Here is a 53101-nt window from a genome sequence, read left to right on the forward strand (position 1 = left end):
CGGCGAAGATCCGGCGTACGCGCGGCGCCGGGCGGCGCAGGCCCAATGTGCTGGCGGGCCTGAGCGGTTTCGTCTGGCTGGCGGTCATCATCGTGCCGGTCTACTACGTGGTGATCTCCAGCCTCCGGGCCCAGCAGGGGTTCTTCGCCTCCAACCCGCTCGCCCTGCCCACCCACATCACCTTCGCCAACTACTCGCTGGTGCTGCACAGCGGCTTCGGCCGGTACTTCCTCAACAGCGTCGTCATCACGCTGGCCTCGGTGGCCGTGACCGTCGCGCTCTCGCTGATGGCGGCGTACGCGGTGGTGCGCGGCAACGGCAGGTTCGTCAGGTCGGCGTTCGCGGTGTTCCTGCTGGGGCTCGCCATCCCCGTACACGCGACGATCATTCCGCTCTACTACATGATCACCAAGGTCCACCTGTACGACAGCCTGCTCGCCCTGATCCTGCCGTCCATCGGGTTCGCCATCCCCATCACCGTGCTGATCCTGGCGAACTTCATCCGGGACATCCCGAAGGAACTCTTCGAGTCCATGCGGATGGACGGCGCGAGCGACCTGCGCATGCTGTGGAACCTCGTCCTGCCGCTGGCCCGCCCGGCGATCGTGACGGTCGGCATCTACGACGGCCTGCACGTGTGGAACGGCTTCCTCTTCCCGCTGATCCTCACGCAGAGCCCGAACCAGCGGGTGCTGCCCATGGCGCTGTGGACCTTCCAGGGCGAGTTCACCGTCAACGTACCCGCGGTGCTCGCGGCCGTGGTGCTCTCCACGCTGCCGATGCTCGCCGCGTACCTGGTGGGACGGCGCCAGCTCGTACGGGGCCTCACGGCCGGCTTCAGCAAGTGAGCGGCTTCAGCAAGTGACCGGCTACAGCCAAGCAACCCCCTTTCTCTACAGGAGATACGGCACCACCATGAACGATGCGTCCGTGATGATCCACGTCGAAGGCGGCCATCTCGCCACCGCGGCCGGCGACCCGATACGTCTGCGCGGAGTGGGGCTCGGCGGCTGGATGAACATGGAGAACTTCATCACCGGCTACCCCTCGACCGAGGAACTCCAGCGCAAGGCGCTGCTCAAGGTCCTCGGACAGGAGGCGTACGACGCCTTCTTCGAGCGGTTCCTCGACGTCTTCTTCACCGACGAGGACGCCGCGCTGCTCGCCGCGACCGGGGTGAACTGCGTCCGACTTCCCTTCAACTACCGGCACTTCGAGGACGACGACCGTCCCATGGAGCTGAAGGAGGCAGGCTTCGCGCTGCTGGACCGGGCCGTCGACATCTGTGCCAGGCACGGCATCTACACCGTCCTCGACCTGCACGCCGCTCCCGGCTTCCACAACCAGCGCTGGCACAGCGACAATCCGACCCACCGGTCGTTCTTCTGGACCCACCGGCACTTCCAGGACCGGGTGGTGCACCTGTGGGAGGCGCTGGCCGACCGCTACCGCGACAACCCCTGGGTGGCGGGCTACAACCCGCTGAACGAACCGGCGGATTCGGACGGTGAGGTGATCGGCCCGTTCTACCAGCGGCTGCATTCGGCCATCCGCGCCGTGGACCCGCACCATGTGATCTTCCTCGACGGCAACCGCCACGCCACCGAGTTCGACCTGTTCCGCGAGCCGTGGCCCAACACCGTGTACACCGTGCACGATTACGCGCTCGCCGGGTTCGCCGACAGCGGCGACTACCCCGGGGTCTCCCGGGGCCAGTACGTCGACCGCGGCTTTCTGGAGAGCAGATTCCTCAAGCGGTCCGAGTACATGCGCTCCACCAACACCCCCATCTGGGTCGGCGAGTTCGGCCCCGTCTACAGCGGAGACCCGGTCCGGGACGCCGCCCGCTACCGGGTGCTCGCCGACCAGTTGAGCATCTACGACGAGCACGAAGCGGGCTGGAGCCTGTGGACGTACAAGGACATCGGGCTCCAGGGCCTCGCCCATCTGCCGGCCGACTCGCCGTACGTACGGCGGATCGCACCGGTGCTGGAGAAGAAGGCCCGGCTCGGCGTGGACGTGTGGGGAGGCGTCGACACCGGCGTACGCCACATCCTCGACCCGCTGGAGGCCACCGTCGCCGAGGAGTTCCCGGAGTTCGACCCGCTGCCGTTCGGGCCGCAGCAGTGGATCCACGTACTGGTGCGCCACATCCTGCTGGCGGAGCCGATGGTCGACGACTTCGCCCGCTGCTTCGCCGGCTTCGACGCCGCGCGGATGCGTGCGATGGCGGACTGCTTCGCCGTCGCGAACTGCGCGGTCAGGTCACCGCTCGTCGACGTCCTGAAGGAGCACCTGTGAGGATCACGAGCATCGAGACCCTGCTGCGGGGACCCCTCGCGCTCGTGCGCGTCCGCACGGACGACGGCGTCGAGGGCATCGGCCAGACGGCGCCGTACGAGGCGGCGAACACCGTACGTGTCCTGCACTCGATGGTCGCGCCGCTGTTCCTCGGCCGCGACCCGTGGGACGTGGAGGCGCTGGTCGACGCGTGCCTGCGTACGCACTACAAGTTCCCCAGCAGCTTCCTGCACCGCGCGCTCGGCGGAGTGGACACAGCGCTGTGGGACGTACTCGGCCGGGCGACCGGACAGCCGGTGAGCAAGCTGATCGGCGGCCACGCGCGGGAATCGGTGCCGGTGTACGCGTCCAGCATGCTGCGCTCCATCACTCCGGAGGCGGAGGCGACGCGGCTCCAACAGGCCGTCGAGGAGCAGGGGTTCGGGGCGGTGAAGATCCGGGTGGGAGAGGCGATGGGCCGCGACACGGACGCGGCCCCCGGCCGTACGGAGCGGATCGTCGCGCACATCCGGGAGGTGCTCGGCGACGGGGTCGACCTGTCGGCCGACGCCAACGGCGGCTTCTCGGTGGGCCGGGCGATCCGCGTCGGCCGGATGCTGGAGGAGTACGGCTACTTCCACTTCGAGGAGCCGTGCCCGTACCCGGAGATCGAGCGGACGGCGCAGGTGGCGGCGGCGCTGGACATCCCGGTGTCCGGTGGTGAACAGGACATCTCCCTGCCGCAGTTCCAGCGGATGATCAACGGCAGGTCGGTCGACATCGTGCAGCCGGACGTGGGCTACATCGGCGGCATCTCGCGGGCGCGGAAGGTCGCCGTCCTGGCGGAGGCCGCTGGCATCCCCTGCACGCCGCACTGTGCCAACGACTCGCTGCTCCAGGTGTTCTCGCTGCACCTGGCGGTCGCGATGCCGGCGTGCTTCCAGTACCAGGAGTGGAGCGTCGAGTCGACGCCCTGGACCCAGGGCGTCTACGCGCCGATGCTGAAGGTGCGGGACGGCCGGCTGGACGCGCCGACGGCGCCGGGCTGGGGGATCGAGCTGGAGGAGTCCTTCGTACGGGAGGCGGAGAGCGAGACGTCGAGCCTCTGACGCGGCCCCGCCCGGCCGAGAGCGCTCATGCCGGGGGGCTCACGCCGGTGCGCTCACGCCGCGAAGAACTCCTCCAGCATCGGCGCCAGCACCTGGGGCGTCACCTCGTGCGTCTGGCCCGTGAGGGTCCGGTGGCGCCCGCGCGGTAACGCGGCCGCCACCGCGCGCGCCGCGTTCCGCAGGAACAGCGGGCTCGCCCCTCCGTCGATCACCAGCACACGCGCCGCGACCGCGGCGAGCCGCTCGACGGGTACGGGGCCGAGCCCCATGACCGCGTTGTCGTACACCAGCGTGTGCGCCATCGCGGTCAGGTCCGGCCAGGCCGCCGACGCCCGCATCTGTGCGACGACGTCCGCCGGCAGTCCGGCCTCGGACAGGAACAGCTCCACGGCCTCGCCCCGCCGCTCCAGCGCCAGCAGCTCGGCCAGCCGCTCCGGATAGCCCCCGCGGTCGGAGCTGTCGGAGCTGTCGGAGCTGTCGGAGCGAGCGGCCGGGGCCGTGCTGTACGGCGGTTCGTACAGCGCGAGTTGAGTGATCGGCAGCCCGGCCGCCGCCGCCTCCAGCACCAGCGCGGCGCCCGAGGACATCCCGTACACGGAGGCGCTGCCGCCCACCTCGGCGAGCAGCGCCCCCAGGTCCTCGATCTCCCGCTCCACCGCGTACGGCGCGGTGTCCCCGCTGCCGCCGCGCCCCCGCCGGTCGTACGTGAGGACACCGAAGCGCGGCGAGAGGAGCCGCGCGAGTAGCGCCTCGGTCTCGGCGGTGCTGAAAGCGCCGCCCACCAGCACGACCGGGGGTCCGTCACCCGAACGCCGGTAGGCGATCGCCGTACCGTCGCCGGACGTCACATTTCCCGAACTCACCTTGCACGCGTTGTCCATGACGGTAGAGACCGGCGGCCCGCGCACAACTCATCGCTCGGCGGAGAGATTTGTTCAGCCTCCGGTGACGACCTCCGCGTCGTAGAAGCAGAAGTGTCCCTTGATTCCCGCGACTTCGGCCTTCGGCTCGGTGTAGGCCCACACCAGGTCCGGCGCGTCGGGCAGCGACCAGTAGGAGGCGTCGCCCTTGAACGGACAGTGGGTGCTGGTGTCGGACGGGGCCAGCAGCTCGGTCCGTACGTCGTCCGGCGGGAGGTAGTAGCGGACCGGGCAGCCCGTCTCGCGCAGCACCAGCGGACGGTGGCTCTCCGCGAGGACCTGTCCGTCCCGTACGACACGTACGTGCTCGGTTCCCTGATCGACGGTGATGGTGTGACCGGTGGCCATGATGATCTGTCCCTTGTGGTCGGTTGCGGCGACGGTTGTCCCTACCCCACCTTCAGCACCGGCCGACGGCGGAGTCTTCCCACTCTCCTCGGCCATTACGGTGGTCCGCATGAACATCTGCGTCTTTCTCTCCGCCGCCGACCTCGACGACCGCTACACCGGGCCGGCCCGCGAATTCGGCGAGCTGATCGGCAGGGGCGGCCACACCCTGGTCTACGGCGGCTCGGACGTCGGCCTGATGAAGGTCGTGGCCGATGGCGCCCAGGAGGCCGGCGGGCGCCTGATCGGCGTGTCGGTGGGCTTCCTGGAGACGGTGGCCAGGCCCGGCGCCGACGAGATGGTGGTGGCGGCGGATCTCGCCGAGCGCAAGGCGCTGCTGCTCGCCAGGTCCGACGCCGTCGTGATCATGGTCGGCGGTACGGGGACGCTCGACGAGGCCACCGAGATACTCGAACTGAAGAAGCACGGCCTGCACACCAAGCCCGTGGTGCTGCTCAACACCGCCGGTTTCTACGACGGGCTCAAGGAGCAGTTCCGCAGGATGGACGAGGAGGGCTTCCTGCCCGTCCCCCTCACCGACCTGGTCTTCTTCGCCGAGGACGGCGTGGGTGCCCTCGCCTACCTGGAGGAATCCACAGGGGTGCGGTGATGCGACGATGACCGCATGGCCACACACCTGATCACCGGCGCCGGCTCGGGCATCGGCGCCGCGCTCGCGCGCCGGCTGCACGAGCGCGGCGACGAACTGCTGCTGTTCGCCCGCGACGCCGGCCGCGCCAAGGGGCTGACCGCGGGCCTCCCCGGCTCCCGCGCGCTGGTCGGCGACCTCGCCGTTCCCGACCGGCTGTCCTGGGCGCTGTCCCACCAGGCGCTGCCCGACAGGCTCGACTCGCTCGTGCATGTCGCCGGAACAGTCGACCTGGGGCCGGTCGGCGAGCTGACACCCAAGGCGTGGCACAGCCAGCTCAATGTGAACCTGGTCGCTCCCGCCGAGCTGACCAGGCTCTTCCTGCCCCAACTGCGGGCGTCGCAGGGCCAGGTGATCTTCATCAACTCCGGCTCGGGGCTGACGGCCAACGCGGAGTGGAGCGCGTACGCCGCCTCCAAGCACGGCCTGAAGGCGCTGGCCGACGCGCTGCGCCAGGAGGAGCGGCCGAACGGTGTACGGGTCAGCTCGCTCTACCCGGGCCGTACGGCCGGCCCGATGCAGGTCAAGGTCCACCAGCAGGAGGGCAAGGAGTACGACGCGTCCACGCTGATGGACCCGGAGTCCGTGGTGACGATGATCGTCGCCGCGCTCGATCTGCCGCGCGACGCGTCGATCGACGACATGAGAGTGAGGCCGAGCCGATGAGCGGGACGACCGACAGGACGACCGGAAGCACGATGAGCGGGACGGCGGACGGGACGCCGGACGGGGCGGCGAGCCGCACGGCGTACGGACCCGCCACCGGCGTCGGTTCGATGCCCGGCGGCGACGCGCGGGAGACCGCCAGGGCGGTGACCGGCACCTTCGACGCCTTCCCCCATCTGGCGGAGCTGCCGGCCCGAGGCCCCGGCTCCGACATGATCGGGCGCACCACCGGCATGCTCTCCGAGGTCTACGCGCGCGTGGAGCCCAGCGGCTGGCGCGTCAGCGACCGGCCGGGCCGCGACACCAAGCGGGCGTGGTCCTGGCTGGGCGAGGACCTCGACGCCCTGGAGGAGTTCACCCAGGGGTACGAGGGCACGCTCAAGATCCAGGCGGCGGGGCCCTGGACGCTGGCCGCCGCGCTGGAGCTGCGCAACGGCGAATCCGCGCTGAGCGACCCCGGTGCCTGCCGGGACCTGATCGGCTCGCTGGTGGAGGGGCTGACCGGGCACCTCGCCGAGGTACGGCGCCGGGTGCCGGGCGCCGTACCGGTGCTCCAGCTCGACGAGCCGTCCCTCACGGACGTGCTGCGCGGGCACATCAGGTCGGCCAGCGGCTACCGCACGTACCGCGCCGTGGACCGACAGGTCGTCGAGGACGCGCTGCGGGACGTGCTGGCGGTCAGCGGGGAGAACGCCGTGGTGCACTCCTGCGCGACCGACGTGCCGTTCGCGCTGCTGCGGAGGGCGGGCGCGGCCGGCGTCTCCTTCGACTTCAGCCTGCTCACCGAGCGTGACGACGACACGATCGGCGAGGCGGTGGAGGCGGGCACCAAACTCTTCGCCGGGATCGCGCCCGCCACCGACAGCCCGTTGTCAGACCCTGCCGGTAGCGTCATGGGTGTCAGGACGTTGTGGCGCAGGCTGGGGCTGACACCGGGGACTCTCGCCGAGTCCGTGGTGCTCACCCCGTCGTGCGGACTCGCGGGCGCTTCACCGGCGTACGCGCGGGCCGCCCTCGCCCACTGCGTCCGGGCGGCGAGATCCCTCGCGGACAACCCAGAGTGACGGAAGGACAAGACGGTGGCCGGCGACCAGCACGCACAGCCCGCATCGCCCTCATCAGCGCCCGCGGAGGCCAGGGAGAAGCACGCGCAGCTCGCTGAGCAGATCGAGGAGCACCGCTTCCGGTACTACGTGAAGGACCAGCCGGTCGTCAGCGACGCGGAGTTCGACACCCTCCTGCGGACGCTGACGGCGCTGGAGGAGGAGTATCCGGAGCTGCGCACCCCGGACTCCCCGACACAGAAGGTCTCCGGCGCCTACGCGACGGAGTTCACCGCGGTCCAGCACCGCGAGCGGATGCTGTCCCTGGACAACGCCTTCGACGACGAGGAACTGTCCGCCTGGGCCGATCGCGTCGCGAAGGACGTCGGCACGCCGGACCATCACTTCCTGTGCGAGCTGAAGGTCGACGGCCTCGCGGTCAACCTGACGTACGAGCACGGCAGGCTGACCCGCGCCGCCACCCGGGGCGACGGCCGTACGGGCGAGGACATCACGCCCAACGTCCGCACGATCGCCGAGATCCCGCACCGCCTGACGGGGGAGCGGGTGCCCGATCTCGTCGAGGTGCGCGGCGAGGTCTTCTTCCCGATGGAGGACTTCCAGGAGCTGAACGCCCGTCTGGTGGAGGCGGGCGACAAGCCGTTCGCCAACCCGCGCAACGCGGCGGCGGGTTCGCTGCGGCAGAAGGACCCCAAGATCACCGCGACGCGTCCGCTGCACATGGTGGTGCACGGCATCGGCGCGCGCGAGGGCTTCGACATCGACCGCCTCTCGGCCGCCTACGACCTGCTGAGGGAGTGGGGCCTGCCCACCGCCAAGCACAACAAGGTCGTCGGCTCCATGGACGGAGTGCGGGAGTTCATCGCCTACTTCGGCAAGCACCGGCACTCCGTGGAGCACGAGATCGACGGCGTCGTCGTCAAGCTCGACGAGATCCCGCTCCAGGGGCGGCTGGGCTCCACCTCGCGCGCGCCGCGCTGGGCGATCGCCTGGAAGTACGCGCCGGAGGAGGTCAACACCAAGCTGCTGAACATCCGCGTCGGCGTCGGCCGCACCGGCCGTGTCACCCCGTACGCCCAGGTCGAGCCGGTCACGGTGGCCGGCTCCGAGGTCGAGTTCGCCACGCTGCACAACCAGGACGTGGTCAAGGCCAAGGGGGTGTGGATCGGCGACACCGTCGTGCTCCGCAAGGCGGGCGACGTCATCCCGGAGATCCTCGGTCCCGTCGTCGACCTGCGGGACGGCAGCGAGCGGGAGTTCGTCATGCCCGCCGAGTGCCCCGAGTGCGGCACGGCGCTGCGCCCGATGAAGGAGGGCGACATCGACCTCCGCTGCCCGAACGCCCGCTCCTGCCCGGCCCAGTTGCGCGAGCGGCTGTTCTATCTGGCAGGACGCAAGTGCCTGGACATCGAGAACTTCGGCTATGTGGCCGCGGCGGCGCTGACCCGGCCGCTGGAGCCTGCCACCCCTCCGCTGGTGGACGAGGGCGACCTCTTCGACCTCGACATCGAGCAGTTGCTGCCCATCAGGGCGTACGTGCTCGACCAGGACAGCGGGCTGCCCAAGCGCGACCCGGAGACCGGCGAGGAGAAGATCGCCACGGTCTTCGCCAACCAGGAGAACAAGCCGCGGAAGAACGCGCTGGCGATGCTGGAGCACATCAGCGAGGCCAAGCAGCGCCCGCTGGCCAGGATCATCGCCGGCCTCTCCATCCGGCATGTGGGACCCGTCGCGTCCGAGGCGCTGGCCCGGGAGTTCCGCTCGATCGACCGGATCGACCAGGCCACCGAGGAGGAGTTGGCGGCGGTCGAAGGCGTTGGACCCACCATCGCCGCCTCGGTGAAGCAGTGGTTCGAGGTCGACTGGCACCGCGAGATCCTGCGCAAGTGGCGTGCGGCGGGGGTGCGTACGGAGGACGAGGGCGGCGGCGAGGACGAGGGACCCCGGCCGCTCCAGGGGCTCACGGTCGTCGTCACCGGCACGCTGGAGAGCCACACCAGGGACGGCGCGAAAGAGGCGCTCCAGAGCCTCGGCGCGAAGGTTGCGGGGGCCGTCTCGAAGAAGACCGCCTTTGTCGTCGTCGGCGAGAACCCCGGCTCGAAGCGTGACAAGGCGATGCAGTTGAAGGTTCCGGTGCTGGACGAGGCGGGCTTCGCCGTCCTGCTCGAACAGGGCCCGGAGGCGGCCAAGGAGGTCGCGCTCCTCCCCGACGAGCCGGAAGTCGAGCCCGAGACATCCCCGGAGACGCCCGCGGAGACCCCGGAGGAATAGAGGGCCGCCCGGCGGGGAACTCACCGTCAAACGATCCGTCAACTCGCACGTACGGCGCATATCAGATGGATAGGGACAGCCATGTCGCATTCATGCAACAGATGGGGACGGCTGCACGTCCAGCCGTTCTGCGGCCTACTGTTGAGACGTGCGCCTGTCGTGCGCGGTTGCGTGAATGGGATACCGGCCTCGACGGCATGAGAGACGGGCCACCGTGTGGCATCGGCACCGCCGGCTGTGAGAGGGACGGGAATGAAACCGACCGAGAGCGCCGCCCCGGCCTCACGCCCGCGCGGGTTCGCGGGAATTGTGCGCATCGTGGCCCTGGTGGCCCGGATGCCCGCACTTGTCGTGGGACTCGCTGCGGCCGTACTGGCGACCGGAGTTGCCCTCGCCCTCCGGGACGGCCGCGGGCTCTTTCCCGGCGGCACCACCGGCTGGGCGCTCGCCGTCCTCACCGGCCTCATCGTCGCCCATCTGGTGGCGCTCGGGCGTGACCGCTGGTGGGGCGGCACAGGGTCGGGCGCCGCTCTCACCCTGGCCGTCCTGCTGCTGTACGGCTGGGTGGCGGCCGGCCTGGTCAGTCTCGCCGTTGTCGTCCTGGTCGGAATGGCCCGCAGGCACCGCTGGCGCCAGGGCGTGCTGCACGGCGCCGCCGACATCCTCGGGACGGTCGCCGCCGCCCTCGTCCTCGACCTGTTCGGGGACATCCCCACGGTCGAACAGCCCTGGCAGCCGCTGGACTGGGGGATCGGCAGCATCCCCGGAGTCGTGCTGGCCGCCGCCGCCCAGCTCTGTGTCGCCAGGCTGCTGCTCTGCTACACGCTCAGCACCCAGGGCAGCGGCCTGCCGACCGTCGCCCGCACGGCCCTGCGCAGACAGAGCCTGGTCGCTGTCGCGCTGCTCGGCATCGCCCCGCTGATCTGCGTCGTCGCGGTCGCCCGGCCCGTACTGCTGCCGCTCTTCGCCATCCCGCTCATCGCCCTGGACTCCACACTCTGGATCGCCAGGGCGCGCGCCGAGGAACAACTGCGCGACCCGCTCACCGGACTGCCCAACAGACAGTGGCTGCTGGAGCGCACCTGGACCGGGCTGGAGGAGGCCGGGCGGATCGGCGCCAGATCCGCCCTGGTCCTCATCGACCTCGACAGGTTCCGCTCCGTCAACGACACCCTCGGCCATCTCGCGGGGGACCGGCTGCTGCTCCAGATAGCCGACCGGCTCCGCCTCGCCCTGCCGCGCGGGGCCGAGGCCGCCAGACTCGGCGGCGACGAGTTCGCCGTACTCCTCCCGACCTGCGACTCCACGACCAGCGCCCAGCGCGTCGCCCGCCATCTGGTCGCGGAGCTCTCCTCACCGCTCGACCTCGACGGACTCACGCTCGTGCTGGAAGCCAGCGCGGGCGTCGCTGTTTATCCGGAGCACGCCCTCGACGCCGAGGGGCTGCTGCGCCGCGCCGACGTCGCGATGTACCAGGCCAAGCGCGACCGCACCGGCGTCGAGGTCTACGAGTCGAAGCGCGACTCCAACACCCCCGACCGCCTCGGCCTCCTGGGCGACCTGCGGCGCGCCCTCGACGCCGGCGAGGTCGAGCTGCACTACCAGCCCAAGGTCCGCTTCGACGGCCAGGTCGTGGGCCTGGAGGCGCTGGTGCGCTGGGTGCACCCGGAGCGCGGCCGGGTACCTCCCGACGAGTTCATCGCCATCGCCGAGTCCTCCGGACTGATGCCGCACCTCACCGAGTACGTCCTGGAGACGGCGCTCGCACAGGTCGCCCGCTGGCGCGCCCAGGGACTGATGGCCCCGGTCGCCGTGAACGTATCGCCGCGTGACGTCCACACCCCCGGTTTCGCGGGTGCGGTCGCCGCGCGGCTGGCCCGGCACGGCGTACCGCCAGGCTCCCTCCAGTTGGAGATAACCGAACACGTCCTGCTCGAAGACCCCCAGCGGGCGGCCGACACCCTCGCCGGGCTCACCGCGCACGGCGTGAAGATGTCACTCGACGACTTCGGCACCGGCTACTCCTCGCTCGTCCACCTGCGGCGGCTGCCGGTCAGCGAGTTGAAGATCGACCGCTCCTTCGTGGCGCGGCTGGCGATCGACAACGAGGACGCGGAGATCGTCCGCTGCACCGTCGACCTCGCCCACTCCCTGGGCCTGGTCGTCGTCGCCGAGGGCGTCGAGGACGACGAGACCTGGGAGCGGCTGCGGGACCTGGGCTGCGACGCCGTACAGGGCTGGCTGGTGGCAGCGGCGATGCCGCCGCACGAGGCGACGGCCTGGCTGCGCGCCCGGGGCGAGCGCGGCTGGCAGCGCCCGGCGGAGCTGGAGGCGGCGAAGCGCGAGCAGCAGGGGCACGTCGTCTGAGGCATCTGCCGGGACCGGTCCCGGGCCTGCCCCGAAGGGTGAAAAAAGACCGACATCACCCAGTACGGACAGGGCCGGAGGCCCCGCGCGGGGAACGGGTTTCGCGGGCACCTGGGCCAGCCCCATAGGATTGGCGGGTCTCGTCAAGTTCCGTAAACCCGCACACTCAACCCCTGAGGATCGTTGCATGCCTGGCATCACGCGCGAGGAGGTCGCCCACCTCGCCCGGCTGGCGCGTCTGGAGCTGCAGGACGAAGAGCTAGAACACTTCGCCGGACAGCTCGACGACATCATCGGCGCGGTCGCCCGCGTATCCGAGGTAGCCGACCAAGACGTACCGCCGACCTCCCATCCGCTGCCGCTGACCAACGTCATGCGCGCGGACGAGGTCCGCCCCTCGCTCACCCCGGCACAGGCGCTCTCCGGCGCGCCGGCGCAGGAGCAGCAGCGATTCAAGGTGCCGCAGATCCTGGGGGAGGACTAAAAGCCATGACGGACACCAAGACCGACATCATCAGGCTCACGGCGGCCGAGATCGCCGGGCGGATCGCCGCCGGCGAGCTGACCGCCGTCGAGGTCACCGAGGCGCACCTCGCGCGCATCGAGGCCGTCGACGAGAAGGTCCACGCCTTCCTGCACGTCGACAGGGAAGGCGCGCTGGCCCAGGCCCGCGCCGTGGACGCCAAGCGCGCCGCCGGGGAGAAGCTCGGCCCGCTGGCCGGAGTACCGATCGCGCTCAAGGACATCTTCACCACCGAGGGCATCCCGACCACGGTCGGCTCGAAGATCCTCGAAGGCTGGATCCCGCCGTACGACGCGACGGTCACCAAGCGGCTCAAGGCCGCCGACATGGTCATCCTCGGCAAGACCAACATGGACGAGTTCGCCATGGGGTCGTCGACGGAGAACAGCGCCTACGGTCCCACCGGCAACCCCTGGGACCTCACCAGGATCCCCGGCGGCTCCGGCGGCGGCTCGTCCGCCTCGCTCGCCGCGTACGAAACGCCCCTGGCGATGGGCACGGACACCGGCGGCTCGATCCGCCAGCCCGCCTCCGTCACCGGCACCGTCGGCGTCAAGCCCACGTACGGCGGCGTCTCGCGCTACGGCATGGTCGCCTTCTCGTCCTCGCTCGACCAGGGCGGCCCCTGCGCCCGTACGGTCCTCGACGCGGCGCTGCTGCACGAGGCGATCGCCGGACACGACCCGCTCGACTCGACCTCCATCGACGCCCCGGTCCCCCCGGTCGTCGAGGCGGCGCGCAACGGCTCGGTGGCCGGGATGCGCGTCGGCGTCGTCAAGCAGTTCGCCGGCGAGGGCTACCAGGCCGGTGTCGTCCAGCGCTTCAACGAGGCGGTGGAGCTGCTCAAGAAGCTCGGCGCCACGGTCGTCGAGCTGGACTGCCCCTCCTTCGACCTCAGCCTCTCGGCGTATTACCTGATCGCGCCCTCCGAGTGCTCGTCGAACCTCGCCCGCTTCGACGCCATGCGCTACGGCCTGCGCGTGGGCGACGACGGCACCCGCTCGGCCGAGGACGTCACGGCGCTGACCCGGGAGGCCGGGTTCGGCGCCGAGGTCAAGCGCCGCATCATCCTGGGTACGTACGCGCTCAGCTCCGGGTACTACGACGCGTACTACGGCTCGGCGCAGAAGGTACGCACCCTGATCACGCGGGACTTCGAGAAGTCCTTCGAGCAGGTCGACGTGATCGTCTCCCCGACGACCCCGACCACCGCCTTCCCGATCGGCGAGCGCGCCGACGACCCGATGGCGATGTACCTCGCCGACCTGTGCACCATCCCGGCCAACATGGCCGGCAACGCCGCCATGTCCCTGCCCTGCGGGCTCGCTCCGGAGGACGGTCTCCCGGTCGGCCTCCAGATCATCGCGCCCGCCATGAAGGACGACCGGCTGTACAAGGTCGGAGCCGCCGTCGAGGCCGCCTTCGTGGAAAGGTGGGGACACCCACTGCTTGAGGAGGCACCGTCGCTGTGAGTAGTAGCGCACTGTCCAAGGCCAAGGGCTTCAAGAAGTCCAAGTCCGGTACGTATCTGTCGATGGCCACGACGGCCTTCGGCGCCCTCAGCGTCGTGAAGCAGGCGAAGAGGGCACGCCAGGAGAACGACACGCTCCGGCTGGTCGACGCGGCGGTCTCGGCCGCGGCGATCCTCACCGGGCTGGCGATCCTGTACCGCGAGCTGAAGCGCCTCGGCGACGACGACGTCCTGCTCGGCTGAGCCGGTCAGGGCCCGGGACCCGCCCGCCCGCCGGGCGGGTCCCGGGCCCTGACCGGCTCAGCTCGACACCCTGGAAGGAGGTGACACGGTGATCACCCGTATCGAGATCGAAGGATTCCGGTCCATCCGCGACTGCGTGGTCGACCTGTCCCCGTTCACGGTGCTCGTCGGACAGAACGGCTCCGGCAAGACGAACCTGCTGGAGGCGGTCGACCTCATCGGGCAACTGCTCGGCGAATCCCGGATGAGCCTGCACGCCGGAGGCGGGCGGATCACGTGGGACGACGACCTGCGGCCGGGGGGCGATCGGCGCGGCCGTATCGTCGACCTCTTCCACCGGCGGGGCGACGGCACCGTGGAGGACCGGCTCCGGGTCGCCGTGTGCTTCCTCCAGTCGGACTCGCTCGGTCTGCGTCACCTCCGTGTCGACGTCACGATCACCCGCGGGGACACCCTCGAAGCCCCTCATGTCGCCGGAGAGATCACGCTGCTGCCCGGGGCGCCGGCCAACTGGGACCTCACCGACGAGCAGCGCGAGCAGATCAGGGCGAACGCGGACGCCGGCCACTCCCAGCAGCGTGATACCCCGGCGACCAACTGGCACCGCCTGGCTCCGGACTCCTCCGCCGCCCGGCAGGACCCGGACCTCCACGACCACCTGCTGATCGCCGGGGACGCGCACAACCTCTCCGCCGTACTGGGACGCCTGCTCACCACCGAGGACGGGGACACCCGGGCCGCGCTGCTGCTGCGCGCCGACGCCGTGGCTCTGCTGCCGGGACTGACCGACCTGCGGTCGGTCGCCGACGTCGACCGGGGCACCTGGGAGATGGACCTCATCTACCGCGAAGCGGCCCCCGTGCCCGCGCGCCTCGCCTCCGACGGCACGCTGCACGTCCTGGCGGTCCTCGCCGCCGCGCACGACAGCGACGGCGGGCTCGGGCACGCGCTGAACGCCTGTACTACGCTGATGATCGAGGACGTCGAGAACGGCCTGCACCCCGGCCAGGTCAAGGAGCTGGTACGCCGGCTCCGCCGCACCACCGGGACCGGGACGCTTCAGCAGATCATCGTCACCACCCACTCGCCCGTGGTACTGGCAGCCGTCTACCCGGCCCACCCCGGCGACGTGCTGTTCGTGGACACGGTCACCCGGGTCGGCGGCGGCGAAGCGGGCTCACGGCACACCAGGGTGCGGCCAATGGCAGAATCGGGGGAGCGGGGCGCCTACGTACCCGCCAGAGAAGCACGCCAGTATCTCGAGACGGCGCAGGCGGGCACCAGGTGACCAGGTACCTCACCGTCGGTCTGCTCGCCGAGGGCCCCGAGGACGAGATCTTCCTCGGCGCCGTCGCCGTGCGGCAGCTCAAGGAACTGGCCGCCGGGCATCCGGTCCCGTTCGACGTCGCCGACACCCCGCTCCGCGGCGGGTGCAGCACCGCCCGCTCCGCGCACGAGCACATCTGTGCCGAGGTGGCCGACCTCGCCGAGGACTGCGACCTGCTGCTGATCCACAATGACCACCGGGAGCGCAACAAGATCGAGAAGATTCGCCAGGACGTGCCGCTGGTGCCGCACTGCCGGATGGTCGGTGTGGTCCCGGTACGGGAGACAGAGGCGTGGCTGCTCGCCGACGGGCCGCTGCTCGGCTCGCTGAAGGGCGCGATCCGCGACCTCATCCCCTCCACCGCGCGGGACGTGGAGAAGGTTCCCGACCCCAAAGCATTGCTTTCCCGCATTCTGCCCAGAGGCGACACGCGTGACCTGGCCGAGCTTCTCGGCGAGCGCGTCGATCTGTCCCGTCTCCGTAATCTCCCCGCGTACCAGATGTGGTGCGACGAACTGACGGCTGTCTTGAAGGAGTTGCATTTTCTGTGACCGCCACGCTGAGCCTGGTGCCCTACGAGGAGGCCCTTGCGACGTATGACCCCGTCATGGGTCTCGAGGTCCACGTCGAGCTGGGCACCAGGACCAAGATGTTCTGCGGCTGCTCGACCGAGCTGGGCGCCGAGCCCAACTCGCAGACGTGTCCGACCTGCCTCGGCATGCCGGGATCGCTCCCGGTCGTCAACGAGATCGGCGTCGAGTCGGCCATCAAGATCGGCCTCGCGCTGAACTGCGAGATCGCCGAGTGGTGCCGCTTCGCCCGGAAGAACTACTTCTATCCGGACATGCCGAAGAACTTCCAGACCTCCCAGTACGACGAGCCGATCGCCTTCAACGGCTACCTGGACGTCCAGCTCGACGACGGCGAGACCTTCCGCGTACAGATCGAGCGCGCCCACATGGAGGAGGACACCGGCAAGTCGCTGCACGTCGGCGGCGCCACCGGCCGGATCCACGGCGCCTCGCACTCACTGCTCGACTACAACCGCGCCGGTATCCCGCTCATCGAGATCGTCACCAAGCCCATCGAGGGCGCGGGCGCCCGGGCGCCCGAGGTGGCCAAGGCGTACGTCGCCGAGCTGCGCGAGCTGATCAAGGCGCTCGGCGTCTCCGACGCGCGGATGGAGATGGGCCAGATGCGGTGCGACGTGAACCTGTCGCTGCGCCCGCACGGCCGCGAGAAGTTCGGTACGCGCTCCGAGACCAAGAACGTGAACTCGCTGCGCAGCGTCGAGCGCGCCGCGCACTTCGAGATCCAGCGCCACGCCGCCGTACTCAACTCCGGCGGCACGGTCGTCCAGGAGACCCGGCACTTCCACGAGGAGGACGGCTCCACCACGGCCGGCCGCATCAAGGACAACGCCGAGGACTACCGCTACTTCCCCGAGCCCGACCTCGTGCCGGTCGCCCCGGCCCGTGAGTGGGTCGAGGAGCTGCGCGCCGGGCTGCCCGAGCTGCCGCGCGTGCGCCGCAACCGGATCAGGGAGGAGTGGGGTGTCACCGAGCACGACATGCAGTCGATGCTCAACGCCGGTGCCATCGACCTGATCGTCGCCACGATCGACGCGGGCGCCCCCGCCGACCAGGCGCGCAAGTGGTGGATGGGCGAGCTGGCCCGTAACGCCAACGAGTCGGGCCGCCCGCTGGACGCCCTGCCCGTCACCCCCGAGCAGGTCGCCAGGGTCGCCACGCTCGTCGCCTCGGGCGACCTGAACGACAAGCTGGCCCGGCAGGTCCTCGAAGGGGTGCTCGCCGGCGAGGGCGACCCGGACACCGTCGTCGAGAAGCGCGGACTCAAGGTCGTCTCCGACGACGGCGCCCTCGGTGCGGCCGTCGACGAGGCGATCGCGGGCAACGCCGCCGTCGCCGACAAGATCCGTGCCGGCAAGGTCGCCGCCGCCGGGGCGCTGGTCGGTGCGGTGATGAAGGCCACGCGGGGGCAGGCGGACGCGGCACGTGTGCGTGAGCTGATCCTGGAGAAGCTGGGCGTGGAGGGCTGAGACACCGGGGGCGGAGGGCCGGGGGAGCCCCGACCCTCCGCTCCGGTCCGGACGGGCGTTCGCCCGTGTCCGGTACGTATGACATGGGGGCGGCGCGCTTCGAGGTGCGCCGCTCTCGGGCGTTCCGCCGGGCCGTTCGCGGCCGTCCCCGGCCGTTCCCGCCGGGCCCGTTCCCGCCGGGCCCGTTCCTCACTGGGCCGTTCCCCCTTGGGCCGTTCCCCTGGCCGTCCCCCACCGACCGTCCCCGGAGCGCGCTCGTGAACACCGTCCTCGCCGAGACCGTCTCCGTCGCTCTGCTGCTCGCCGTACTGGCCTTCGCCGTCGTACGCCCGCGTGGCTGGCCCGAGGCGGTGGCCGCCGTACCCGCCGCGCTGTTCGTGGTCGCGCTCGGCGTGGTCTCACCGGGCGAGGCCTGGGACCAGACGCGAGAGCTGCTGCCGGTGGTCGGGTTCCTCGCCGCCGTGCTGGTCCTCTCGCAGCGCTGCGACGAGGAGGGGCTGTTCGCCGCCGCCGGCGACCTGGTCGCGCGGGTCTGCGGCGGCCGGCCGCAGTGGCTGCTGGGCGGGGTGTTCGGGGTGGCGGCTGTGACCACCGCCGTACTGAGCCTGGACGCCACCGTCGTCCTGCTGACGCCGGTGGTCTTCGCGACGGCGGCCCGTGTCGGCGCCCGGCCCCGGCCGCTCGTCTACGCCTGCACGCACCTCGCGAACTCCGCGTCCCTTCTGCTTCCGGTCTCCAACCTCACCAATCTGCTGGCATTCACCGCCAGCGATCTGTCCTTCACCCGCTTCGCGGCGCTCATGGCGCTGCCGTGGCTGGCCGCCATCGCCGTCGAGTACGTGATCTTCCGCCGCTGGTTCGCCTCCGACCTGGCCGCCGGCGCGCACCCGCCGAGGGCGCGCGAGCCGCGTGACGTACCGGTGTTCACCCTCGTCGTGCTGGGGCTGACGCTCGCCGGATTCGTCGTCACGTCGTTCGCCGGGATCGAGCCGGTGTGGGCGGCGCTCGGCGGCGCTGTCGTCCTCGCCGCCCGCGCGCTGCGGCGCAGGACGACCACCGTGCGGGGCGTGATCGGCTCGGCCTCACCGCTCTTCTGCCTGTTCGTGCTCGCGCTCGGCGTCGTCGTCAAGGCTGTGGTCGACAACGGCCTGGACACCGGGATCGGATGGCTGCTGCCGGGCGGCTCCTCGCTGCCCTCGCTGCTCGCCGTGGCCGCGATCGCCGCCGTGCTGGCCAACGTGATCAACAACCTCCCGGCGATCCTGGCGCTGTTGCCGGTCGTCGGCCCCGCGGGGCCGGGCCCGGTGCTCGCCGCGCTGATCGGCGTCAACCTCGGGCCGAACCTGACGTACGTCGGGTCGCTCGCGACGCTGCTGTGGCGGCGCATCCTGCACGAGCACGACAGCGCGCCGAAGTTGGGCCACTTCACCAGGCTCGGGCTGCTGACCGTACCGGCGACCCTGCTGGTCGCGACCGTGGCGCTGTGGGCGGCGCTGCGGACGATCGGGGCCTGACGGCCTGTCGGTTCTCCGATCGAGGCGCCCGGCGTCAGGCGGGGGCCTGGAGCCGGCTCGCCTCGTGCAGCTCAGCCCCGCCGGGGGTGGCCCGCAACTCCTCGATGACACTGTCGAGATGGGTCCGTGCGGCGGCTTCGGCGGCCGGGCCGTCGCCCGCGACGACCGCCTCGATGATGGCGAGGTGCTGGGGCATCGACTTGCCGGGGCGGCCGGGGCGCAGCGCCAGCCGGAACTGGTGACGGACCATCTGGCCCTTGAGCCGGTCCAGCAGCCCGCCGGCCACCTTCTGACCGCTGATCTCGGCGATGCGCGCGTGCAGTTGGCGGTTGAGGGCGGAGTACGTGTTGAGATCGCCGCCGCTGACGGCGGCCCGCATGGCGGCACCGATCTCCAGCAGGCTCTCGCGCTGCTCGGCGGACGCGTGCTGAGCGGCCCGGCGCGCGCACAGGCCCTCCAGGGCGGCCCGGCACTCGGTGATCTGGATGGCCTCCTCGACGGAGACGATCCGCACCCGCGCGCCCCGGCGCGGTACGAGTTCCACCAGGCCTTCCGCCGCGAGATCCTGCAACGCCTCCCGGACGCTGTTGCGGGTCGCGTGGAGGGTCTCGGAGAGTTCCTGCTCCACCAGGCGCTGGCCCGGCACCAGATCTCCCGCCGAGAGCGCCTGGCGGATCGCCGTACTCACCAAGCGGCGTCCCTCCTGGCCGGTCACCCGGTTGTCGGCCACGCGTCTCCCCCTCGGTTCTTCGCTCGGTCCCGCTCACGTCCGTCGTAGTCTATCCACTTCCCGGCCATGGTGACTCTTTCGTCGAGCTTATTGTCAACAATCTCGTTGGTGGTTATGTTGACGACAACACCAGTGAGGGGAGAGCGATGACGCAGCCCACGACAGTCCGCCCGGCGGATGTCTCCGATCCGCCACCGGCGGGAGGGCAGACAGCGGTCCCCTGCTGGTTCTTCCGCGGCGGCACCTCGCGCGGCCCGTTCTTCCGGGCCGGGGACCTGCCGGCCGGGACCGCCGGCCGGGACGCCGTACTGCTGGCCGTGATGGGCTCGCCCGATCCGCGCCAGATCGACGGGCTCGGCGGCGCGCACCCGCTGACCAGCAAGGCCGGGATCGTGGACCGGAGCGACCGGGACGACATCGATCTCGAGTTCCTGTTCTGCCAGCTCCAGCCCGACAGCGACACCGTGGACACCACGCCGAACTGCGGCAACATGCTTGCGGCCGTCGTCCCGTTCGCCGTCGAGTCGGGCCTGCTGGTCCCCGGCGGTGACACCACCACGGCGCGCGTCCTGACGCTGAACACCGGGCTGACCGCCGAGATCACCGTGCGTACCCCGCTCGGCCAGGACGGCCGCCGCTACGTCGCGTACGGGGGCGACACCCGTATCGACGGCGTCCCCGGCACCGCAGGCCCCGTCGTGATCAACTTCCTCGACACGGCCGGATCCGTCTGCGCGTCCCTGCTGCCCACCGGACGCGTACGGGACCGCGTCGAGGTCGCGGGCGTCGGCCCGGTCGACGTCACCTGCATCGACAACGGCCAGCCCCTGGTGATCGTGGAGGCCGCCGCCCTGGGGCGCACCGGTTACGAGTCCGCCGCCGACCTCAACGCCGACGACGAGCTCAAGGCCCGGGTCGAGGACCTGCGACTGACCTGCGGGGAGCTGATGGGCCTCGGGGACGTGACCGCGAAGAACTACCCGAAGATGACGCTCGTCGCGCCTCCCGCCCACGGCGGCACGATCACCACGCGCAGCTTCATACCGCGCGTCTGCCACGAGTCGATCGGCGTGCTGGCCGCCGTCACCGCCGCCACGGCGTGCGTGCTGGAGGGGACAGTCGCCCACCAGGTGGTGGCGGTGGTGGCGGCGGACGGCGACGGCGCGGGCGGCGAGGGCAGCGGCTCCGGCGCCGGGACCACCGCTTCCGGCGCCCGTCCCACCGAGATCACCGTCTCCGTCGAGCACCCCTCCGGCGAGTTCAGCGTCCAGCTCGGCCTCGACCCGGCCGATCCCGGGCGCGTCACGAAGTCGGCGCTGCTGCGCACCGCACGCCTGATCATGGCCGGCGCCGCCATGGTCCCGAACCGCCTCCCGCGCTCCGCCCCGCGTACGGACACCGCGCCCGCCGCCGGCGCCCCCGCGACATCCGAGAAGGAACAGCGATGATCATCGACTGTCACGGCCACTTCACCACCGCCCCGCCCGCGCTCGGCGCGTGGCGCGAGCGGCAGATCGCCGGGCTCACCGACCCCTCGGCGGCCCCCGACCCCGCCGGCCCCCGCATCAGCGACGACGAGCTGCGGGAGAGCATCGAGGGGAACCAGCTCCGCCTGATGGACGAGCGCGGCATCGACATGACGATCTTCTCGCCCCGCGCCTCCTTCATGGCCCACCACATAGGCGACTTCGCGACCTCCTCCCGCTGGGCGGCGATCTGCAACGAGCTCTGCCACCGGGTCGCCGCGCTCTACCCGGAGCGCTTCGTGCCCGCGGCGATGCTGCCGCAGTCGCCGGGCGTGGACCCGGCCACCTGCGTGCCGGAGCTGGTGCGGTGCGTGGAGGAGTACGGGGCCGTCGCCGTGAACCTGAACCCCGACCCGTCGGGCGGGCACTGGACGGCGCCGCCGCTCACCGACCGCTCCTGGTACCCGCTGTACGAGAAGCTCGTCGAGTACGACATCCCTGCGATGGCGCACGTCAGCACCAGCGTCAACCCCGCCTTCCACACCACGGGCGCGCACTACCTGAACGCCGACACCACGGTGTTCATGCAGCTCATCCAGGGCGACCTGTTCGCCGACTTCCCGACGCTGCGGCTGGTCGTCCCGCACGGCGGCGGCGCCGTCCCGTACCACTGGGGGCGGTTCAGGGGGCTCGCGATGGCGCTGAAGAAGCCGCCGCTGGAGGAGCACGTACTCGGCAATGTCTTCTTCGACACCTGCGTCTACCACCAGCCGGGCATCGACCTCCTCCTCGACGTCGTGCCCCGCCGCAACATCCTCTTCGCCTCGGAGATGATCGGCGCCGTCCGTGACATCGACCCGTGCTCGGGCCACCACTTCGACGACACGCGCCGCTACGTCGAGGCCGCCGGGCTGACCTCCGCCGAGGTCGCCGACATCCAGGAACACAACGTCCGCGCCGTCTACCCGCGTCTCGACACCCTGCTGAAGCAGCAGGGGCGTTGACGCAGAGGGAGCACAGAACCATGTACGAACTGGGAGTCGTCCACCAGGACATTTCCCGCGCGTCCGGAGCCGACGTCACGGCGCTGGCCCCGCTGGGCGTCAGTACGGTCCACGAGGCGATGGGGCGCACCGGCCTGATGCGCCCCTACATCCGGCCCGTCTACCACGGTGCCGCCTGCTGCGGGACCGCCGTCACCGTGCTGCTCCAGCCCGGCGACAACTGGATGCTGCACGTGGCCGTCGAGCAGCTCCAGCCGGGCGACATCCTGGTCGCCGCCTGCACCACGGAGAACGAGGACGGTTTCTTCGGCGAGCTGCTGGCGACATCGGCGCGCGCACGCGGCGCCGCGGGACTCGTCATCGACGGCGGCTGCCGGGACATCGCGGCGCTGGAGAAGATGGACTTCCCCGTCTTCAGCCGGGCCGTGCACGCGAAGGGCACCGTGAAGGCGACCCTTGGGTCCGTGAACATCCCGGTGGTCTGCGCCGGCGCCCTCGTCCACCCCGGTGACGTCGTGGTCGCCGACGCCGACGGCGTGGCCGTCGTGCCGGCCGCCCGGGCGGCCGAGGTCGCCGAAGCGGGCCACAAGCGCGAGGCGAACGAGGAGGACAAGCGGCGCCGGTTCGCCGCGGGTGAGCTGGGCCTCGACATGTACGGGATGCGCGAGCCGCTGCGGGCCGCCGGGCTCCGGTACGTCGGCGGCCGGACGGAGGAGCGGACCTGATGAGCACGCCCTCCGCAGCCTCCGGCCCCGCCTCCCCGTCCACGCCGTCGGGCCCGTCGGGTCCCTCAGGACCGTTCAGCAAGAGCCCCGGATGGCTCGACTGGTACGCGGGCCCGTCCACGCCCGCCTTCGTCCTCCCGGCGGGGACGGTCGACACGCACTGCCACGTCTTCGGGCCCGGCGCTGAATTCCCGTACACCCCGGGGCGTAAGTACACGCCGTGCGACGCGAGCAAGGACCAGCTCTTCGCGCTCCGTGACCACCTCGGCATCAGCCGTAACGTGATCGTCCAGGCCACCTGCCACGGCGCCGACAACAGCGCCATGCTCGACGCCGTCGGCGCTTCGGGCGGCCGGGCGCGCGGCATCGCCACGGTCCGCCCGGACATCACCGACGCGGAACTCGCCGAACTGGACGCGGCCGGCGTGCGCGGGGTGCGGTTCAACTTCCTGAAGCGCCTGGTCAACGCGGCGCCGAAGGAGGATCTCGCGGCGATCGCCGAGCGGATCGCCCCGCTCGGCTGGCACATCGTCATCTACTTCGAGAGCGCGGACCTCGAAGAACTCGAAGGGTTCTTCGCTTCGCTGCCCACCCCGCTCGTGGTCGACCACCTGGGGCGCCCGGATGTGAAGCAGCCTGTCGACGGCCCTGAATTCAGCCGCTTCCTGCGTTTCGTGGACCGGAACGACGTGTGGGTGAAGGTGACCTGCCCCGAGCGGCTGACCGTCACCGGGCGGCCGGCGCTGAACGGGGAACGGGAGGCGTATTCCGACGTCGTTCCGTTCGGACGCCGGGTCGTCGAGGAATTCCCGGAAGCCGTGCTGTGGGGTACCGACTGGCCGCATCCCAATCTCACCGGTCATATGCCGGACGACGGGCTGCTGGTCGACTACGTGCCACGTGTGGCCGTAACCTCCGAATCGCGGCACAAGCTGCTCGTGGACAATCCGATGCGGCTCTACTGGCCCGGCGAAGGTGTCTGAGCCACTTCCCCACCCACTTTCGAAAAGGGCCTGCCCATGCTGAACTCCAATGCGAAGAACCGGCTCGACCGGCTGCCGATATCAAGGTTCCACAAGATAACCCTGGTGGCCGTCTCCTTCGCCTACTTCTTCGAATTCGCGGACATCAACAGCTTCGCGGTCACCGCCCCCCGGCTGATCAAGCTCTGGGGCATCACCGTGAACCAGGTGGCATACGTCACTTCGCTGTCGTTCGTCGGCATGTTCTTCGGGTCCATCGTCGCCGCCTGGATGGCGGACCGCTGGGGGCGCAAGAAGGCGCTCAACATCACCACCATTTGTTTCGGCGTCTTCTCGCTCGCTTCGGTGTTCTCGTGGGACCTGGTCTCGCTCGGTGTCTTCAGGGTGCTGACCTCGGCGGGGCTGTCGGCGATGACCGTCGTGGCCGTCATCTACGTCAGCGAGATATTCCCGTCCGCCGTGCGCGGCAAGTTCCAGGCGTACGCCATCGTCATCGGCATCTGCGGGACGCCCGTCACGAATTTCATCGCCAGCGCCGTCGTACCGATCAACGACTGGTCGTGGCGACTGGTCTACCTGTGGGGCGCCTTCGGTATCGCGTACATGTTCTTCGCGCGGCACCTGAAGGAATCCCCGCGCTGGTACGAGAACCAGGGCGACCACGCCGCCGCCGACGCCGTACTCGGCGAAATCGAGAAGCAGATCGCCGCCGAGAAGGGTCCTCTTCCGGAAGCGGCGCCGCCCGTCGAGGCACCCGTGCGCGAAAAGGCCCCGCTGCGGATCCTGCTCCAGAAGAAATACCTCTGGCCGACGCTGCTGCTCGTGGTGTTGTGGGTCACCCAGACCATCGGGTTCTTCGGCTATTCGAGCTGGGCACCGACGCTGCTCGCCAAGGAGGGATTCAGCGTCGAGAAGTCCGTCTTCTACGTGGCCCTCAGCACGGTCGGCGCGCCTCTGGGCTCCTATCTCGCCGCACTGGTGACCGACCGGTTCGAGCGCAAGTGGTGCCTGGTGGCGTTCGGCGCGATCATCGCGCTCTGCGGCCTGTTCTACGGGCTGACGTTCAATCCGGTCCTGATCGTCGTCTTCGGCTTCCTCGTCAATCTCTTCGAGCGCGGCTACACGGCGCTGGGGTACGCGTATTCGCCGGAGCTGTTCGACACCCGCAGCCGCTCGCTCGGCACCGGGGTCTCGTACGGCCTCGGGCGGCTCTCCAACGCGGCGGGCCCGCTGATCATCGCCGGTCTGTACAACGGGTCCGGCTACCGGAGTGTCTTCTTCTTCATCGCCGGCACCTGGCTGTTCGGCTCGCTGGTCCTCGCCGTCTTCGGCCCGAGGACCAAGCAGGCCCCGGTCCCGCTCGCGGCACCGAGGGAAGCGGTCGAGGCCTGAGTGCCGCCGCTGAGCGCCGGGGCGTCGCCGCACGGGGGGCGGCGCCCCGGCCTCGACGTCCGCCGGGCGGCTTGTGTCCAGGGGATTGACGGGATCCTGGTCTAGTCCTTTACTACTTCCCATACCCGCAGATTCATGTGGGGAGCTTCTGTTCTCCCATGTGAACAGCGGGTCGCGTTCGCGTTTCTCGCCTCTCGCGTCATGCCTTGCCGCCCCACCTCTCTTCCGTCACGTCGTGACGGCATGTGCCCGTGCCCCATCGCCACGTTCACCCCCACACCGCGCATTTTGATGCGCCCCTGACAGGAGTGTTTCCTGTGTTGCGATCCCTCAAGAGAGCCCTGGCCGTCGCGCCGGCTGTTCTCGCCATGGCCGCCACCGCGGTCGTCGCCACCGGTACCAGCGCCAGCGCAGCGGCCAACCCCGGACCGGGCTTCCCCGCCCAGTACGCGGCCCCCTACGTCGAGACCTGGGCGTCGCCCTCCGCGATGACCAACGTCCGTAACGCCACCGGGCTCAAGTACTTCACCCTCGCCTTCGTCATCGACGCAGGCGGCTGCAACGCCAAGTTCAACGGCGACACCGACGTCACCGACTCCGGCTGGACCTCGGCGGTCAACTCCGCGCGTGCGGCGGGCGGCGATGTCATCGTCTCCTTCGGCGGCGCCTCGGGTACGGAACTCGGCGTGTCCTGTACGTCGGTCTCCGCGCTGAAGACCCAGTACAAGAAGGTCATCGACGCGCTCAACCTGACCAGGATCGACCTCGACATCGAGGGCGGCACGCTCGACAACACCACGGCCAACAACCGCCGTAACCAGGCACTCGCGCAGCTCCAGCAGGAGTACGCGTCGGCCGGCAAGAAGCTCGACGTTCAGTACACGCTCCCGGTGGACCCGACCGGTCTGCTCCAGGACTCGCTCGACCTGCTGGGCAACGCCAAGAGCAACAACCTGAACGTCAACCTCGTCAACATCATGACGATGGACTACGGCCCGGCCCTGGACATGGGCAAGGCGGCCACCGACGCTGCGACCGCGCTCCACACCCAGCTCGGCAGGATCTGGACCACCAAGACGGACGCGCAGCTCTGGGCCATGGAGGGCAACACCCCGATGATCGGGGTGAACGACGTCACCTCCGAGGTCTTCAGCACGGGCAACGCCACCACGGTCGCGAACTTCGCCAAGTCCAAGGGAATCCAGGAACTCGCCTTCTGGGCCCTGGGACGCGACAAGTCCTGCGGCTCGAACGGCCAGTTGTCGGACACCTGCAGCGGCACCTCGCAGAGCGCCTGGCAGTTCTCCAGCATCTTCAACGGGATCACGGGCGGCGGCGGCACCACACCGCCCACGCAGGGCACCGGACAGATCACCGGCCTCGGCGGCAAGTGCGTCGACGTGAACGCGGCGAGCAGCGCCAACGGCAGCGCCGTACAGCTCTACGACTGCAACGGCTCCAACGCCCAGCAGTGGACGGTGGGTACGGACGGTACGGTCCGCGCCCTGGGCAAGTGCCTGGACGTAGCGGCGGCGGGCACGGCCAACGGCAGCAAGGTCCAGATCTACGACTGCAACGGCACCGCGGCGCAGAAGTGGGCCAAGGGCACCGGCAGCACCCTCGTCAACTCGGGCTCGGGCCGGTGCCTGGACGTGACCGACAACAGCTCGGCCAACCTGACGCGGCTCCAGATCTGGGACTGCTTCGGCGGATCGAACCAGCAGTTCCACCTGCCTGCCTGAGTACGGGTCACCTGAGCGCGCGACGCACCTGAGCGCGCGACGCACCTGAGCGCGCGACGCACCTCAGCACGTGAGCAGGTGAGGGCCGGCAGTATGTGAAGGTCGTCCGAACGTGTGTGGCCCCGAAGTGACAACAGCCTTCGGGGCCATACGCATGCCGCAGGCGCGTGGCAGGGTGAGCCACCTCGCGAGCGATGGGAGGCTGCCCCCTGTGAGGGACATGACCGTACAGAAGACCGTTCTCGTCTGGATCACCGAATCCACCTGGCCGGCCTGCGTCGAGGCGGCCCGCGAACGCGCTCCGCACGACGACGTGGTGCTGCTCCATGTGAGCGACGACGAGGTGGCGGCAGCGGCGCACCACGCCTACTCGGGTCTGCTGGGCCGGGGCCACCGGCCGGACCGCGATCCCGGCAGCCGCCTCGAAGAGCTGTCGGGCGCCGCCGCCGCCGACATCCTGGAGGCGGCGGCCCACCGGCTCGGCCGCCCCTGCGAGCTCCTCGACCACCACGGGAACGTGGAACACGAGGTGGTGAGCGCGGCTGCCGACGCCGACGCAGACCTGCTGATCTGCGCCAGGGACGGCGACAGGACCCGCCCGGGACCGCACAGCCTGGGCCGGGCCGGCCGGTTCGTGGTGGATCACGCGCCCTGCCCGGTGCTGCTGGTGTGGCCCGGGGACGAGTGAGGCGCCGTCGCCACCGGCGGCGTCCGTGCGAAGATCCCCGCAAGTACCGTCGGCACTGGGGAGGCGTCCGATGTTCGCGACAGCGCTGGGGGACGGCGGGGAGCTGCGGCCACTGGAGCCCTGGCGGGCCGAGGAGTTCCTCGCCCACATGGATCGCGCGCGGGACCTCGTCGACGAGCACATGGGCTTCGCCCAGCTCGTCACCGACGTCGAGTCGGCACGCGAGATGCTCGCCTCCAAGGCGCGCCAGCAGGCGGCGGACACCGGGCGGATCTACGGGATCTGGCTCGAATCGACCCTCGTCGGCGGCGTGCTCTTCCCCAAGTTCGACGCGGCGTCCGGCACCTGCGAGGTCGGCTGCTGGCTGGAGCCGGCCGGGACCGGGCGCGGGCTCGTCACACGGGCCGCGCGGGTGCTGATCGACTGGGCCGTGGAGCAGCGCGGCATGCACCGCGTCGAGTGGCGCGTGTCCTCGGCCAACCTGCCGAGCGTCCGGGTGGCCCAGCGCCTCGGCATGAAGCGGGACGGAGTGCTGCGCGAGAGCCATCCGTACCGCGGTGTACGGCAGGACATCGAGGTCTGGTCCGTCCTGGCCCCCGAGTGGCGCCGGCAGACACCCGCCACCTGCGGGCACATTCAGGGCGCCGGACACGACCACGCGCGCCCCGAGGGCATTCCCCGCAGAGGCGCGTGAATGCGGATCATCCGCACGGTTCGCCGGGGCCCATCACAACGGTTGGCTATCGTTCTCGAACATTCTCAGCAACCTCTCAGACTCGGCACCTAGCGTGCGGCGTATGAACCCCACGCCCAACACAGAGACCCCCGAGCCGAAGACGCCCGAGGCCCCCGCGCCCGAGGCGGCGCAGGACGGGACCGCAGAGGACCGCACGCCCGCCACCACCACCGTGGAGGACGGTCCCGCAGGGGCTGAGGTCAAGGCCGATCAGGCCGGCACGACGGACCTGGAGAAGACCGGCACGACCGACGTCGAGGCCGAGGACGGCGTCACCGAGGTGCTCGGTGACGACGAGGACGACGACCTGGAGCCGTACGAACGCCGCTCCTCCGGCCTCGCCGCGGCTTCCGCCGCCGTGGTCGCCGTCGCGCTCGGTATCGTCGCGCTCACCGGATCCTGGACCGGCACCATCGGCGCCGCCCGCGAGCAGCTCGTGGGCCAGATCACCACGCCGCAGGGCGCCACGATCGCCAAGCAGATCACCGAGGGCTACAGCGACGGCTGGCACGTCACAGCCGCCATCAACGGCTTCATCGCGCTCCTGGCGCTGATCATCGCCGTGGTGGCGCTCCTGCTGCCGCAGCGCGCGAGCTGGGTACGCCCCTTCGCGGTCGCCGCCGTCGTGCTCGGCGCCATCGGCGTCATCGTCTCGCTCGGCATGTACTTCGACCTCTTCGCCTCCATCCCGTCCGCCCCGACGCCCGCGGCTCCGCCGGCCGCCCCGCCCGCCGGCTAGCCGTCGGCAGCGTCGACGCGTCGCCGCGTCCGGACGTTCGAACCGGGCCCCTGAGGGCCCTTACCCGGTCAATCCCCGGCCTGAGGCACCGCACCTGGGTGCCTTAGGCCGTACGTATGTCAGGACCCGTTCCTTCTAAGGACCGCGCGGCCCTCCTAAGGAGCGCGCGGACGTCGGAAGATGCGGCACTCTCCCGATGTGGCGCCACCCCCTGGGAGACGAAGGTTGAGGCATCGCAAGAAGCCACCACCTTCACTCCAGGGGGAGACCATGTTCGAGTTCGAGAGCCAGCAGGCCCGCACCGCCGAGCTGCTGCGCCAGGCCGACCACCAGCGCCTCGTACGCGAGGCCCAGCAGGCCCGCAAGCAGGAGCGGCGAGCGGCCAAGGACGCCGCGGAAGGGCCGGTGAAATCGCCGCGCGACCACTTCGGCCGCGCCGCGTAACGACGCTCTCCGGAATCTCAAGTGCCCACTGTCGGACGGGTGTGCGATGCTCAATCCAATGGAGACCAGGTCGCTCAGCCCCGTGTTCGTCGGCCGGACCGACGAGCTCGCGGAGCTCACCGGAGCGCTCGCCCGTGCCACGGCCGGCGATCCTCAGGCCCTGCTCATCGGCGGTGAGGCCGGGGTCGGCAAGACCCGGCTCGTCGAGGAACTGCTCGACACCGCCTGCACCCAGGAAGCGGTCATCGCCATCGGCGGCTGCGTCGAGATCGGCGCCGAGGGCCTGCCGTTCGCCCCCTTCTCCACCGCCCTCCGCTCGCTGCGCCGCAGGCTGCCCGACGAGCTGATGGCGGCGGCGGAGGGCCAGGAGGACGAGCTGGCCCTGATCCTGCCGGAGTTGGGCCAGTCGCCCGGCGGACCGCTGGGGGAGCACGGCACAGCGCGGCTCTTCGAGCTGACGGCCCGGCTGCTGGAGCGCCTGGCGGCCGGCCGTACGGTGGTGCTCGTCCTGGAGGACCTGCACTGGGCCGACGCCTCGACCCGCCATCTGCTCGCCTACCTCTTCCGCGCGCTGCGGCGCGGCAGGCTCGTCGTGATCGCCACCTACCGCGCCGACGACATCCACCGCCGCCACCCGCTGCGCCCGCTCCTCGCCGAGCTGGACCGGCTGCGATCCGTACAGCACATCGAACTCTCCCGCTTCAGCCGCAGCGAGGTACGGAGCCAGCTCACCGGCATCCTGGCCGCCGAGCCCGAACCCGCCCTGCTGGACGAGATCTTCGAACGCTCCGACGGCAACGCCTTCTTCGTCGAGGAACTGGCCTGCTCCATCGAGGCCGGCTGCCGCGCCGGTCTCAGCGACTCGCTGCGCGATCTGCTGCTCGTACGGGTCGAGGCCCTGCCGGAGGACTCCCAGCAGGTCGTGCGGACCGTCGCCGAGGGCGGGACGACCATCGAGTACGCGCTGCTGATGGCCGCGGTGCGGCTCTCCGAGGACGATCTGATCGCCGCGCTGCGCGCCGCCGTCAGCGCCAACATCCTCGTCCCCACGGCCGACGGGGACGGCTACCGCTTCCGCCACTCCCTGGTCCGCGAGGCCGTCAGTGACGACCTGCTCGCCGGCGAGCGGTCCCGGCTCAACCGCCGCCTCGCCGAGGTGCTGGAGGCCGACCCCAGCCTGGTACGGGCCGACGAACGCACCACACGCCTCGCCAGCTACTGGTACAACGCCCACGACGTCACGAAGGCACTGCCCGTCATCCTGCGCGCCTCCGTCGAGGCGCGCAGACGCTCGGCGCACTCCGAGCAGTTGCGGCTGCTCGAACGGGCACTGGAGCTGTGGGACGACGCACCCGAGGACGTGCACGGCCGGCTGCGGCCCCCGGACGGCACCGAGGTCTACCCGCCCTCCGGCGGCGGCCGGGACGAGGCACCCCTGAGCTACCTGGACCTGATGGCCGAGGCGACCGTGGCGGCCCGCTACGGCGGGGCACGCGAACGCGCCCTGGCCATCTCCAAGAAGGCGATCCGCGCCCTGGAGGGCCGGGACGACCCGCTGCGCGCCGCCTGGTTCTGGACGCAGCGCTCCAGCCTGATGCAGGACCTCGCCCGCGGCGACGGCTGGGCGGAACTGGCCACGGCGCAGGAGCTGGTACGCGGCCTGCCGCCGTCCGCCGTCCACGCCGACGTCCTGGTCAACGTCGCGAGCTGGGGCGCCCTGCACCAGCCGGGACCCGACACCCTGCTCGCCGCCGACCGGGCCGTGCAGTACGCCAGGCTGGTCGGCGCCGAGCGCATCGAGCTGCACGGCCGCCTCGTCCGCGGCTGGCTCACCGCCGACTCGGGAGCTGTCGAGGAGGGCCTCGCCGAGATACGCGAGGTGCGCGACCTCGCCGAGGCGCTCGGGGCCGTCGACGTGATCGGACGCGCCAGTATCAACCTGCCGTCCACGCTGGAGAGCATGGGCCGCTCCGAGGAGGCCGTGGCGGCGGCCGAGCACGGCATCAAGGTCTGCCATCACCGCGGCCTCGCGGACAAGGAGGCATGGACGCGCGCCAACCAGGCGCAGTCGCTCTTCTCGCTCGGCCGCTGGCCCGAGGCGGACCGCGTGCTCGACGGGGCGGCGGGCGTCGCCCACTCCCGCAAGTCGCGCGGACTGCTCGCCGTACGGCGTGCCGAACTGGCTCTGGCGCGCGGCGACCTCGACGCGTCAGGGAGCCAGTTGGCGCAGGCCAGAGGCTTCTTCGGCACCCATGACGAGCAGCCGCAGCACGAGATCACCATGGCGCGGCTGACGATGGAGATCGCCGCGCGGCAGGGAAGGCTCGCCGACGCGCGCGCCGAGTTCGTACGGATCGTCGCCGACGGCTTCCCCGTGGGTACCCAGCGTGACGCGCTGCCGCTGCTGTGCGTCGCCGCGGCGATGGAGGCGGACGCGCTCGGCCTGCCGGGCGCCGGGGCCGGCCGGGACGCGGTCCTCGCGACCGTACGCGCGCAGGCGAAGCCGCTGCCGACGCTCGTACCGGTATGGCACGCCTACGGCCTGCTCTGCGACGCCGAACTGGCCCGCGCGCACGACGAGGCGGCGCCCATGCTCTGGGCGCGGGCCGCCGCCGCCTTCGAGGCCGTGAACCGCCCGTACGAGCTGGCGCTGGTCCGCCATCGCTGGGCCTCCGCGCTGCTGGACGCCCACGCGGCCCGGTCCGACGCGACGGCGCTCCTCGTCCAGGCCCATGAGACGGCCACGGCGCTCGGCGCGCGTCCGCTCGCCGAGGACATCAGGCGGCTCGCCGTCCGCGCCCGGATCACTCTCACCACCGCCCCGGAGGGGAGCCCGGTGCCGGCCGGCGCCACGGACCCCGAGGCCGATCCGGCCACCTCGCTCGGTCTGACCCCGCGCGAGCAGGAAGTACTGCGCCTGGTCACCTTCGGCCGCAGCAACCGCCGGATCGCCGAGGAGCTGTACATCTCGCCCAAGACGGCGAGCGTGCATGTCTCCAACATCCTGGCCAAGCTCGGCGTCTCCGGACGCACCGAGGCCGCCGCCCTCGCCCACCGCCTCAGGCTCTACCCCGAGGCGACCGACGTGGCTGCGGTCTGAGGCTCAGTCCGAGGCCCGGGACGGCTCCTCGGTGGGCGCGGGCCCCTCGGCGGCGGGCGCGGCCCGCTCGGCAGGCGCGGCCCGCTCGGCCGGGACCCGTATCGTCACCTTCCCGGACGCCAGGTCTATCGGGCCGTGCCCCGGATCGTTGTCGTCGACGTCGACACGGCTCAGTTCCAGCCGCTTCTGTTCCTCGTCGGTGTGCTTACGGCCCGGTGCGAAGAGCTCCTCGATCATGTTGAACACAGACTGCTCACCCTCTTGCCGCCACTGGCGGAGCTACGAGACCTTGAGCTGGAGGATCTTGTCGTCCCCCGGCCCCGGTGTGCCGCGGCTGTCCGTCTCAGTGGTCACGAGCCACACCTTGTCGCCGCCCGCCGAAAGCACCGTGCGCAGGCGGCCGTACTGACCCTTCAGAAACGCCTGCGGGGCCGCGACGGATTCCCGTCCGGCCAGTGGAATCCGCCAGAGCCGCTCACCGCGCAGCCCGGCCATCCAGATGGAACCCTCCGCGTACGCGATCCCGCTCGGTGAGGACTCGCTCGTGTGCCACTGCTCCAGCGGATCGGTGAAGCCCCGCCTGCCCGCCTTGCCCTCGACCTCCGGCCAGCCGTAGTTCTTGCCGGGCTCGATCAGATTCAGCTCGTCCCAGGTGTCCTGGCCGAATTCCGACGCCCAGAGCCGGTGGTCCGCGTCCCACGCCAGACCCTGCACATTGCGGTGACCCAGGGTGTAGACCAGCGAGCCCGGGTCCGGATTGCCCGGCGCCGGCTGCCCGTCGGGCGTCATCCGCAGGATCTTCCCGGCCAGCGACTTCTTGTCCTGCGCGAAGCCGTCGTCCCCGGTCTCGCCGGTGCCCGCGTAGAGCATCCTGTCCGGGCCGAAGGCGATCCGGCCGCCGTTGTGGATCGTGCCCTTCGGGATGCCCCGCAGGATGGTGTTCGGCGCCCCGAGCTGCTCGCCCGCCGGCTTCTTCTCGTCGTACGGCATCCGTGCGACGCGGTTGTCCGACACCGTCGTGAAGTACGCGTACACCATGTGGTCGGCGGCGTACGTGGGGGAGAGCGCGATCCCCAGCAGACCGCCCTCACCGGCGGGGGAGACGCCGGGCACCGAGCCGATCACCGTCTTCTTCCCGGTCCTGGTGTCGACCCGGGTGATCGTGCCCTCGTCGCGCGAGGACACCAGCAGATCGCCCTCGGGCAGCTCCGCCAGACCCCACGGCGATTTCAGGCCTTCGGTCACCGTGGAGACCACCGTCACCGAGCCCTTCGCCGGGGCCCGCGACGGACTCGGCGCCGCCCGCGACGCCGCCGCCGTCGCGCTCGGCGTGCCGTTCCCGCGCTCCTCGGGCCCCGAACCGCCTCCGGAGGAGCATCCGGTGGCCACGAGGAGGACGGCTGCGGCCCCCACCGCCGTCCTGGCTGTGCGGTTCATGCTTCGATCCCTTCGAAGGCCGGATCAACAGTCTCGACGCCGTACCGCGCCGGCACTGTCCCGCACCGCCGCCACAGTCCCAGCTTCCCTGTCCGCCGGGATCGATTCAACGGGGCGCCACCCGCCCGGATCCCGGCCGGTCTCAGTCCCAGGACTCCCGGGCCGGCGGCAGCGCCGCCAGCTCGGCGAGATCCCGCGCCGTCAGCACCAGCTCCGCCGCGCCCGCGTTCTCCACCGCCCACCGCTCCCGCTTCGTCCCCGGTATCGGCACCACATGGCGCCCCCGGCCCAGCACCCAGGCCAGCGCCACCTGCGCGGGCGTGGCGCCGTGCCGTTCGGCCACCCGCCGTACGCCCGCCACCAGCGGCTGGTTCGCCGCCATGATCTCGGCGGTGAAACGTGGATGCCGGGCCCGTACGTCGTCCGGCTCGAAGCCCTGCCCCGGGGTCAGCGTCCCCGTCAGGAAGCCGTTGCCCAGCGGCATGGCCGCCAGAAACCCCACGCCGCGCGCCGCACACCACGGCAACAGCCGCTCCAGCGCCTCCGGCGACCACAGGGACAGCTCCGCCTCCACCGCGCTGACCGGGAAGACCTGCTGCACCCGGTCGAGCTGCCGGAGCGTCTGCTCGTACGGACGCGCGCCGGATCCGCGCCGCGACGAGCGGGCGCCCACCGCGCACATCCCCAGCGCCCGTACCTTCCCAGCGCCCACCAGCTCGGCCATCGCGCCCCAGGTCTCCTCGACGGGCACCTCGGGATCCGGCCGGTGCAGTTGGTACAGATCGATCACATCGGTCCGCAGCCGCCGCAGCGAGGCGTCACAGGCGCGCCGCACAGAGCCGGGGCGCCCGTCGGCCACCAGATGCCCGTCACCGACGACCAGACCGCACTTGGTGGAGACGAAGGCGTCCGCACGCCGCTGCCGGAGCGCCCGCCCCACCAGCAGCTCGTTGGTGAAGGGTCCGTACATGTCCGCCGTGTCGAGCAGGCTGCACCCGGCGTCGAGCGCCGCGTGGAGCGTACGCAGCGATCGGTCACCCCGCTGCTCCGAGCTGGTGTACGCCCAGCTCATCGGCGCGCAGCCGAGCCCGACCGCGCCCACTTCGAGCGCCGCCGCACCGATTGTCCTGCGCTCCAACCGCCCCCCACCGCCCCTCAGTCGACCGCCCGCGGGTCCAGCTAACCTCATCGCCCCCGGACGGCTGGAATAGCCTCCTGACCATGACCGCAGACATTTGGATACCGTTCAGGGCCGAGGACGTCGAAGGGCCCCCCGAGGGCCTCGCCCACCGCTTCTGGGACGGCGGCGAGTACCCGGCCGACCCGGCGGACTGCGCCTTCTACGTCGTCCCGTACATGAAGGGCATGGAAGTCGCCCTCAGGCCGCTCCCCGCGATGAAATCCGTACGGGTCGTGCAGACGCTGTCGGCCGGGGTCGACCATGTGACACCGGGCCTCGGCGGACTGCCCTCCGGCGTACGGCTCTGCAACGCCAGAGGCGTCCACGAGGCCAGCACCTCGGAACTCGCCCTCACCCTGATCCTCGCCTCGCTGCGCGGCATCCCCGGCTTCGTCGACGGCCGGCGGCAGGAGGAGTGGCGCTCCGGCTTCTACCCCGCGCTCGCCGACCGGACCGTGATGATCGTCGGGTACGGATCGATCGGGGCCGCCATCGAGGACCGGCTCGCGCCCTTCGAGTGCGCGCGGGTGATACGCGTCGCGCGATCGGCGCGTACGACGGAGCGCGGTGCGGTACACGCCTTCACCGAGCTGCCCGCCCTGCTGCCCCAGGCGGATGTCGTGGTCGTCTCGACCCCGCTCACCGAGCAGACGAAGGGCCTGGCCGACGCAGAATTCCTGGCGCGGATGAAGGACGGAGCGCTCTTCGTCAACGTGGCGCGCGGAGCCGTCGCCGACACCGCGGCGCTCCTCGCCGAGCTGGAGAGCGGACGCCTCACGGCCGCCCTGGATGTGACCGACCCCGAGCCGCTGCCCGCCGGGCATCCCCTCTGGCACGCGCCCGGTGTTCTCATCAGCCCGCACGTCGGCGGATCGACCTCGGCCTTCCTGCCGCGGGCCAAGCGCCTGATCGCCGGCCAGCTCACCCGTTTCGCGGCGGGGGAGGAGCTCGCGAACGTGGTCCTCACGACGGGGTGAGCCGTGCGGAGTCCGCGCGGGCTCCCGCCGGCCCCCGCCCGCCGTCACCCTTCGCAGCCGTTCTGACGTGCCCGGTAGTGACAAGTACGCAGGTCGTCACGGAGAGTAGAAGAACTATGTCCCTGAGTGACGAGTCTGGTGTATCGTCCCGATCTGGGGGCTGCGCCGCGCGAGGGGCGGCGCGGGGGCAGCGATCAGAATCCGAGGGGGGCGACGGGCGATGTACAGCCAATGGACCAACGATCCGACGCGGCAGGGCAGGCGACGGCGGCCTCCGGACCATCCGGGCCGTCCGCCAGGCCCTTCGGCGGTGACCGAGACACCCCCCGGAGCGGACCGGTGAGCGCCGAGGGGGTGCTCGTCGGGCGACGCCGGACCGCCGGCAACGCCTGGACGGGACTCTTCGCCCAGCTCTGCCTCGCCCTCGTCTGCGGGGGCTACGCGGCAGGTGCGGCGATGGGCTGGGGCTCGAAGGAACTGGCCCTGTTCATGGGTGATTTCGGCCTCGCCCTCGCGGCGGCGATCGCCGCGGTCTCCTGCTTCTTCTACGCCAGGGGCCGGGGGCGCCGTACGCGGCCCGCCTGGCTGCTGTTCTCACTCTCCTCGGCGATGGCCGCCGGCGGCAACGCGGTCTGGGGCTGGTACGAGGTCGTGCTCGACGAGCCGGTACCGAGCCCTTCCCTCGCGGATCTCTTCTTCCTCTGCTTCGCGCCACCCGCCATCGTGGGTCTGCTCGTCCTCGCCAAACGCCCGGTCACCAGGGCCGGCTGGGTCTGCCTGGCGCTGGACGCCTGGCTGATCGGCGGCTCGCTGCTCACCCTCTCCTGGAGCCTGGCGCTCGCGCGCACCGCGCACTTCGCCAACGAGAGCGTGGCCCAGGCCGCGCTGAACCTCGCGTACCCGCTGCTCGACATCGTTCTCGTCAGCATGGTGCTCGCGCTGCACTTCCGGCGGTCGACCGGCAGCCGCTCCGCCGTCAACACCGCGATCGCCGCGCTCGCCCTGACGGTGCTGTGCGACGCCCTGTTCACCTCACCGCTGCTGCGCGCCACCTACCGCTCGGGACAACTCCTCGACGCCGGCTGGTTCGCGGGGTCGCTGCTCCTCGCGTACGCGCCCTGGGGGGTGCGCCGCATGGCGGAGACCGCCGTCCCGTTCCCGCGCGGCAGCCGCCCGTCCAGCCGCCCCATCGCCGGGTCGCTGGCCGCGATCACGCCGTACCTCGCCGCCGCCGTCTGCACGCTGGGGATCCTCTACAACGTGATCGAGGGCCGCAGGGTCGACCGGGTGGTCGTCCTCACCGGCTGCACGGTCGTGCTCGCCCTGGTCGTACGCCAGGGCATCATGCTCGTCGACAACATCGCGCTCACCCACGAACTGGCACAGAAGGAGAACCACTTCCGCTCCCTGGTGCAGGGCTCCAGCGACGTCATCATGATCGCCGCGCCCTCCGGGATACTCCGCTACGTCAGCCCGGCCGCCACCGGCGTGTACGGACGGGAGGCCGACGACCTCGTCGGCGCGGAACTCTCCTCGATCATCCACCCCGACGACCTGGGCCGGGTGGTCCACGAGGTGCGGCGGTTCCTCGCCGCTCAGCCCTCCGACGAGCCCACGACCCGGATCGAATGCCGCTTCAAGTCCGGCACGGGCGACTGGCTCAACGTCGAGTCCACCGTCAACCGCCACCAGGGCGGACTGATCTTCAACAGCCGTGATGTCACGGAACGGGTGCGGCTCCAGGCGCAGTTGCAGCACAACGCCGAGCACGACCCGCTCACCGACCTGCCGAACCGCGCCCTGTTCACCGAGCGGGTCCGGCAGGCGGTCTCCGGCCGCCGTGCGACCGATCCCGGCACCGCCGTGTTCTTCATCGACCTCGACGGCTTCAAGAGCGTCAACGACCGCCTCGGCCACCAGGTCGGCGACGAACTGCTGATCAGGGCCGCCCAGCGGCTCCAGGAGTCCGTACGGGCCGGGGACACGGCGGCCAGGCTCGGCGGCGACGAGTTCGCCGCCCTCATCCTCGGCGACGGCGCCGGCGACCACCGCTCCAGGGAGTACCAGGTCCATGAGATCGCGGACCGGCTGCGCCTCAAGCTCTCCCAGCCGTACCGCATCGACGGCAACGACGTCCGCGTCGCCGCCTCCATCGGCGTCGCCTTCGCCGAGCCGGGCACGACGCCCACGGACCTGATGCGCAACGCCGACCTCGCGATGTACCGCGCCAAGGCGGCGGGCAAGGACCGGGTCGAGCTGTACGCGCCCCAGATGCAGGCCGACGTCGTCCGCAGGACCGAGCTGGCGGCCCGGCTGCGCACCGCCCTGCACGACGGCGAGTTCGCCCTGCTGCACCAGCCCGTGGTCAATCTCACCACCGGCAAGGTCTCGGCGGCCGCCGCCCAGGCCCGCTGGCGCTCGGCGCAGGGCATCCTCTTCACCCCGGCCGAGTTCCTGCGCGTCGCCGACGACAACGACCGCACCGCCGAACTCGGCCGCTGGCTCCTCGAAGAGGCCGTGGCGCAGGCCGCCGAGCGCGGCAGGGCCGGCCACCAGGTCGCCGTCTCCGTACGGCTCTCCGCGCGCAGGCTGCTCGACAAGTCCATGCCGCTCGGCGCCGGACCGGGCTCCGGGTCCGGCTCCGGCAGTGTTGAGGCGTTGCTGACCCGGCACGGACTGCCCTCAGGGGCCCTGATGATCGAGCTGGCCGACGCCGACCCACGCGGCTCCCTGGACGAGCTGGAGCACCGTCTCGTCGCGCTGCGCCGCCTCGGCGTACGGATCGCGCTCGACGGCTTCGGCAGCGGCTACGCGGCCATCAACGCCCTGCGCAGACTCCCCGTCGACGTACTGAAACTCGACCGGAGCCTGGTCGAGGGCGTCGTCGAGTCCGCCAGGCTGCACAAGATCACCGGCGGGCTGCTCAGGATCGCCTGCGACCTCGGCATGCAGTCCGTCGCCGAAGGAGTGGACCTCCCCGAACAGGTGATCGCGTTACGGGCCATGGGCTGTACACACGGCCAGGGCATGGCCTTCTCGGGGCCGCTCGACGAATACCGGCTGCGCCGCGCCCTGGTGCGCGGGCCGTTCCCGCTGCCGGGCGGCGCCCCGCTGCCCGTGCTCACCGGCACCGTCCTGCCCGTCAGGCATCCGCGTCAGTCAGGTCCTGACCGCGTCCCCCGGCCCACCGTGCGATCAAATAATGAGACGCCCGTCCCACCCACTTGACAGCGATGGCGCGCCGGAGGAAGAGTCGTTGCCATGCGCACCCGAATTCTCGTACTTGGACAGCGCGTCGGCTGAAGCAGAGCCCCTCACCGGCTCTGTGTACCGCACCGACGCGCTCCCCTCGCTTGCCTCCCGGCACGAGGGGTTTTTTATTGCACCGATACACCCCAAACCCTCGCATAAACCCTCAGCTTCGAGAAGAGATGCCGATGACCGAGCAGGCCACCGGGGCCCACCATCCGCAGCCGCGGGCCCGTAACGGCGGATCGTCGTCCGCCACCGTTGAGCACATCACGGGCGCGCAGTCCCTCATCCGCTCTCTTGAGGAAGTGGGGGCCGACACGGTGTTCGGCATCCCCGGCGGCGCGATCCTCCCGGCCTACGACCCGATGATGGACTCCACCAGGGTGAGACACGTTCTCGTCCGCCACGAACAGGGCGCGGGCCACGCGGCCGAGGGCTACGCCCAGGCGACCGGCAAGGTGGGCGTGTGCATGGCCACCTCGGGACCCGGCGCGACCAACCTGGTCACCCCGATCGCCGACGCGCACATGGACTCCGTGCCGATCGTCGCGATCACCGGACAGGTGGCCAGTGCCGCCATCGGAACGGACGCCTTCCAGGAGGCGGACATCTGCGGCATCACGATGCCCATCACCAAGCACAACTTCCTTGTCACCAAGGCCGAGGACATCCCGCGGACGATCGCCGAGGCCTTCCACATCGCCTCCACCGGCCGCCCGGGACCCGTCCTGGTCGACATCGCCAAGGACGCCCTCCAGTCCCGTACGACCTTCACCTGGCCGCCCGTCATGGACCTGCCGGGCTACCGCCCGGTGACCAAGCCGCACGCCAAGCAGATCCGCGAGGCCGCCAAACTCATCACCCAGGCCAAGCGCCCGGTGCTGTACGTCGGCGGCGGCGTCATCAAGGCCGGCGCGACCGCCGAGCTGAAGGTCCTCGCCGAGCTGACCGGCGCCCCCGTCACCACCACCCTGATGGCACTGGGCGCCTTCCCCGACAGCCACCCGCTGCACGTCGGAATGCCGGGCATGCACGGTGCGGTCACCGCCGTCACCGCGCTCCAGAAGGCCGACCTGATCGTCGCCCTCGGCGCCCGCTTCGACGACCGCGTCACCGGCAAGCTCGACAGCTTCGCGCCGTACGCCAAGATCATCCACGCGGATGTCGACCCCGCCGAGATCGGCAAGAACCGTACGGCTGACGTGCCGATCGTCGGCGACGCCCGCGAGGTTCTCGCCGACCTGGTGCAGGCGGTCCAGGCGGAGCACACCGAGGGCAACGTCGGTGAGGCCGCCCGGACGGGATATTCTGCCTGGTGGAACGATCTGAACCGCTGGCGCGAGACCTACCCGCTCGGCTACACCCAGCCCGACGACGGCAGCCTCTCCCCGCAGCAGGTCATCCAGCGCATCGGCCAACTCGCCCCCGAGGACACGATCTTCGCGGCGGGCGTCGGCCAACACCAGATGTGGGCCGCCCACTTCATCGACTACGAGAAGCCGGCCACCTGGCTGAACTCGGGCGGCGCCGGAACCATGGGCTACGCGGTGCCCGCCGCCATGGGCGCCAAGGCCGGACAGCCGGACCGTACGGTCTGGGCGATCGACGGCGACGGCTGCTTCCAGATGACCAATCAGGAACTGGCCACCTGCGCCGTCAACAACATCCCGATCAAGGTCGCGATCATCAATAACGGTGCGCTCGGCATGGTCCGCCAGTGGCAGACCCTGTTCTACAACGAGCGTTACTCCAACACCGTCCTGCACTCGGGCAAGGACACGGACGGCACCGTCTGCCGCGGTACCCGGGTCCCCGACTTCGTGAAGCTCGCCGAGGCCATGGGCTGCGTCGCGATGCGCTGCGAGTCGCCCGAGGAGCTGGACGCGGTGATCGCCAAGGCCAACTCCATCAACGACCGCCCCGTCGTGGTCGACTTCATCGTCCACGAGGACGCCCAGGTGTGGCCGATGGTCGCCGCAGGCACCTCCAACGACGAGGTCATGGCCGCACTCGGCGTGCGCCCCGACTTCGGTGACAACGCGGACGACTGAGTCCGAAGAGACCGGACAGCGACCCAGTTCAGAGACAGACCGAGAGAGACCGACACATGTCCTCCAAGCACACACTCTCCGTCCTGGTGGAGAACACACCCGGCATCCTCGCGAGGATCGCCGCCCTGTTCTCCCGCCGTGGTTTCAACATCGACTCGCTTGCCGTCGGTGTCACCGAGCACCCCGACATCTCCCGCATCACCATCGTGGTCAATGTCGAGGAACTGCCCCTGGAGCAGGTGACGAAGCAGCTCAACAAGCTGGTGAACGTCCTGAAGATCGTCGAACTCGAGCAGGGCGCTGCGATCCAGCGCGAGCTCGTTCTGGTGAAGGTCCGCGCCGACAACGAGACCCGCTCCCAGATCGTCGAGATCGTCCAGCTCTTCCGCGCCAAGACGGTCGACGTCTCACCCGAGGCCGTCACCATCGAGGCCACCGGATCGAGCGACAAGCTCGACGCGATGCTCAAGATGCTGGAGCAGTACGGCATCAAGGAGCTCGTGCAGTCCGGGACGATCGCCATAGGGCGTGGCGCGCGGTCCATCACGGACCGCAGCCTGCGGGCCCTCGACCGCAGCGCGTAGCGTCTCGTGCGCACGCGGTAGCCGCACCCGCCCTGTCCGGTTCGTATGCCGAGACCGGGAAGCCCACTTCAGCCGCCCGCCGTACGGTGGGACGTAACACCAGCACTCCAAGGAGAGACCCAGTGGCCGAGCTGTTCTACGACGACGACGCCGACCTGTCCATCATCCAGAGCCGCAAGGTCGCGGTCATCGGTTACGGCAGCCAGGGCCACGCACACGCCCTGTCCCTGCGCGACTCCGGTGTCGACGTCCGGGTCGGCCTGCACGAGGGATCCAAGTCCAAGGCCAAGGCCGAGGAGCAGGGCCTGCGCGTGGTCAGCGTCGAGGAGGCCTCCGAGGAGGCCGACGTCATCATGATCCTGGTCCCGGACCCGCTCCAGGGCGAGATCTACGAGAAGTCCATCAAGGACCACCTGAAGGACGGCGACGCGCTGTTCTTCGGCCATGGCCTCAACATCCGCTACGGCTTCATCAAGCCGCCGGCCAATGTCGACGTCTGCATGGTCGCCCCGAAGGGGCCGGGCCACCTCGTCCGCCGCCAGTACGAGGAAGGCCGCGGCGTCCCGTGCATCGTGGCCGTCGAGCAGGACCCGTCGGGCAAGGGCCTCGCGCTCGCGCTCTCGTACTCGAAGGGCATCGGCGGCACCCGCGCAGGCGTGATCAAGACAACCTTCAAGGAAGAGACCGAGACCGACCTGTTCGGTGAGCAGGCCGTGCTCTGCGGCGGTACCGCCGCTCTGGTCAAGGCGGGCTTCGAGACGCTCACCGAGGCCGGCTACCAGCCGGAGATCGCGTACTTCGAGTGCCTCCACGAGCTGAAGCTGATCGTGGACCTCATGTACGAGGGCGGCCTGGAGAAGATGCGCTGGTCGGTCTCCGAGACCGCCGAGTGGGGCGACTACGTCAGCGGCCCCCGCATCATCAACGACCAGACCAAGGTCGAGATGAAGAAGATCCTGGCCGAGATCCAGGACGGCTCGTTCGCCAAGAACTGGATGGACGAGTACCACGGCGGTCTGAAGAAGTACAACGAGTACAAGAAGGCCGACAGCGAGAGCCTGCTGGCGACGACGGGCGCCGAGCTGCGCAAGCTCATGAGCTGGGTCGACGAAGAGGCGTGACACCACAGGCCGGAGGGCCCCGGGCGGACCGGGGCCTTCCGGCCACGTAAGGGTGATCCTGTTGTGCAGGGCGGAATCCCTTTCCGCCGACAGCACTACACTGCTCAACACATCCGCGTCAGGCCCACAGCGTCGTGCGTCTTTTACGCGGCCGGATCTCCTGGGGTCCGGCGACCCTCCACCGCATGCGGCCGTCGGGACGGCCGTCCGCAATGGGATTTGTGAGGACTCACGTGAGCTCGAAACCTGTCGTACTCATCGCTGAAGAGCTTTCGCCCGCCACTGTCGACGCCCTCGGTCCGGACTTCGAGATCCGGCACTGCGACGGCGCCAACCGTGCGGAGCTGCTGCCGGCCATCGCCGATGTGGACGCGATTCTCGTCCGCTCGGCGACCAAGGTCGACGCCGAGGCGGTCGCCGCCGCACGCAAGCTCAAGGTGGTCGCCCGGGCCGGGGTCGGCCTGGACAACGTCGATGTCGCCGCCGCCACCAAGGCCGGCGTGATGGTCGTCAACGCGCCGACCTCCAACATCGTCACCGCCGCCGAGCTGGCCTGCGGCCTGCTGATCGCCACCGCGCGGAACATCCCGCAGGCCAACTCCGCGCTGAAGAACGGCGAGTGGAAGCGCTCCAAGTACACGGGCGTCGAGCTGAGCGAGAAGACCCTCGGTGTGGTCGGCCTCGGCCGGATCGGTGTGCTCGTCGCGCAGCGCATGTCCGCCTTCGGCATGGACATCGTGGCGTACGACCCGTACGTGCAGCCGGCCCGCGCCGCGCAGATGGGCGTCAAGCTCCTCACCCTCGACGAACTGCTCGCGGTCTCCGACTTCATCACCGTGCACCTGCCCAAGACCCCCGAGACGCTGGGTCTGATCGGCGACGAGGCGCTCCACAAGGTCAAGCCGTCCGTGCGGATCGTCAACGCCGCGCGCGGCGGGATCGTCGACGAGCAGGCGCTCGCCTCCGCGCTCAAGGAGGGACGCGTCGCCGGAGCCGGGCTCGACGTGTACTCCAAGGAGCCCTGCACGGACTCCCCGCTCTTCGAGTTCGACCAGGTCGTCTGCACCCCGCACCTCGGCGCTTCCACCGACGAGGCGCAGGAGAAGGCGGGCGTGGCGGTCGCCAAGTCCGTACGGCTCGCGCTCGCCGGTGAGTTGGTCCCCGACGCGGTCAACGTCCAGGGAGGGGTCATCGCCGAGGACGTACGCCCGGGCCTGCCGCTCGCCGAGAAGCTCGGCCGTATCTTCACCGCCCTCGCGGGCGAGGTCGCCGCTCGTCTCGATGTCGAGGTGTACGGCGAGATCACCCAGCACGACGTCAAGGTGCTCGAACTCTCCGCGCTCAAGGGCGTGTTCGAGGACATCGTCGCCGAGACGGTGAGCTATGTGAACGCCCCGCTGTTCGCGCAGGAGCGCGGCGTCGAGGTCCGGCTCACCACATCGAGCGAGTCCCCGGACCACCGCAATGTGGTCACGGTGCGCGGCACGCTCTCCGGCGGCGAGGAGGTCTCGGTCTCCGGCACGCTGGCGGGGCCGAAGAACCTCCAGAAGGTCGTCGCGATCGGTCAGTACAGCGTGGATGTGGCGCTGGCTGACCACATGGTCGTCCTGCGGTACGAGGACCGGCCCGGCGTCGTCGGCACGGTCGGCCGGATCCTCGGTGAGGCCGGGCTGAACATCGCGGGCATGCAGGTCTCCCGCGCCGAGGAGGGCGGCGAGGCGCTCGTCGTACTCACCGTCGACGACAATGTGCCGCAGCCGGTGCTCAACGAGATCTCCTCGGAGATCGGCGCTGCCTCGGCCCGCTCGGTGAACCTGACCGACTGACGGCTTCCGGCACGTCATACCTGAAGGGCCCAGTGATCACTGGGCCCTTCAGGTTTTTCAGCTCCTGCGGTCAGGCGGCCGCGGTGAGTTGGGACTCAGGAGAGCCCCGGCAGCGGTGTGAAGGTGAGGGTGAAGCTCGCCTTCCGCGCGTGGAGTTGGTACTCCGGCAGGACACCCGGGCCGCAGGAGGCGGTTCCCAGGCCGTGTTGGGCCAGATCCAGGTTCAGATGGATCAGCTCGCCCGGCCGCAGATCGACCGTGTGCGTCGCGGCGTCCAGCTCCTCGGTGGTCCAGCGCCGGGCCGTGAAGCCGAACACCGGATCGCCGTCGACCCGGATCCCGTTGCCCGTACCGCTGTTGGCCGCGTCGCCCGGCGTGAGCCGCAGCCAACGCACATCGGTGCGGTTGCCGTTCTCCTGGGGGAAGACGTACGGCGTCCGGAGCGCGTCGACCGTCCGCGTGAATCTGCCGATCCGGGCCGCCTGCCTGCTGTCCGCGTACGCCTCGCCCGGCCCCCCGCCGTACCACTCGGCGGTGCCCAGCGAACCCGGGACCGCCATCCGCAGGCCCAGACGCGGCAGCGTGCACGGCCAGGTGCCGTCCGGCTCCACGTCGATGCGCAGCCGTAGGCCCTCGCCCTCGGCCTGCCAGTGGTAGTCGGCGAACATGCCGAAACCGAGCGCGGGGGGTGCGACCCGGGTACGGACGACGAGTGCGCCGTCCCGGGCGTCGACCGCGTCGACCCGGTGCTGGAGCCGGTGCAGGCCGGCCGCCCGCCACGCGGTCTCCTCGGGGTGGTCCGAGCCGCGGTCGTTGTCGGTCGGCGCGCGCCACAGGTCGAGTCGGGGGCCCTGGACCTCGTGGTCGCCGAGCGCGGTCAGGCGCCCGGTCGCCGCGTCGAACCGGCCTGGGCCGAACCGTAGTTGGCCTCCGGCGGTGGCGGCCGTCGTACGGGCCGGCGGCGCGGGAGGCTTTGGCGCGGCGGGCGCCGGCGTGATCCGCGTCTGGCCCCACGCCACGGTGTGTCCCGCCCCGGCCCAGGGCGTGTCGGCGGCGAGTGAAGCCCGTACGGTGAGCCAGCTCTCCGCCGACGTCGCCGGCAGCCCGGGCAGGGACACGTCCGCGCTCGCCCCGGCGGCGACCCGGGGCACGTCGAGCGTGCCCTCGGCCACCGGGACGCCCTCCTCCTCAAGGGTCCAGGAGAACGCGAGGTGGTCGAGCGTGATGACGTCGTAGTGGTTGGCGAGGCGGAGCCCGCCCTCCACCGCGCTGATCCTGACCGGCTCGAAGACCTTCGCGAACTCCGCGAGCGCGGGCGACGGGGTGCGGTCCGGGTGGACCATGCCGTCGATCACGAAGTTGCCGTCGTGGATCTGCTCGCCGAAGTCCCCTCCGTACACGAAGTGTTCGCTGCCGTCCTGGTCGCGCCGCGTCAGCCCGTGGTCGAGCCACTCCCAGACGAAGCCGCCCTGGCAGCGCGGATGGCGCTCGAACAGCTCGCGGTACTCCAGCAGTCCGCCCGGCCCGTTGCCCATGGCGTGGGCGAACTCGCAGAGCAGGAAGGGCAGTTCGCGGCGGCGGGCGTTGTCGTCGATCCCCTTGCCGATCGCGTCGACCTCCTCGTGGTCCGCGTACATCCGGCTGTACACGTCCACGTACTCGCAGTCGAGGTCGCCCTCGTAGTGCACCGGCCGCGACGGGTCGCGCGCCTGCGTCCACTGCGCCATGGCCGCGAGATTCGGGCCGGTGTGGGCCTCGTTGCCCAGTGACCACAGCACGATCGAGGGGTGGTTCTTGTCCCGTTCGACGGTCCGGCGCATCCGGTCGAGATACGCGTCCGCCCACACGGGCTCGCCGCTCGGGTTGCCCGCCCAGCCGAGGTCGCCGAACCCGTGTGTCTCCAGGTCGCATTCGTCGATCACCCAGAGGCCGTACGTGTCGCACAGCTCCAGGAACGCCGGGTCGGGCGGGTAGTGGCTGGTGCGGACCGCGTTGATGTTGTGCCGCTTCATCAACTCGATGTCGGCCACCGCGAATTCACGGGGGAGGGCGCGCCCGTGCAGCGGGTGGTGCTCGTGCCGGTTGACGCCCCTGAAGAGGATGCGGCGGCCGTTCACCTTGAGCTGTCCGTCCTCGATCGCGACGGTACGGAAACCGATACGCACCGGCACGCGCTCGGTCGCGGTGTGCACCTCACCCGCGTACAGCCGCGGGTGCTCCGCGCTCCACGGCTCGACCTCCGCCAACTCGGCGCTCTCGCCCGCCGGGAGGCCGTCGACGCCGAGTTCGGCGACGGTGATCCGTACGCCGGGGTCCGCCGACAGGGACAGCGTCCCCCCGCCGCTCACATGGTCGTAACCGGCGTGCACCGTGAAGTCGGCGACGCCGCCCTCCGGGCGCGCCAGCAGGGTCACCGACCGGAAGATCCCGGACAGCCACCACATGTCCTGGTCCTCCAGGTAGCTGCCGGCCGACCACTGGTGGACCCGTACGGCGAGGACGTTGCCGCGCGGGCGCAGCAGCGCGCCGACGGCGAACTCGGACGGCAGCCTGCTGCCCTTGGTCACCCCCAGCTCCTCGCCGTTGAGCCAGACCCGCGCGCACGAGTCGACGCCGTCGAAGCGCAGCACCGCCGGTTCGTCGCGCCACCCTTCGGGCAGGTCGAACGTCAGCCGGTAGTCACCGGTCGGGTTGTCGGAGGGAACCCGGGGCGGGTCGACGGGGAAGGGGTAGCGGACGTTGGTGTACGCGGGCTCGCCGTACCCGTGCAACTGCCAGTGCGCGGGGACGGGGAGCGTGCCCCAGCCCCGGTCGTCGAAGTCGTCGCCCCCGGTCCCCTCGGGCGCCGCGGCGACCGACGGCGAGAGCAGGAACTTCCAGGTGCCGTCCAGGCTCAGCGACCGCGCGTCCGAGGTGAACGCTGCGCGGGGCGGCAGCGATCCGTAGCCGGGTGCGGGGTCTTCCACGTAGGACAGGTAGGGCGCTGACATGAATTCCTTTCAGCCCTTGAGGGCGCCGGCGGCGATGTTGCGGATGAAGTGCCTGGCGCCGAAGAGGAACACGATGATCAACGGCACGATCGCGACGAGTGTCCCCGCCATGACGACGCTGTAGTCCGTCACGTACAAGCCGTTGAGCTGGGACAGCGCGACCTGGAGCGTCACATGGTGCGAGTCGATCAGCACGACCAGCGGCCACAGGAAGTCGTTCCAGACATTGACGAAGGTGAAGATGCCGAGGAACGCGAGCCCGGGGCGGAGCACCGGCAGCCCCACCAAGAGGTACGTACGGAAGAAGCCGCAGCCGTCGATCCTGGCCGCTTCGAGCAGCTCGTCCGGGATGGAGCCCTTCGCGTACTGGCGCATCCAGAAGATGCCGAACGCGTTCGCCGCCGCCGGGATGATCAGCGCCTTGAGATCACCGACCCAGCCCAGGTGCGCCATGATGATGAACTGCGGGATCGCGGCGAGCTGGGTCGGCACCACGAAGGTCGCGAGCAGGATCCCGAAGAGCACATTGCTGCCCGGGAAGCGGTACTTGGCGAAGGTGAAGGCCGCGAGAGAGTCGAAGAACAGCACCAGCACGGTCGTCACCACGGCGACGATCAGGGTGCTGAGCAGCGAGCCGAAGAAGTCGACCCGCGAGAAGACCTGCCCGATATTGGCGAACAGGCGCCCGCCGACGACCAGTTTGGGCGGGGCCGAGTAGATGTCGGCCGTCGTGTTGGACGCCATCACGACGAGCCAGTAGTAGGGGAAGAGCGTGATCAGCGCGCCGATGATCAGGGCGCCGTAGGTCAGAACGCGTCCGCGTGTGGTCATCGTCCCGTCCCCTTGATCGTGACCTGACCCCGTTCGGGGCGCTGGATGATCCGCCAGTTGAGGATCGAGAAGAGGACAACGACGATGAAGATGCCCCAGGCGATGGCGGCGCCGTAGCCGAAGTCGTTGCCGGCGAAAGCCGTGTTGTAGAAGTAGAGGACCATCGTCATCCCGGCGCCGCCCGGGCCGCCCCGGTCGCCGAGCAGCACCTGCGACTCGGTGAAGATCTGCATCCCGCTGATCGCCGACATCAGTACGGAGAACAGCAGCACGGGCCGCAGCAGCGGCAGCGTGACCTTGAAGAACGTCTGTACGGGAGAAGCCCCGTCGACGCGGGCCGCCTCGAAGACGTCGGTGGGCAGCGCCTGTAGCCCGGTGAGGAAGATGATCGCGTTGTAGCCGGTCCAGCGCCAGATGATCATGATGGAGATCGCGCTCCGGATGGCCCAGGGATCGGTCAGCCACGGCACATGGCCGATGCCGAAGAGACCGAAGATCCAGTTGAGGATGCCGAACTCGCCGCTGAAGATCGAGCCGAACACCAGCGACATGGCCACGATGGACGTCACGTTGGGCAGGAAGTACGCGATGCGCAGCAGACCCTTGTGGCGGATCGAGGAGTTGAGCCCGAGCGCGATCAGCAGGGCGAGCACGGTCATGGGGACCGTGGACATCACCCAGATGATCAGGGTGTTGCCTATCGAGTCCCAGAACGTCCCGTCGGTGAGCAGGAACCGGAAGTTCTCCAACCCGACGAACTTCATCGGGCCGACGCCGTCCCAGCGTTGCAGCGCCAGGAAGAGCGAGTAGAGCACCGGGTAGAGGCCGAAGACGAGGAAGAGGATGAAGAAGGGCGCGATGGCCACGTAGTACGGGAGGTAGCGCCACCGCCTGCGCCGGGCGACCGCCGCCGGGACCCGTGCCGGGGATGCCGGCGGTGCGGGCGCGGGGGGCCTGGCGGCCGGGGCTCCGGCTTCGGGCATCGTGGTCATGTGAGCACTCCCTGCCTGCGCAGCAGCCGTTCCACCGTGGTCCGCGCGTCGTTCCAGGCCTTGTCGGGGTCCTTGCCGGCGAGTTCGACGTTGGTCAGCTCGTCGGTGTAGGTGTCGCTGATGTTGATGTCCCAGGGGCTGAAGTACGCGGGTTTGACGCCCTTGGCGATCTCGGCGAAGACCTTCATGGTCACCTGGCCGCCGAAGAACGGCTCGGGCTTGAGCAGCCTCGGATCGGTGAAGGCGGACGGGCTGGAGGGGAAGAGGCCGACGTCGAGATAGGTGTCCGGCTGGTTGTCGGGCGACTGGAGCCAGCGGATGATCTCGAAGGCCGCCTCGGGCCTCGGGCAGTACTTGGTGATGGCCAGGAACGAACCGCCCTGGTTGCCCGCGCCCCCGGGGGCGCGGCACACGCGCCACTTGCCCGCGGTGCCCGGCGCCGACTGCTTGATCTCACCGGTGATCCAGGACGCGTTGACCAGGCTCATCTCCTTGCCGCTGTTCCAGGCGGCGTGCCGGTCGACGGAGTTGCCGGTGCCCTGCGAGCCCGCGTACCCGGCGGTCAGGTGGCGCTGGAACGCTTCGAGCGCGCGGTCCCACGCCTGCCGTACATGCGCCTGGTCGTCGAGGTAGTGGTTCTGCCGGTCGAAGTACTTCTGCGGCTGCTGGGCCATCGAGTACGTGAACACCGTCTTGGTGTCGGTGATCAGATACCGTCCCGGCATCTTCTTCTGGAGCTTCTGCCCGAAGGCGAAGTACGCCTCCCAGGTCGGCACGGCGGCGGCCACGTCGTCGGGTTCGCTCGCGACTCCGGCCTTCTCGAAGATGTCGTGCCGGTAGTAGAGGGCCGCCGGGCCGATGTCGATGGGAAAGCCCATCTGGAAGCCCTCGGGGCTGGCTCCGGCCGCCCACTTCCAGGGCAGGTACTCCTTCTCGACCGAGCGCGCGCCCAGGGTGTTGAGATCCACGAAGCGGTCGTGGTCGGCGAAGTACGTCGAGATGTTGTCGCCGAGCAGGGTGATGTCGGGCAGGTACGCCCGGCCGGCGAGCGCGGCCAGCAGCCGCTGCTTGAGGTCGCCGCTGACCTGGGACGTGACGAACTTGTCGTGGGCGAAACGCTTTATGGCCTTGGACAGCACCTTTTCGGACAGCCCGTTGTAGGTGTACCAAAGAGTCAGGCTGCCAGGGTTGGCCGTGGTGGGACTGGTGCATCCGGCGACCCCGAACGCCGCGGCGCCGGTGGCGGCCGCGCCGGTCAGGAACCTTCGTCGAGTCAGCGTCATCGAGGACCCTTCGGGAGCCCGTGAACGTTCCCGTGAACGTTCACGAATTGGCCGGAAGTCTCCGCGAACGACGCTTTCATGTCAAGTGTTTCTTACGGGCTCGCTCGGCCAGGACGGGCCGGAAACGGCTACGCGGAATCGCGCAGCCGCAACTCGCCCCGTACCACGAGGTCGTCGGCGCCGAGCGGATCGACCCCGGTCAACAGCCTGGCGGCCTGGTCGACGGCGAGCGCGCCGAGCCGTCGCGTGTCGAGGGCGACGCTGGAGAGCGGGGGCTCGACGAGCGTCCCGAGCTGGAGGCCGTCGAAGCCGATCACGGCCAGATCGCGCGGCACGTTCCTGCCGGTGCGCCGGGCCTCGCGGAGGGCGCCGATCGCGATGATGTCGTTGTACGTCAGGACCGCCGTCACGTTCGGGTGCGCGCCGAGCAGCGCCCCGAGCGCGTCCCCGCCGCCGTCGACGGACTGGCTCGCGCCGACGACCGCGTCCGCGTCGATCCCGTGCGCCGCCGCTGCCGTGGCGAACCACCGGTACCTGACGCTCGGTTCGGCGCGCTCGCCGTGGTCGAGCATGCCGATGCGCCGGTGGCCGGCGGCGACGAGGTGCGCGACCGCCGCGTGGACCCCGTCCTCGCCGTCGATCCGGATCGAGCTGAACCGCGCCGTGTGGTGCTCGCGGCCGACGAGCACCACGGGGATGCCCCGGGTGAACTGGTCGATGTCGTCCTCGGGGCTGCTGAAGTAGCCGACGACGGCGTCCACCTGGGAGCCGATCACCCGTAGCGTGCTCAGCTCCTCCTCGGTGCTGTCCGCCGTGTCGTACACGACGACATGCCACCCCCGGGCCCTGGCCGCCTCCAGCGCGGCCGCGGCGACCTCGGTGAAGAACGGGTTGAGCAGGTCGGGGATCACCAGTCCGATGGTGGTGGTGTCCTGCCGGACCAGGCCCCGGGCGAACCGGCTCGGCCGGTAGCCGAGTTCGAGCGCGGCGTCGAGCACCCGCTGCTTGGTCGATCCATCGATCTCCGCCTTGTCGTTGAGCGCACGCGACACCGTCTGCCGGGATACGCCGGCGGAGCGCGCGACATCGTGGATCGTCACCCTCCGCGGTTCAGTCCCGGACGACACCATCACGCACCTCCCGACACCAGCCGGCGCCGGTGCGCCGCAGGGTCCGAGTATGCCCGTACGCGCCGGCCGGTGTGGCGCCGCGGGCGTTCGGGCGGCGGGCGGCCGGTGCGTCAGCGGGTGTCGAGCAGGTGGCGCAGGGCGCGGGCGGACGGGCTGCCCGGGTCCGCGGTGATGAAGACCACCTGCTGGTCGTCGTCGGGGACGGTGAGCACGTCGCAGTTCACCCGTACGGGACCGATCTCCGGGTGCGTCACCGTCTTCACCCGGTGGCCGGGGGCGCGCACCGGGTTGGTGTCCCAGACCTCGGTGAACTCCGCGCTCCCGGCCCGCAGTTCGGCCAGCAGACGGGCGAGCGGCTCGTCGTGCGGGTAGCGGTCGGCGGCGCCGCGCAGCCGCGCGACCGCGATGTCGGCGAACTCCGCGGCGCCGGAGCCCTCGTGGGCGTTCTCCCGGGCGCCGGTGCGCAGGAAACGCCTGCGCGCCAGATTCGGCTCGTCCCTGAGCCCGCCGAGCAGGGCCTCGGCGAGCGGATTCCAGGCGATCACGTCGTACGTGGCGGCGGTGACGACGGCCGCCGAGTCGGGCATCCGGCGCAGCAGATCCGCCACGTACGGGCGGACCCGGCGTGCCGGTCCCGCGGGCGGCGCGGGGTTCGCGCCCGCCAGCCGGAAGAGATGCGTCCGCTCGGCCTCGGTGAGCCGCAGCGCTCCGGTGAGGGCGTCCAGGATCCGGGGCGACGGGTGGGGGCCCCTGGCCTGTTCGAGCCGCGCGTAGTAGTCGACGGACATATGGGCCAGGTCGGCGACCTCCTCGCGGCGCAGGCCGGGCGTGCGCCGCCGCCGGTCCGT

The 53101-nt window shown here is 70.6% G+C and carries 44 protein-coding genes; 32 read left to right on the top strand and 12 right to left on the bottom strand.

What is annotated here, in order from left to right; genetic code table 11:
* The first annotated feature begins 8 nt into the window (after positions 1-8).
* From QR77_RS29595 to QR77_RS29605, 3 genes are all read left to right on the top strand, one after another.
* Positions 9-848, top strand: coding sequence for a carbohydrate ABC transporter permease (locus QR77_RS29595; RefSeq protein ID WP_040028881.1), 840 nt, complete (start codon positions 9-11; stop codon positions 846-848).
* Between the two features lie 67 nt (positions 849-915).
* The gene (locus QR77_RS29600) at positions 916-2301 is read left to right on the top strand and encodes a cellulase family glycosylhydrolase (protein WP_040025068.1); all 1386 of its coding nucleotides are present in this window, start codon (positions 916-918) and stop codon (positions 2299-2301) included.
* Positions 2298-3389 (top strand): mandelate racemase/muconate lactonizing enzyme family protein, encoded by a 1092-nt coding sequence (locus QR77_RS29605; protein WP_040025069.1) that lies wholly within the window; start codon positions 2298-2300, stop codon positions 3387-3389. The genes QR77_RS29600 and QR77_RS29605 overlap by 4 nt, the downstream gene beginning before the upstream one ends.
* Positions 3390-3442: 53 nt before the next feature.
* Here QR77_RS29605 and QR77_RS29610 read toward each other — a convergent pair whose 3' ends face one another.
* Positions 3443-4270, bottom strand: coding sequence for an alpha/beta hydrolase (locus QR77_RS29610; RefSeq protein ID WP_040025070.1), 828 nt, complete (start codon positions 4268-4270; stop codon positions 3443-3445).
* Between the two features lie 54 nt (positions 4271-4324).
* Positions 4325-4657, bottom strand: coding sequence for a DUF427 domain-containing protein (locus QR77_RS29615; protein ID WP_040025071.1), 333 nt, complete (start codon positions 4655-4657; stop codon positions 4325-4327).
* A 109-nt stretch (positions 4658-4766) separates the two neighbouring features.
* On the opposite strand from QR77_RS29615, the gene QR77_RS29620 reads away from it, so the two are divergent.
* From QR77_RS29620 to QR77_RS29675, 12 genes are all read left to right on the top strand, one after another.
* Complete coding sequence (locus QR77_RS29620) at positions 4767-5306, top strand: TIGR00730 family Rossman fold protein (RefSeq protein WP_040025072.1); 540 nt, start codon at positions 4767-4769, stop codon at positions 5304-5306.
* 15 nt (positions 5307-5321) lie between these two features.
* Positions 5322-6011, top strand: a complete 690-nt coding sequence (locus tag QR77_RS29625) for an SDR family oxidoreductase (protein ID WP_040025073.1) — start codon at positions 5322-5324, stop codon at positions 6009-6011.
* Positions 6012-6043: 32 nt separating this feature from the next.
* Positions 6044-7075, top strand: a complete 1032-nt coding sequence (locus QR77_RS29630; RefSeq protein ID WP_052489752.1) for a methionine synthase — start codon at positions 6044-6046, stop codon at positions 7073-7075.
* Between the two features lie 15 nt (positions 7076-7090).
* Positions 7091-9346, top strand: a complete 2256-nt coding sequence (ligA, locus tag QR77_RS29635; RefSeq protein WP_040025075.1) for an NAD-dependent DNA ligase LigA — start codon at positions 7091-7093, stop codon at positions 9344-9346.
* Between the two features lie 252 nt (positions 9347-9598).
* Entirely contained in the window at positions 9599-11713 is a 2115-nt protein-coding gene (locus QR77_RS29640) for a bifunctional diguanylate cyclase/phosphodiesterase (RefSeq protein WP_040025076.1), read from the top strand.
* A 187-nt stretch (positions 11714-11900) separates the two neighbouring features.
* Positions 11901-12197: an Asp-tRNA(Asn)/Glu-tRNA(Gln) amidotransferase subunit GatC gene (gatC, locus tag QR77_RS29645; RefSeq protein WP_040025077.1), complete on the top strand. Its 297-nt coding sequence runs from the start codon at positions 11901-11903 to the stop codon at positions 12195-12197.
* Between the two features lie 5 nt (positions 12198-12202).
* Positions 12203-13708, top strand: a complete 1506-nt coding sequence (gatA, locus tag QR77_RS29650) for an Asp-tRNA(Asn)/Glu-tRNA(Gln) amidotransferase subunit GatA (RefSeq protein WP_040025078.1) — start codon at positions 12203-12205, stop codon at positions 13706-13708.
* Positions 13709-13770: 62 nt separating this feature from the next.
* On the top strand, positions 13771-13950 hold the full coding sequence (locus QR77_RS29655) for a hypothetical protein (RefSeq protein ID WP_236711172.1): 180 nt from the start codon (positions 13771-13773) through the stop codon (positions 13948-13950).
* Between the two features lie 88 nt (positions 13951-14038).
* Positions 14039-15238, top strand: a complete 1200-nt coding sequence (locus QR77_RS29660; RefSeq protein ID WP_040025080.1) for an ATP-binding protein — start codon at positions 14039-14041, stop codon at positions 15236-15238.
* Entirely contained in the window at positions 15235-15828 is a 594-nt protein-coding gene (locus QR77_RS29665) for a DUF4276 family protein (RefSeq protein WP_040025081.1), read from the top strand. Before QR77_RS29660 ends, QR77_RS29665 begins: the two co-directional genes overlap by 4 nt.
* On the top strand, positions 15825-17336 hold the full coding sequence (gene gatB, locus QR77_RS29670; protein WP_040025082.1) for an Asp-tRNA(Asn)/Glu-tRNA(Gln) amidotransferase subunit GatB: 1512 nt from the start codon (positions 15825-15827) through the stop codon (positions 17334-17336). Before QR77_RS29665 ends, gatB begins: the two co-directional genes overlap by 4 nt.
* Positions 17337-17593: 257 nt before the next feature.
* Positions 17594-18850 carry an SLC13 family permease gene (locus tag QR77_RS29675; protein WP_040025083.1) on the top strand — a complete coding sequence of 419 codons (1257 nt, stop codon included), beginning with the start codon at positions 17594-17596 and terminating at the stop codon, positions 18848-18850.
* Positions 18851-18884: 34 nt separating this feature from the next.
* Here the strand turns inward: QR77_RS29675 and QR77_RS29680 are convergent, their stop codons facing one another.
* Complete coding sequence (locus QR77_RS29680; RefSeq protein ID WP_040025084.1) at positions 18885-19580, bottom strand: GntR family transcriptional regulator; 696 nt, start codon at positions 19578-19580, stop codon at positions 18885-18887.
* Between the two features lie 146 nt (positions 19581-19726).
* Here QR77_RS29680 and QR77_RS29685 point away from each other — a divergent pair, with 146 nt between their 5' ends.
* The 11 genes from QR77_RS29685 (at position 19727) to QR77_RS29730 (ending at position 32599) form a co-directional block, all read left to right on the top strand.
* On the top strand, positions 19727-21028 hold the full coding sequence (locus tag QR77_RS29685; RefSeq protein ID WP_078877308.1) for a 4-oxalomesaconate tautomerase: 1302 nt from the start codon (positions 19727-19729) through the stop codon (positions 21026-21028).
* On the top strand, positions 21025-22050 hold the full coding sequence (locus QR77_RS29690) for an amidohydrolase family protein (protein WP_040025085.1): 1026 nt from the start codon (positions 21025-21027) through the stop codon (positions 22048-22050). The genes QR77_RS29685 and QR77_RS29690 overlap by 4 nt, the downstream gene beginning before the upstream one ends.
* Positions 22051-22070: 20 nt before the next feature.
* Positions 22071-22775: a 4-carboxy-4-hydroxy-2-oxoadipate aldolase/oxaloacetate decarboxylase gene (ligK, locus tag QR77_RS29695; RefSeq protein ID WP_040025086.1), complete on the top strand. Its 705-nt coding sequence runs from the start codon at positions 22071-22073 to the stop codon at positions 22773-22775.
* Positions 22775-23758 (top strand): amidohydrolase family protein, encoded by a 984-nt coding sequence (locus QR77_RS29700; protein WP_078877310.1) that lies wholly within the window; start codon positions 22775-22777, stop codon positions 23756-23758. The genes ligK and QR77_RS29700 overlap by 1 nt, the downstream gene beginning before the upstream one ends.
* A gap of 36 nt (positions 23759-23794) precedes the next feature.
* Positions 23795-25150, top strand: coding sequence for an MFS transporter (locus QR77_RS29705; protein WP_040025087.1), 1356 nt, complete (start codon positions 23795-23797; stop codon positions 25148-25150).
* A gap of 320 nt (positions 25151-25470) precedes the next feature.
* Positions 25471-26892 carry a chitinase gene (locus QR77_RS29710; protein ID WP_236710856.1) on the top strand — a complete coding sequence of 474 codons (1422 nt, stop codon included), beginning with the start codon at positions 25471-25473 and terminating at the stop codon, positions 26890-26892.
* A gap of 220 nt (positions 26893-27112) precedes the next feature.
* Positions 27113-27580, top strand: a complete 468-nt coding sequence (locus tag QR77_RS29715; RefSeq protein ID WP_040025088.1) for a universal stress protein — start codon at positions 27113-27115, stop codon at positions 27578-27580.
* 70 nt (positions 27581-27650) lie between these two features.
* The gene (locus tag QR77_RS29720) at positions 27651-28274 is read left to right on the top strand and encodes a GNAT family protein (RefSeq protein ID WP_063798097.1); all 624 of its coding nucleotides are present in this window, start codon (positions 27651-27653) and stop codon (positions 28272-28274) included.
* Between the two features lie 103 nt (positions 28275-28377).
* Positions 28378-29055, top strand: a complete 678-nt coding sequence (locus QR77_RS29725) for an efflux RND transporter permease subunit (RefSeq protein ID WP_052489150.1) — start codon at positions 28378-28380, stop codon at positions 29053-29055.
* 270 nt (positions 29056-29325) lie between these two features.
* Complete coding sequence (locus tag QR77_RS47570) at positions 29326-29499, top strand: hypothetical protein (RefSeq protein ID WP_173476368.1); 174 nt, start codon at positions 29326-29328, stop codon at positions 29497-29499.
* 58 nt (positions 29500-29557) lie between these two features.
* Entirely contained in the window at positions 29558-32599 is a 3042-nt protein-coding gene (locus QR77_RS29730) for an AAA family ATPase (protein ID WP_347359803.1), read from the top strand.
* 3 nt (positions 32600-32602) lie between these two features.
* On the opposite strand, the gene QR77_RS29735 is transcribed toward QR77_RS29730, so the two are convergent.
* From QR77_RS29735 to QR77_RS29745, 3 genes are all read right to left on the bottom strand, one after another.
* Entirely contained in the window at positions 32603-32845 is a 243-nt protein-coding gene (locus QR77_RS29735) for a DUF6191 domain-containing protein (protein ID WP_040025090.1), read from the bottom strand.
* Between the two features lie 33 nt (positions 32846-32878).
* The gene (locus tag QR77_RS29740; RefSeq protein ID WP_040025091.1) at positions 32879-34036 is read right to left on the bottom strand and encodes a PQQ-dependent sugar dehydrogenase; all 1158 of its coding nucleotides are present in this window, start codon (positions 34034-34036) and stop codon (positions 32879-32881) included.
* A gap of 142 nt (positions 34037-34178) precedes the next feature.
* Positions 34179-35138, bottom strand: a complete 960-nt coding sequence (locus QR77_RS29745; protein ID WP_236711174.1) for an aldo/keto reductase — start codon at positions 35136-35138, stop codon at positions 34179-34181.
* A gap of 119 nt (positions 35139-35257) precedes the next feature.
* Between QR77_RS29745 and QR77_RS29750 the strand changes: the two genes are divergently transcribed.
* The 6 genes from QR77_RS29750 (at position 35258) to serA (ending at position 45027) form a co-directional block, all read left to right on the top strand.
* Positions 35258-36193: a 2-hydroxyacid dehydrogenase gene (locus QR77_RS29750; RefSeq protein WP_040025094.1), complete on the top strand. Its 936-nt coding sequence runs from the start codon at positions 35258-35260 to the stop codon at positions 36191-36193.
* A 339-nt stretch (positions 36194-36532) separates the two neighbouring features.
* A complete protein-coding gene (locus tag QR77_RS29755) occupies positions 36533-39421 on the top strand; it encodes an EAL domain-containing protein (RefSeq protein ID WP_040025095.1) in 2889 nt (962 codons plus the stop codon).
* Between the two features lie 203 nt (positions 39422-39624).
* Complete coding sequence (locus QR77_RS29760; protein WP_040025096.1) at positions 39625-41496, top strand: acetolactate synthase large subunit; 1872 nt, start codon at positions 39625-39627, stop codon at positions 41494-41496.
* A 56-nt stretch (positions 41497-41552) separates the two neighbouring features.
* Positions 41553-42080: an acetolactate synthase small subunit gene (gene ilvN, locus QR77_RS29765; protein WP_040025097.1), complete on the top strand. Its 528-nt coding sequence runs from the start codon at positions 41553-41555 to the stop codon at positions 42078-42080.
* A gap of 122 nt (positions 42081-42202) precedes the next feature.
* On the top strand, positions 42203-43201 hold the full coding sequence (gene ilvC, locus QR77_RS29770) for a ketol-acid reductoisomerase (protein WP_040025098.1): 999 nt from the start codon (positions 42203-42205) through the stop codon (positions 43199-43201).
* A 233-nt stretch (positions 43202-43434) separates the two neighbouring features.
* On the top strand, positions 43435-45027 hold the full coding sequence (gene serA, locus QR77_RS29775) for a phosphoglycerate dehydrogenase (RefSeq protein WP_040025099.1): 1593 nt from the start codon (positions 43435-43437) through the stop codon (positions 45025-45027).
* A gap of 95 nt (positions 45028-45122) precedes the next feature.
* On the opposite strand, the gene QR77_RS29780 is transcribed toward serA, so the two are convergent.
* The 6 genes from QR77_RS29780 to QR77_RS29805 all read right to left on the bottom strand — a co-directional run.
* Positions 45123-48017 (bottom strand): glycoside hydrolase family 2 TIM barrel-domain containing protein, encoded by a 2895-nt coding sequence (locus QR77_RS29780; protein WP_201778831.1) that lies wholly within the window; start codon positions 48015-48017, stop codon positions 45123-45125.
* A gap of 9 nt (positions 48018-48026) precedes the next feature.
* Positions 48027-48848: a carbohydrate ABC transporter permease gene (locus QR77_RS29785; RefSeq protein WP_040025100.1), complete on the bottom strand. Its 822-nt coding sequence runs from the start codon at positions 48846-48848 to the stop codon at positions 48027-48029.
* Positions 48845-49840, bottom strand: coding sequence for a sugar ABC transporter permease (locus tag QR77_RS29790; RefSeq protein ID WP_236710857.1), 996 nt, complete (start codon positions 49838-49840; stop codon positions 48845-48847). Before QR77_RS29790 ends, QR77_RS29785 begins: the two co-directional genes overlap by 4 nt.
* Positions 49837-51123, bottom strand: a complete 1287-nt coding sequence (locus QR77_RS29795; protein ID WP_040025101.1) for an extracellular solute-binding protein — start codon at positions 51121-51123, stop codon at positions 49837-49839. Before QR77_RS29795 ends, QR77_RS29790 begins: the two co-directional genes overlap by 4 nt.
* A gap of 128 nt (positions 51124-51251) precedes the next feature.
* Positions 51252-52253 carry a LacI family DNA-binding transcriptional regulator gene (locus QR77_RS29800; RefSeq protein ID WP_173476370.1) on the bottom strand — a complete coding sequence of 334 codons (1002 nt, stop codon included), beginning with the start codon at positions 52251-52253 and terminating at the stop codon, positions 51252-51254.
* A 110-nt stretch (positions 52254-52363) separates the two neighbouring features.
* The coding region (locus tag QR77_RS29805; protein WP_040025102.1) for a helix-turn-helix transcriptional regulator at positions 52364-53101 on the bottom strand (738 nt) is incomplete at its 5' end.

The organism is Streptomyces sp. 150FB (genome assembly GCF_000818195.1).
Classification (GTDB): Bacteria; Actinomycetota; Actinomycetes; order Streptomycetales; family Streptomycetaceae; genus Streptomyces.

Coding starts and splice junctions, on each gene's coding strand:
- QR77_RS29600 (WP_040025068.1), top strand. CDS start 916: ATGAACGATGCGTCCGTGATGATCCACGTCGAAGGCGGCCATCTCGCC.
- QR77_RS29610 (WP_040025070.1), bottom strand. CDS start 4,270: ATGGACAACGCGTGCAAGGTGAGTTCGGGAAATGTGACGTCCGGCGAC.
- QR77_RS29615 (WP_040025071.1), bottom strand. CDS start 4,657: ATGGCCACCGGTCACACCATCACCGTCGATCAGGGAACCGAGCACGTA.
- QR77_RS29620 (WP_040025072.1), top strand. CDS start 4,767: ATGAACATCTGCGTCTTTCTCTCCGCCGCCGACCTCGACGACCGCTAC.
- QR77_RS29625 (WP_040025073.1), top strand. CDS start 5,322: ATGGCCACACACCTGATCACCGGCGCCGGCTCGGGCATCGGCGCCGCG.
- QR77_RS29630 (WP_052489752.1), top strand. CDS start 6,044: ATGAGCGGGACGGCGGACGGGACGCCGGACGGGGCGGCGAGCCGCACG.
- QR77_RS29640 (WP_040025076.1), top strand. CDS start 9,599: ATGAAACCGACCGAGAGCGCCGCCCCGGCCTCACGCCCGCGCGGGTTC.
- gatC (WP_040025077.1), top strand. CDS start 11,901: ATGCCTGGCATCACGCGCGAGGAGGTCGCCCACCTCGCCCGGCTGGCG.
- gatA (WP_040025078.1), top strand. CDS start 12,203: ATGACGGACACCAAGACCGACATCATCAGGCTCACGGCGGCCGAGATC.
- QR77_RS29655 (WP_236711172.1), top strand. CDS start 13,771: ATGGCCACGACGGCCTTCGGCGCCCTCAGCGTCGTGAAGCAGGCGAAG.
- QR77_RS29685 (WP_078877308.1), top strand. CDS start 19,727: ATGACGCAGCCCACGACAGTCCGCCCGGCGGATGTCTCCGATCCGCCA.
- QR77_RS29690 (WP_040025085.1), top strand. CDS start 21,025: ATGATCATCGACTGTCACGGCCACTTCACCACCGCCCCGCCCGCGCTC.
- ligK (WP_040025086.1), top strand. CDS start 22,071: ATGTACGAACTGGGAGTCGTCCACCAGGACATTTCCCGCGCGTCCGGA.
- QR77_RS29700 (WP_078877310.1), top strand. CDS start 22,775: ATGAGCACGCCCTCCGCAGCCTCCGGCCCCGCCTCCCCGTCCACGCCG.
- QR77_RS29705 (WP_040025087.1), top strand. CDS start 23,795: ATGCTGAACTCCAATGCGAAGAACCGGCTCGACCGGCTGCCGATATCA.
- QR77_RS29715 (WP_040025088.1), top strand. CDS start 27,113: ATGACCGTACAGAAGACCGTTCTCGTCTGGATCACCGAATCCACCTGG.
- QR77_RS29720 (WP_063798097.1), top strand. CDS start 27,651: ATGTTCGCGACAGCGCTGGGGGACGGCGGGGAGCTGCGGCCACTGGAG.
- QR77_RS29725 (WP_052489150.1), top strand. CDS start 28,378: ATGAACCCCACGCCCAACACAGAGACCCCCGAGCCGAAGACGCCCGAG.
- QR77_RS47570 (WP_173476368.1), top strand. CDS start 29,326: ATGTTCGAGTTCGAGAGCCAGCAGGCCCGCACCGCCGAGCTGCTGCGC.
- QR77_RS29730 (WP_347359803.1), top strand. CDS start 29,558: ATGGAGACCAGGTCGCTCAGCCCCGTGTTCGTCGGCCGGACCGACGAG.
- QR77_RS29740 (WP_040025091.1), bottom strand. CDS start 34,036: ATGAACCGCACAGCCAGGACGGCGGTGGGGGCCGCAGCCGTCCTCCTC.
- QR77_RS29750 (WP_040025094.1), top strand. CDS start 35,258: ATGACCGCAGACATTTGGATACCGTTCAGGGCCGAGGACGTCGAAGGG.
- QR77_RS29760 (WP_040025096.1), top strand. CDS start 39,625: ATGCCGATGACCGAGCAGGCCACCGGGGCCCACCATCCGCAGCCGCGG.
- ilvN (WP_040025097.1), top strand. CDS start 41,553: ATGTCCTCCAAGCACACACTCTCCGTCCTGGTGGAGAACACACCCGGC.
- QR77_RS29780 (WP_201778831.1), bottom strand. CDS start 48,017: ATGTCAGCGCCCTACCTGTCCTACGTGGAAGACCCCGCACCCGGCTAC.
- QR77_RS29785 (WP_040025100.1), bottom strand. CDS start 48,848: ATGACCACACGCGGACGCGTTCTGACCTACGGCGCCCTGATCATCGGC.
- QR77_RS29790 (WP_236710857.1), bottom strand. CDS start 49,840: ATGACCACGATGCCCGAAGCCGGAGCCCCGGCCGCCAGGCCCCCCGCG.
- QR77_RS29795 (WP_040025101.1), bottom strand. CDS start 51,123: ATGACGCTGACTCGACGAAGGTTCCTGACCGGCGCGGCCGCCACCGGC.
- QR77_RS29800 (WP_173476370.1), bottom strand. CDS start 52,253: ATGGTGTCGTCCGGGACTGAACCGCGGAGGGTGACGATCCACGATGTC.